Genomic DNA, 54,583 nt, shown 5'->3' on the forward strand with positions numbered 1-54,583 from the left:
ACAAATTCCGGATCATCAGCGACGAGCTGTTGCCGGAACAGGGCCATGGCGCGGGACAGCAGGCCGCTCCGGCCCTCTGCCGTCATCGCCGCCAAGCGGGCCGGCGAGAAAATGAACAGGGGCTCTTCGGGGATGGGATAGTAGAAGTCAGCCTCGGGCAAAATGCCCTTGCGCGAGGCCATGACCAGACGCAGTGGGCGGTCCGACCGCGCCACATAGTCCACGACCTCACCATCGCCGCGAAAACTGCCATAGCGTGTAGCCAGGGCAATCACGGCATCGATGGCGCTGAGCGAACTGCCCAATACCAGCGCCGCCCTGTCGGGCCCAAGTTCGAGCGCCTGGGTGGGATAGGGCGAACGATAAAGCCCGCTCACGCGCTTGGGCTTTTTCATCTCCGTCAAATGCCCGGTGGCCATGAACACGGCATCGAATGCCTGGCGGGCGGTCCGGCCATTCTGCTGTACCGTGAGCGCAAAGCCATCCGGGCGAGGCTCAATGTCGTGCACAGACACCCCGGCTTCCAGGACAACGCGGTGGCCCGCCGCCTCTCCGGCCTGTTTCAGCCGGTTCAACTGATCGACATAGTAGGCGCCGATGAGGATGCGCGGATAAAAGTCGCGCTCTCCAATGTCTTCACGCTTCAAGCCAAACCGGCGTAGCACGTCTCCATCGCCGGCGCGCAACCAATCCGCCAGCGACACCAGCACCGGGGGGATTTCCACCGAGGTGATATTGGCCATCATCTGCGGCCCGTTCTGATCCTCGGCATAGGGAATACCGCTGCCCACTGCCTGCCCGGCCTCGAAAACGGTGATGTGGAAACGCCCTGCCTTTTGCAGCAAATTTCTGACGATATAGACCGCCGAGGGCCCTCCCCCCACGATAGCAATCCGTCGCGACGCTTTCGGCATGGCTCCACTTTCCCATCTAACAGCCCACGACAACGCACCGGGGCGCGATTGGTGCCAAGGCCTCGGCGCCCAATGGCCACCTTTCCGCAGGGCCGTGCCGACGCGGAGCAGCCCTGCCAGATCAAACAAGTTTTTATTGAATCACTGAGCATATAAGGCTAGGTTGGTGGCGCGGGGGACCAATTCGTCCAGGCCAGGATCAGGATATTTGCAAATGAAATCTGTCGCTTTCGCCGCCCTGTTTGCACCCTTGCTCGCCTCCGTCACCGTGTTTCCTGCCAATGCCCAGGCCTTGCAGTCCTGCCAGCTGGGGCAGAAGGTGAAGACGCCGGCAGGCGCGCTCGCCACCGTCGTCGCCATAGACGGCAGCGCCTGCACCATCCACAAGGATGGCGATCCGCAAACCCTCACCGACGTATGGAGCGCCTCGATGCTGATATCGGCGGACGGCACCGCGCCGGTAGCAGCCACGGAAACAACACTGCCAGCCGGCGAATATGCCTGCTATTCGGGCTCGACCATTCTGCTCGGCATGGGCCTGAACATCCACGATGCCAGCACCTATAGCGATCTGGACGACCGCACCGAAGGCACGTTCCTTATCAATGGCGACAGCGTGAGCTTCTCGGATGGTCATCTGGGCGGCCAAACCGGGACCAACATTCACGACAACGGCTTTACCCTCGGCGCCGCCATCTTTTGCCAACTCTGGAACTAACCGCCGCAGTGCGACACAAGGCTCAGCATGGCAGGGGCTAATGCCCTGTTGCGCATGACGTAACATGCCATGTTAGCCTTTGCCGTTCCTGTACGAGTCGGTGTCCATGTCTTCCCTCTCCCCTCAGCGCCCCAAGCTGCTGCATCTGCTGGCTGCCTTTGCCTCTGGCGGTCTGCTTACCTTCGCCGTGTTCATCAATGCCGAGGCCGGGCGCTATGGCGGCGCGCTGTACTCGTCGTGGCTGGCACATGGCACCGGCACCGTCGCGGCCGTCATCGTGCTGGGCCTTTTGTGGTTTCGCGACAAGGCGGCCGTAACAGCAGTGCGCAACAAGGCCCCGCTCTGGGCCTATCTCGGCGGCATTTCCGGCGCGGCGACGGTCATGCTGACCTCAACCGCCGTCAACACGCCCCTGGCCCTTGCCGGCACTCTGGCGCTCGGCCTCGCGGGACAGGTCGCGTTCAGCCTCGCTGCAGACAAGTGGGGCCTCTTCGGCCTGCCAAGCCGGCGCCTCACCGTGCGCGATGCCGGTGCAGTGGTGCTGATCACGGCTGGTAGCCTCATCATCATCTTCTTCGGCATGGGTGGCGCGGCATGACCCTCTTCGTTCTCTACGCCATAACGGCGGGCGTCCTGGTCGGGCTCAGCCGCCAGCTCAATGGCCGGCTGGCGCTCTCGACCTCGCCGCTCATCGCCTCCTTCTTCAACCACATTATCGGCTTCGTCTTTCTCACCGCCATCGGCCTTGTCCTCGGCAATCTCATCGGCCCAGGCGCCGCGGACGCCCCCTGGTGGGTCTATCTCGGCGGCCCCCTGGGCGTGGTCTTCGTCACCGCGGGGTCCTGGCTCATCCCACGGATCGGCGCCGTCAACAGCGCGCTCCTGGTCATTGGCGGGCAGATGGTTTCGGGGGTGATTTTCGATTTGGCGCGCGGCGCTCCCACCACCTTCTGGGCCAGCGCTCTGGGCGTCGCACTCATTCTCGGCGGCGTGGCCATGACGCAGCGCAGCAAGTAGGCGGACGGGCACAATTTAGGTCAGCACTATTGACATATATTGGCCAAGCTGATTGCATCGCCCCACCCCCGATCATGGAGCGAGAAAAATGTCGTCGTCCGGTTTCCGCCTGTCTGCCCGCGCCAAGGCCGCAAAGGCCTCTGAAATCCGCGAGCTGCTCAAGCTGGTGGGCAAGCCCTCGATGATTTCCTTTGCTGGCGGCATTCCCGATCCTTCGCTCCTTGGCGTCGATCTGGTGGATGCTGCAGTGCGCGAGATTTTCTCCGGTCCCGCCAGTGCTCGCGAGGCGCTGCAATATTCGACCACCGAGGGTTTTGCGCCGCTCCGGCAGTGGATCGCCGACTCCATGGCCCGCAAGGGCATCCCGGCCGGACTCGACAATATCCTCATCACCTCCGGCTCGCAGCAGGGGCTGGACCTGATCGGCCGGCTGATGCTCGATCCCGGCGACACCGTTCTCGTCTCGCGTCCCACCTATCTGGGGGCCCTGCAATGCCTCACCGCCCACGGCGCACGCTTCGCCCAGCAGGATGCGCCGCTCGCCATGGACGGCGTTACGCCCAAGCTGATCTATCTCATCCCCGATTTCGCCAATCCCAGCGGCGACACCATGAGCGAGCGCGAGCGACTGGCGGCGCTCGACCGGGCCGAGGCGCTCGATGCGCTGGTCATCGAGGATGCCGCCTATACCGACCTGCGCTATGAGGGCGAGAATATCGCCCCCATCGCCGCGCTCGACATCGCCCGCTGCGGCAGCATCGACGCGTCGCGCACGCTTTACTGCGGCACCTTCTCCAAGACGCTGTCCCCCGGCATGCGCATTGGCTGGATTTGCGGTCCGGCCGCGCTGATCCACAAGCTGGCGCTGCTGAAGCAAGGCGCCGACCTGCACACCGCCACGTTCAACCAGCGCGTCATCCATCACGCGGCCGTCGCCGGTTTCGACACCACTGTCGCCCGCGCCCGCCAGACCTACAGGACCCGTCGCGACGCCATGCTGTCCGCACTCGAGCGCCACGCGCCGAGCGGGGTCTCCTGGACCCGCCCCGAAGGCGGCCTCTTCATCTGGGTCACTTTGCCCGAGGGAATCGACGCGGCGGCGCTGCTGCCGCTCGCCATCGCCCAGGACGTGGCTTTCGTGCCCGGCGGTGCCTTCCATGCCGACGGCACCGGCCGCAACACCATGCGCCTGAGTTTTTCGCTCTGCGACGCCGCCCAGATCGAAATCGGCATCTACAAGCTCTGCACCCTCATCGCCAAGGCCACCCAGCCCAAGATGCAGGCGGGATAATCCGTCAGAGACGCACAGGCGCCTCCCCCCCACCGCACTGCAGCAAACAAAAACGGGGCCCACTAGGGGCCCCGTTCATAAATCCAATCCGTCAGTCTTAGCCGGCGGCGGTATAGGCCGTCTTGACGATGGTGAAGAACTCGGCCGCATACTTGCCCTGCTCGCGTGGACCGTAGGACGAACCCTTGCGACCACCGAAGGGCACGTGGAAGTCCACGCCCGCGGTCGGCACATTGACCATGACCATGCCGGCTTCCGAATTGCGCTTGAAGTGCGTCGCATATTTCAGCGAGGTGGTGACGATGCCGGCCGACAGGCCGAACTCGGTATCGTTGGCCGTGGCGAGGGCCTCCTCGTAATCCTTCACCTTGATGACGGCGGCTACCGGCCCGAAGATTTCCTCGCGGGCAATACGCATCTGATTGGTCGCGCCGGTAAACAGCGTCGGCTGCAGGAAATAGCCCTCGGTATCCTTCTTCACGCGATCGCCACCAGCGGCCAGCGTGGCGCCCTCGCCCTTGCCGATCTCGATATAGTCGGTGTCCTGCTTGAGCTGGCTCGGATCGACAACCGGGCCGATCTCGGTGTTCTTGTCCAGCGCGTCGCCGACGCGCAGATTGCTGGTGCGCTCGGCCAGAGCGGCCACGAACTTGTCGTGGATGCCTTCGGTGACGATGACGCGGCTCGAGGCTGTGCAGCGCTGGCCGGTCGAGAAGAACGCGGACTGCGCCACGCTCTCCACGGCCACCTTGAGATCGGCGTCATCGAGCACGATGGTCGGGTTCTTGCCGCCCATTTCGAGCTGGAACTTGCGACCCACCTTGATCGAAGCCTCGGCCACGCGCTTGCCGGTACCGACCGAGCCGGTGAACGAGATCGCAGCGACGTCGGGGCTGTCGAGCATGGTCTGGCCCACGACCGAGCCCTTGCCCATCACCAGGTTGACCACGCCCTTGGGCAGGCCCGCCCGCACCAGGATATCGACGATGGCCCAGGTCGAACCCGGAACCAAATCGGCCGGCTTGATGACCACGGTATTGCCATAGGCCAGGGCCGGCGCCATCTTCCAGGCCGGAATGGCGATAGGGAAGTTCCACGGCGTGATGATGCCGATGATGCCAACCGGCTCGCGGGTGATTTCGACCGTCAGTCCCGGACGCGCGCTGGGCAGGATTTCCCCGGCCAGACGCAGCGTTTCGCCGGCGAAAAAGTCGAAAATCTGCGCGGCGCGGGTCACCTCGCCAATGCCTTCGGGCAGGGTCTTGCCCTCTTCGCGGCTCAACAGCTCGCCCAGTTCCTGCTTGCGCGCCAGGATTTCCTGACTGGCCTTGGAGAGGATGGCGTGGCGCTCGAGAATGCCCGAGCGCGACCAGGCCGGGAACGCGGCCTTGGCGGCGGCGATCGCCTGCTTGGTTTCCTCGGCCGTGGCGCGGGCATAGACGCCCACAACTTCATTGATATTGGACGGGTTGATGTTCTCAACGCCATCGCTGCCCACCCATTCGCCATCGATGAGGTTTTTGTGCAGTTCGGTCATGGAAGAGCCTTTCGAAAAACGGACGGGCCCGACTTCAGCCGGGCAGGATTGGGATGGTCAGAGCAGCCCGGCGCGGCTGAGGTCGCGCAGGAGATGGCTTGCGCCATAGGTCCAGGGCGGGCATTTGGTCGAGAGGTTTACGCGGTTCGAGAGCGTACCCAGGCTCGGTGTCGAAATCGAGACAATGTCGCCCACCTTGTGGGTAAAACCCTTGCCGGCGCCGTCGCGATCCTTGACCGGAGCGAACATGGTGCCGAGGTAGAGCACTAGCCCGTCGGGATATTGGTGATGATCGCCGATGGTCGCCGCCACCAGCGAGGCCGGAGTGCGCGAAATCTGCGCCATGTTGGAACCGCCTTCGAGCACGAAACCGTCCTGGCCTTCCACGCGCAGGCTGATATCGGCGTTCTCGACTGTCTCCAGCGTGAAATCCCCGTCGAACAGACGCACGAACGGCCCCAGCGAAGCTGAGGCATTATTGTCCTTGGCCTTGCCCAGCAGCAGGGCCGACCTGCCTTCGACGTCGCGCAGGTTGACGTCATTGCCCAGCGTCGCACCGATGATCTTGCCCGCGCTGGTGACCAGGAGCGCCACTTCCGGCTCGGGATTGTTCCAGCTCGAAATCGGGTGCAACCCCACCTCGGCGCCGTAGCCAACCGCACTCATCGGCTGGCCCTTGGTGAAAATCTCGGCGTCCGGGCCAATGCCCACTTCCAGATACTGGCTCCACACGCCCTTTTTGATCAGCGCGGCCTTGACCTTCATGGCGGCGTCCGAGCCGGGCACCAGCTGGCTGAGATCGGTACCGATGAGGTCGAGGATTTCACTGCGCAGTGCATCGGCGCGCGACTTGTCGCCCCGTGCCTGCTCCTCGATCACCCGCTCCAGCAGCGACACCACGAAGGTCACGCCTGAAGCCTTGATTGCCTGCAGGTCGATGGGAGCCAGCAGTGTGGGCAGATCGGCCTTGCTGGCGCCAGCAACCGAATTGGCAAGGATTGCCTGCGCGTCGCCGATCACCCGGCCTTTGGCCTTGGAAACGAGACCGGCAGGGTCGGCGCTTTCGGCGTAGTCGCGCACCGTGGCAAGGCCAGGTGCGGTGATATCGACGAGTTGCCCGTCGCGGACCGTCACCACCACAGGATGGGCGATGCCGGGCACCTTGGCGCGGCCGATCAGAACACCTTGAGGAATGTGGTTCACGCTCATCTCCGCCGGCCAGAGTAAAATGTCAGGCTGTGACTAACCCGGGCGCGCCAAGCAGTGCAAGCGCAGATCGCGAATAAATCATACTTTACTGGCTTGGGTCCGCACAGCCTCCTCCTCTTCTTTGGCCAGCGCTTCGAGGTACAGCGTGAATTCGGGATCCTCCCCCGCCAGATGCACGGCCATGGCACTGCGAAAATCCTCCCGGCGGCACCATTCGCGCATCCAGTCCTCCCAGGAGCGCCAGCGGCGCAGGTCAGCCCCGCGCATCTGCTCGGTATAGGTCAGGATATAGGCGCGCTCGAACAGCGAGATCAGAATGCCGAAGAGCACCGATTTGCGCGTACGCTGTTCCTCGTCGAGGCCAATGGTCGCCTTGGGATCGAGCAGGCGCAGATCCGCATGCTCCAGTGCCAGCTTCATGAAGCCCACATATTCGTCGCTGAGGTGCAGATAGGTCTCTTCCTCCTCCTGCGCCCGTTGCTTAAGCCGGTCGAGAATATAGAACATGATGGCCATGGGCAGGCCAATAACGGTCACCACATAGCTGGCGAGTTCCCACATGCTTGGCTCCTTTCCACCCTAACCTAACAGGCTTGTTCAACTTCGGTTCATCTGCGCCGCATTAAGGACGCATTGGCTCGGGAAACCTCCCTTATCCGAGCAGCATGTTTATCAGGAGTTTGCCATGCGCATCCGCAGCGTCCTCGTTCCCTTCGCCCTCCTCGCCACCGCCCTGCCCGCCTATGCCGGCACGATTGCCATTGATGGGCGTGGTGAAGTGCGCGCGGCGCCCGACATGGCCACCGTCATGTCCGGGGTGACCACCCAGGGTGCCACCGCCCGCGAAGCGCTCGACGCCAATACCGCCGCCATGGCGGACCTGATCGCCGCCCTCAAGGAAGCCGGCATCGAAGCTCGCGACATCCAGACGTCCGGCTTCTCGGTCAATCCGAACTATGTCTATTCCGACGCCCGCGACGATCTTGGCTATACCCTTCCGCCCAAGATCAACGGCTATCAGGTCGCCAATTCCGTCACCGTAGTGGTGCGCGATCTTGAAGACCTCGGCTCCATTCTCGACAAGTCGGTGACCGTCGGCGCCAACACCGTCAATGGCGTCAGCTTCTCGGTTTCCGATCCGTCCGAACTGCTCAACGAAGCCCGCAAGGCCGCTTTCGCCGATGCTCGCGCCAAGGCCGAGCTTTATGCCGGCGTCGCCGGCGCCGAGCTGGGCGACCTCGATTCCATTCGCGAAACCCAGGACTTCGGCAGCCCGCAGCCCTATGCCATGTATGCCAGGGCGGAACTGCAGTCCGGCGCCGACGTTCCTGTCGAAGCGGGCGAGCTGACCTTCGCGGTCACGGTGAATGTGCAGTGGGAATTGGGCAACACCGATAAGTAAAGCAGTGGATTAAGGCGGGTTTGCCACTTTTCGGACAAACCCGTCGCGCCAATGCAGGCCCATCGCTTCGGGGCGCCATCTTGGCCCCGTCGCCCGAAGCTCCCCGATTCCCCCCTCAGAGGGGGCTTGGGCGGTGGGGACGGTCCACCGTAGTCACCCGTCCCCACCAACCCTTTTTACCCCGCCAGCACCTTCCAAAGCATGTTGAGCCCGACCGCCACCAGGAACGCGGCGAACACATATTTCAGTGTCTGCTGGCTCATCCGATGCGCCAACGCCGCCCCGAGGGGTGCGCAAAGCGCCGCCATGCCCCCCACCAGCACCAGTGCCACCAGGTTGACATAGCCCAGGCTCAGCGGCGGCAGGCCGGCGACCGACCAGCCCGACGCCACATAGCCGACCGTTCCAGCCAAGGCGATGCCCACGCCGATGGCCGCCGATGTCCCCACCGCCTTATGCATGGTCTCGCCGAAGGCCACCAAGGTCGGCACGGTCAGCGATCCGCCGCCTATGCCCATGAAGGCGGAGAGAAAGCCGACGATCAGCGCCATCACCCGGTGCGTCGTGGCTGAACCGCTCAGATGCCCCATAAGTCGGGTTTGCCAGGCGAAAAGGATGTTGGCCGCGATCAGGAACGCCATCACCGCAAAAATGATGCGCAGCACATCGCCCGAGAACCAGCCGGCGATCAGCCCGCCCACCAGTGTTCCCAAGACCACCAGCGGCGCCCACAGCTTGAGGATGCGCATATCCAGCGATCCGCGCTTGAAATGGGCGCGCGCGCTCATGATCCCGGTGGGAATGATGATCGCGAGCGAGGACCCCACCGCCACATGCTGCACCACATCCGTATCATAGCCCAAAAGCAGCAGCGCGTTGGCGAGTACTGGCACGATCACCGCGCCGCCGCCAATGCCCAGCAGGCCCGCTGCCACCCCCGACACGAAACCGGTTGCCAATAGACCGAGTAGAAAGGGCCAGTAGGCCGCCAGGCTTGCCAGATCCAAGATCATTCTCCGATGATATGCAGAACGAGTTCGCGCCCATGGCGCTCGTGACGATGCTCGAAGAGATAGAGCCCCTGCCAGGTGCCGAATACCGGCGCCCCATTCGCCACGGGCACGCCGATCGACGTCTGCGTGAGTGCCGCCTTGATATGGGCTGGCATGTCGTCTGGCCCTTCGAGCGTATGCTCGAGCCAGCTCATGCCCTCGGGCACCAGCCGGTCAAAGAAGCCAAGCATGTCGACCTGCACGTCCGGATCGGCATTTTCCTGAATCAGCAGCGAGCACGACGTGTGCCTGACATAAACCGTGAGGAGACCTGTTTCGATGCTCGACTGGCGCACGAAGGCCCGCACATGCCGCGTCACCTCGTAAAGGCGTTGCCCGCTGGTTTCGATGCGGATGGTGTCGATGGCCTGTCTCATGTGCTCCTCTCCTAGCATGCTCGCACCCTGGCGGGGAGGCCCGCATTGGCGCGAGACGTCCACTCGCCCCATTCCTGTCTCAATTGCTTGGAACCTCTGCGAGGGCAAAATCTCGGAACCAACCGCAAAGGCCCGCGTTCCGGGAGTTCCGGGGCTGTGGGCCGGAATAGCGTCTTTCGTCAACCGTTCAGAATGCGTTCAGGTAAGCCCCACCATGCTCGGCAAGACGTGTGCAAGAACACAAAAAGGATAATGCTTATGCGCCTCAAGACCTGGCTTCTCACCGGAACCAGCATCGGCCTCATGGCCTTTGCCCCGATCGCCGCCCAGGCCCAGGATGCAGATTTGCAGTCGGCCGTCAGCGCCTATCTCGCAGCACAGGCTTCGGGTGATCAGGCTGCGATCGACGCTGCCCAGGGCCCGCTCACCGAGCTCTGCATCGTCAATGGCTTCGCCAGCATCGAAGAATGTATCGCTGCGGCCTCCGGTGGCCAGAGCGCCCCACCGCCTGCTCCTGCCCCCGAGCCCGTTCCAGAACCCGCCCCGGTCGATGTTCCCCAGCCCGAGCCGGAACCCCAGCCCGAGCCGGTGATTGAGGAGCCGCAGCCCGAACCTGCCCCTGCAGTTGAAGAGCCTGCGCCGGTCGAAGAACCCGCTCCTGCCCCTGCTGTCGAGGAACCTGCCCCGGTCGAAGCCCCGCAGCCCGAACCCGCTATCGAGCAGCCCGCCCCCGCGCCGGTGGAGGAACCTGCTCCCGTCGAACAGCCCGCGCAGGTCGAACAGCCGGCTGCGGAACAGCCCGCGCCCGAGGCTCCTGTCGCTCAGCCCCAAGCCGACCTCAGTGCCGCACTTGCCGCACAGGTCGACCTTTTCAACGGCGCCTTTGCCGACATGCTCGGCGGCGGTGACCAGACCGACGCCCAAAACCGCATGGCCGCGGCCCGCGCCGAAATCGAGCGCCTGTGTGCCGAGGCAGGGCTAGGCGATGTCAACGCCTGTCTCGCTCAATATGGCCTGTCATTGCCCGAAGTGCCGGCCGCAGTCCAGCCTGCCGCGCCTGCTGAGCAGCAGCCTGCCGAACAGCCTCCCGTGGCCCCGCAGCCGGTGGAACAGCGCCCGGCAGATGCTCCTGCTGCTCCCGAAGCCGTCAACGATGCCGGCCAGCCGGTCGAGGTGATCGAGGACCTGCCTGCCGGCGTGACCGAAGAGCAGATTGCCCCGGTGCTCGACAGCGCCAAGGACCAGGAAGTGGCCCCCGTTGCCCCGACGCAGGACGGCCAGCCCGCGCCTGTCGCGCCTACCGCAACGCCTGCTGTCTCCACCGAGCCGCCCCCGCCGCCACCGGAAACGGACGCCCTGGCCCAGTCAGAGCAGATGCGCGCCTTTGCCGCCGAACCGGTTGCTTCGGCCACCGCCGAGTCCGGCACGGAAATCCAGGCCACCGGCAACACCACAGTCACCCAGACGGTGGTCAACAACTACGTCAACAACATCACCAATATTAACAACGTGACGAACAACGTCACCAACAACACCACCAACAATACCCAGAACAACGTCACCAACAACACGCAGAACAATATCGGCCAGCAGAACAACATCACCGTCATCGAGCAGACGCCGGTGCGCGAGGCCAATACCGGTGACGTCATCACCCAGGTGATCCTGCAGGTTGGTACGCAGCTGATCGTCAATTCCATCGGGCAGGATACTGACCGCTTCTACAACCCGCAGCAGGACGAGATTTACTACGAAAATCTCAGCAATGGCCGCGTGCGTGAAGTGATCACCCGCCCCGATGGCACCCAGATCGTGACCGTGCGCAACCGCAATGGCGACATTCTGCGCCGTTCGCGTATTGCCCCAGATGGTCGCGAATATGTCTTGGCCACCTTTGATGATCGCTATGACGCCAATCTGGTGGAGTGGCGTGATCCGGGTGCAGATCTGCCGCCCCTGCGTCTCAACATCCCGGTACGTGACTACGTGCTCGACGCCCGCTATGCCGACGAACGCGAGGTTGAAACCTTCTTCAGCCAGCCGCCGGTGGAACAGGTTGCCCGCCTCTACTCGATTGACGAGGTCAAGCGCTCGGCCCGTATCCGTGACAGCGTGCGCAAGCTGGAAGTCGGTAACCTGACCTTCGATACCGGCGCTGCAACCATCAGCCGTGATCAGGTCGCTTCGCTGTCCAACGTCGCCAATGCCATGCAGGCTCTGCTGAGCCGGAACCCCAACGAAACCTTCCTGATCGAAGGCCATACCGACGCCGTGGGCTCCGACATTTCCAACCTGCGTCTGTCCGATCTGCGCGCCGCCACGGTGGCTCGCATTCTGACCGACTTCTACAATATTCCGCCGGAAAACCTGGCCACCCAGGGCTATGGCGAGCGCTACCTCAAGATCCGCACCGAGGCGGCAGAACGCGAAAACCGTCGCGTCACCATCCGCCGCATCACCCCGCTGATCACGGTCGCCAGCAACTGATCGATCCGGCGCATCGACGCCTGATACGAACCGCGAATATAGGAGGCCGGGCCCAGTGCCCGGCCTTTTTTAGTTGGGCTCAGCCGGCACGCCATTTGCCATCTTGCGCGCCGCCATAGGCTTGATATCCATGCGCGTCCCGCTCCGGAGCCGCCATGAAGAACCTCGAAATCCTTGTCGAACGCGTCATCCTCGCCTCGCGCTGGCTGCTTGTGGTCTTCTATATCGGCCTCGGCATCGCGCTATTGCTCTACGCGGTCACCTTCGGCATCAAGCTCTGGGATTTCGGCAGCCATCTTTTCGATCTCGACGAGACCGAAACCATTCTCAAGATTCTCGGCCTGATCGACGCCGCACTGATCGCCAGCCTGGTCGTGATGGTCATCATCTCGGGCTACGAAAACTTCGTTTCGCGTTTTGACAATGAGGGCGATGTGCATTGGCTGGGCCAGATCGATGCTGGCTCGCTCAAGATCAAGGTGGCCTCGACCATCGTCGCCATCTCCTCGATCCACCTCCTGCAGATCTTCCTCAACGTCCCGCGTTACACCAATGAGCAGATTCTCTGGTACACCGTGTTGCACGTGACCTTCATCATCTCGGCACTTTTCCTGGCCGTGATCGATAAAATCTCAAAAAAGCCACAAAAGAACGACGCTCCAGACCTCTAGTCTAGGGTGTTAACTTTTTGTAATAGCAAGCAAAAAGCGTTTCAGATCACAAGTTCAGCGTCAAATCACAGTTCCGGGAACGAACCCCAAAACTCCGCGTTTCTTAGCCAGCGTTGAAACAAAGGAGCAAATGATGGCTACCCCCGAACGCGATACCGTCTACACCCAGGACGGCAACCGTACCGTCTATACCCGTGAAAGCAACGGCACCGGCTGGTTCGTCGGCATCATCGTTGCACTGGCCCTGCTGGCCATTGGTTACCTGGTCTTCTCGGCTAACTCCGGCCCGACGACCACTGTCGACGTCAACGGCGTTCCCGCTGTGGAAGCTCCGCTGACCACCGACCCGGCGATCGCGCCGGCTCCCATGACTGAAGCTCCGGCGACCGGCGTTGACGCCGCTCCGATGACCGAAGCTCCGGCCGTGACTACGGAAACTCCGGCTCCGGCCGCTGATACGCCGGCTGGCGTTGAAGCCACCCCGGCCCCTGTTGCTGAACCCGCTGCTCCCGGCGCTTAATCAGCGATAGGTCCCTGGTTACTCCCGCCAGGCAAAGAAAACCCCGGACAGTCCGGGGTTTTTTTGTGCCCTCCGACGAGACAACCGGAAATTTCGCGGCCGAGGCCACTCTCGGCCGCCTGCGCCGTTGCGAAACGGCCTTCTCCACCCCATCTCAGACCGAACCCAAGGGAGCTTCCATGTTCAATATCGACCAGATCATCAAGACCCTGCAGACCGACAAGAATGCACAGCGCACCGCCATGACCGGCGCGGCTGGCCTCGCCGCCGGCATGCTGTTCTCCGGCGGCAAGCCGGGCAAGCTACTCGGCACTGCCGTCAAGGCGGGTGCGCTGGCCGCTGTGGGCGGCCTCGCATACAAGGCCTGGCAGAACTATCAACAGGGCCAGCCCGGCGCCGCCCCTGCGCCCTCGGAAGATGCCTTTATCCCCTCAACCGCTAATGCCGCCGAGCATGAAGAACTGGGCAAGACCCTGGTCCGCGCCATGATCGCCGCCGCCAAGGCCGACGGCCGCATCGACGCGACCGAAAAGGAAGTCATCTTCGACAAGCTCAAGACCATGTCGCTCTCGGCCGAAGAAAAAGCCTGGGTGTTCGACGAACTGAGCTCGCCGCTCGACATCAACGCTGTGGCGGCCCGCGCCGACACGCCCGAGCATGCCGCCGAGATTTACGCCGCCTCCCTCGTTGCCATCTCGGCCGACACATCGGCGGAACAGGCCTATCTCGAAGCGCTGGCAGTGAAGCTGAAGCTCGACCCGGCTTTGGTCGCAGAAATTCATCGTCAGGCCGGCGAAAAGGCCCCGCAACCGGCATCGAGCCCGGTCTCGCCTTTTGCCTACACCCCGGACACCAGCAACGTCTGATCGATCCTGGACACCGCGCGGACACCACGCCGCGCGGTAACACTCATGTGCGTTCTTGAAGCCAGGGGCCCAGGCGGCCACATCTGCCGGCAAGGAGAACACTCATGGAACTTGGTCTATATTCCTTTGCCGAGAACACCCCCGATCCGCTCAACGGCAATCGGCTGCAATCGCCCGCCGAGCGTCTTGCGGACCTGATCGAGGAAATCGAGCTGGCCGACCAGCTGGGGCTGGCCTTTTACGGCCTCGGCGAACATCATCGCTCTGACTATGTCGCGTCCGCTCCGGTGACCATTCTGGCGGCTGCCGCCGCCCGCACCAAATCGATCCGTCTTTCGACCGCCGTGACTGTGCTGAGTTCGGAAGATCCGGTTCGCGTCTGGCAGCAATTCGCCACGCTCGATCTCATCAGCAATGGCCGCGCCGAAATCATGGCCGGCCGCGGCTCATTCATCGAGAGCTTCCCGCTCTTCGGCCTTAACCTCGATGACTATGACGATCTGTTCGAGGAAAAGCTCGAAATGCTGCTGAAAATCCGCGAAGGCGGCAAAGTGGCCTGGCCTGGCAGCAAGCACACCAAGCCCATTCCCGGGCTGGAAATCTATCCCAAGCCCATCCAGAGCCCGCTGCCGCTATGGATCGCGGTCGGCGGCACACCCAATTCGGTGGCCCGCGCTGCCTATTACGGCCTGCCGCTAATGATCGCCATCATCGGCGGACGGCCGCGCCAGTTCCAACCGCTGACCGAACTCTATCGCCAGACCGGCGCCAAGGTCGGCCACGACGCCGCAAAGCTCAAGCTTGGCGTCTCCGGCCACGGCTTCATTGCCACCACCAGCCAGGAGGCACGCGACACCGCCTTCCCCGCCCACAATGCGGTAATGAGCAAGATCGGCGCCGAACGCGGCTGGCCTCCGGGAACGCGGGCACAGTTCGATGCCGGAACGACGCCGGAAGGCGCCTATTATGTCGGCTCTCCGCAAGAGGTCATCGACAAGATCCTCATGCAGCACGAATGGTTCGGCCACGACCGGTTCGGCCTGCAGCTGAGCGTCGGCACCCTGCCACACGACCAGGTCATGAAGTCCATCGAGCTCTACGGCTCAGTGGTTAAACCGGCAATCGACAAGGCCCTGGGCTAGACCCGGAAAGCCGCGAGGCTCTCCCCGCGAGGTCAACTCGCGGGAGGGAGTCTATTTGCCGCTGCGCTTGATCGACTTGATGGCCAGCGGCGGCACGCCGGACTTTTCGGAGATGGCGCGGTCCTGTTCCTCGATGGCGGCCTTGGCGGGTTCGTCGCCGTCGAGGCCACCCAACAGGTTCGCATCCACCTTGCGGTTCGAGCGCTGGCTGCCGTCTTCATAGACGATGTCGAACATCACGAACTCGGTCCGCGCGGTAGGTTTCCTGGCCATTTTCTATGGTCCTTTCAAAAGCGAACCGCGAGCCGGGACGGCTCGCGGTCAATACGTACAGGCGTGCGGGCGATCAGCGGAAAATGCCGTCGCCCTGCTCGTCGATGATCTGGCGGCCCTTGCCCAGGGCCAGCGAAACGAGGTCGTCCACCGAGCTCATGCGGTCGGCACGAATGTAGCGATAGGTCTTCAACTCGCCGTCAAAACCTTTCTCGATAAGGCCGGCCAGCTGATACTCGCTGCCCACCTTCATCTCGATGGCCTTGATCAGATAGCCCTTGTAGGTCTCTTCGCCGAGGGTCTTTTCCCCCGCCGGTTCAGCACTGGCGGAACCGCCACCGAACAGCTTCTTGAAAAACGACATGGGCGGCCTCCTTAATATCTGCTTTTGCGCTCGGGCCGGGGTCGCTCCAGCTCACCACGCTTGTCCATCTCCTCCTGCAGCCAAAGCGGCGAGATGTCAAAGTAGTTCGGCCAGATCGGCTTGCCATTGACCAGTTCGACCTGCGAGAAATACGCCCGATCCCGCAACGGCTCCGTCCCCTCGCCCCGCTCCGCCAGCATCGGCGCCGCATTGAACGTTCCCGACGTCCCGTCCGAAAACGTCACCACCAGCTTGAACGGAACAGCGGTGCGAAGCGAAGTGAGTTTGAGACGGGAAGCCGCCATGGGCGGCTCCTAATTGTCGAGGAAGCTCCGCAGCTTCCGGCTCCGGCTCGGATGCTTGAGCTTGCGCAGCGCCTTGGCTTCGATCTGACGGATACGCTCGCGCGTCACCGAGAACTGCTGGCCGACTTCCTCCAGCGTATGGTCGGTGTTCATGCCGATACCGAAGCGCATGCGCAGCACGCGCTCTTCGCGCGGGGTCAGCGAGGCCAGAACGCGCGTGGTGGTTTCACGCAGGTTCGACTGGATGGCCGCATCGATCGGCTGGATCGCGTTCACGTCCTGGATGAAATCGCCGAGGTTCGAATCTTCCTCGTCACCGATCGGGGTTTCAAGCGAGATCGGCTCCTTGGCGATCTTGAGCACCTTGCGGACCTTGTCGAGCGGCATTTGCAGCTTCTCGGACAACTCTTCCGGCGTCGGCTCGCGCCCGATCTCGTGCAACATCTGGCGCGACGTACGTACGATCTTGTTGATCGTCTCGATCATGTGCACCGGAATACGGATGGTGCGCGCCTGATCGGCGATCGAGCGGGTGATCGCCTGACGGATCCACCAGGTCGCATAGGTCGAGAACTTGTAGCCGCGGCGATATTCGAACTTATCGACGGCCTTCATCAACCCGATATTGCCCTCCTGGATCAGGTCGAGGAACTGCAAGCCACGATTGGTGTACTTCTTGGCGATGGAGATCACGAGACGCAGATTGGCCTCGACCATCTCCTTCTTGGCGATGGCGGCTTCGCGTTCGCCCTTCTGCACCTTGTGCACGATGCGGCGATATTCGGCGATATCGAGGCCCGTCTCGGTCGCCAGCGTGGCGATCTCGGTGCGGATTTCCTTGATGGTGTCGACTTCGCGGCGGGCAAACTCGCCCCAGCCCTTGCCATCGAAATTCTCGACTTCCCATTCCCAGCTGGGGTCGAGCTCGCGGCCATAATAGTTCTCGAGGAACTTCTCGCGCTTGACGCCATAGCTTTCCGCAAGGCGCAGCAGGCGCCCCTCGAAGCGCACCAGGCGCTTGTTGATGTCGTAGAGCTGCTCGACCAGGCTTTCGATACGGCTGGTGTTCAGCGACAGCGACTTCACGTCGGCGATCACCTCGCCGCGCAGCGCGCCCAGGCGTTCGTTCTCGGCGTCGGATACGGTGGCCGAACGATCCTCGGCATGGCGATCCTGCATTTCGCGCATCTGGCCATAGGCCTCGGCGATGCGGTTGAAGGTCTCCACCACCTGCGGCTTGAGCTCGGCTTCCATGGCCGACAGCGACAGGGCGTTGTCGAATTCGTCGTCGTCGTCCTCGACCGGGTCCTGCGGCGGCTCGGGCTCTTCCGGCACATAGTCGTCGTCATCGCCGCTCGAGGCGCGCTTGGGCGCAGGCTTGGCCTTTTCCTTGGCAGGCTCGGGCTCGGGGCGGGCCGGGGCCACCGGGATCTCGGGCGCCGCCTGCTTGGCATCGGGGCCGGCATAGGTGGCTTCGAGGTCGATGATGTCGCGCAGCAGGATTTCGCCCTGGGCGAGCTGGTCGCGCCAGATGATAATGGCCTGGAAGGTCAGCGGGCTTTCGCACAGACCTTCGATCATGGTCTCGCGGCCGGCCTCGATGCGCTTGGCGATGGCGATCTCGCCCTCGCGGCTCAGAAGCTCGACCGAGCCCATTTCGCGCAGATACATGCGCACGGGGTCGTCGGTGCGGTCGCTGCCCGATTTGGTATTGGAGGTGCTGGCGAGCGCGGTGCCGGCCGAGGTAGCGACCTCGGTGCCGCTATCGTCCTCGTCCTTCTCGACTTCAGTCTCTTCGACCTCGTCCTCGTCGACGACATTGATGCCCATTTCGGAGAACATCGACATGAAGTCTTCGATCTGCTCCGAGCTTACCTCGTCGGAGGGCAGGACGGCATTGAGCTCTTCATAGGTCACATAGCCGCGCTTCTTGGCGACCTTGATCAGCTTTTTGACGGCCGCATCGTTCTGGTCGATCAGCGGACTGTCATTGGACGCTTCCGGGGCGCCGGCTTCCGGCTTCTCGGTGTCCTTGCTGGCTTTGTTCGCAACCTTGGTGGCCATCTGGTACTCCTCGGGACCCATTGGGCGGGTGGTCCCGGCTGTGTCTTATGTGGTGACAACTCAAGACAAGGTAAAGGTTTGGTCACCGGACCGTTAACGGCCCGCGCCAATTTAGTTCGCCTAGGGCGCTGCGGCACCGATTCGCCACAACGCAAAATCGCGCATCGTCGCCGCCTTCAGGGTAACGTCCCTAAAAACTGCGAGTTGCGCGTCCCGATAGCGAACCAAAGCCTTCGATCAATGCCTCTGTGCCATCGACAGTGGTAATCTGGTTCTTGATGTCCCGCAGCCTTTCAAAGGTTTCATCGCTCGGGTCTTCGCCCAGCGCCGCTTCGGCTGCCTTCAGCTCTCTATTTAGCTGAACTTTCTTGTTATGCAAGGCCAGGGCGTGACTCAATCCGATCTCGGCATCGACCAGAGCAGTCTCCTGGCTCACCTGCCATACCCCCTGCCGCGCCAGCGTATCGGTCATTCTATCGAGGGACGGGCCATGGCCGCGCACCCCCAGCGCTGCCCGCAAATCTTCGGCACTGATATCGTGATGGCGCACTGCCAGTGCCAGAATATCGGACAGCACCTTCTGCGCGGTGGGCGTTTCGCAGTCGATGGCCGCCAGCGTTTCGAACTTGTCCTCGACCAATGCCGGATGATTGACCAGCGTCAGGATGATGATGGCCTCGCGGGGCGAGGCATCGACCACAGCGCTCCCGCGTACCAACCGAGAGTTGCGCAAAGTGTCAGACACCACCGAACGCGGTGTGCCCCGGGCCGGAAAACCATAGGCGCCGCTTTGTCCATAGGCCGGCTTGCCGCCGCGATAGGCGTCACGCCCCTGCCGGATCGGCGCGAAGAAGGCCTTGAGCTTTTCATCGAAGGCCTGGGCATAGTGGAAGCGGACATTGGCATCCTGGATGGCATTGGCGCGTTCGCGTAACCGCGCCTGCATCGCCGCGCGCTCTTCCGGCGCCTCCGGCACGAGACCGCCCGTCTCGAAACTCCACACCATGTCCGAAAGGCTGCGCGCCTTCTCGATCACTTCGGCAAAGGCCGCCCTGCCCTGCGCCTTGATCAGGTCGTCCGGGTCAAGCCCCTCGGGGAGCGTTGCGATCTTGACGGTCTTGCCAGGCTTGAGATGCGGCATGATCAGATCGGCGGCGCGCTCCGCCGCCTTGAGGCCTGCCTTGTCGCCGTCAAAGCACAAGACCGGCGTATCGCTCATCCGCCACAGCAATTGCACATGCTCTTCGGTCAGCGCCGTACCGAGTGGCGCCACCGCGCCCTCGAAGCCCGCCGAGACCGCGGCGATTACGTCAAGATAGCCTTCGACGACGATCAGCGTCGCCCCGTCGCGCGTTGCACCCTTGGCGCTATGGCCGTTGTAGAGCGTCTGCCGCTTGTGAAAGAGCTCGGTCTCCGGCGAATTGAGGTATTTTGCCGGCACATCGGCGCTCAGCGCCCGCCCGCCAAAGGCGATCACCCGTCCGCGGAAATCAGTGATCGGGAACATCACGCGATTGCGAAACCGATCATAGGTCAGGGCATCGCCGTCCCGGCTGGTGACGAGGCCGGTATCGACCATGGCCTGCGCCGAGACACCATTGGCCGCCAGATGTTCCTTGAGCCCGTTGCGGCTATCAGGGGCAAAGCCGATGCGGAACCGTGCCTGGCTGGTTGGCGACACACCGCGCTCGAACAGATAGCCCCGGGCCCGCGCCCCGATATTGTGGGCCAGCGCCGCCTCGAAATAGGCCGTGGCGATTTCCATCACGTCGAGCAGGCTTTTCTGCGCCGCCTCGCGCCGCTCGGTCTTCTCGTCCCGCGCCGGCATCGGCACGCCGGCCATGCCCGCCAGCTTCTCCACTGCCTCGGGGAAGCTCATCCCCGCCTTTTCCGTCAGAAAGCGGAAATGGTCCCCGCTCGCGCCGCAGCCGAAGCAATGATAAATGCCGCGCCGGTCGTCGGCGTGAAAGCTCGGGCTCTTTTCGGCATGGAACGGGCAGCAGGCCCACATATCGCCCTTGCCGGGCTGGCTCTTGCGCTTGTCCCACAGGACGTGCTCGCCCACCACCTGCGTAATCGGCAGGCGCTGGCGGATCTCGTCGAGGAACTGATCTGAAAAGCGCATATGTGCTATCTAGGCACTCCTGGCGGCCAAGTCACGAACAAGGAACTTATCCACACCATGCCACAGGCAAACCGGTTTTCCCTGCCCGCCCTTCTGGCCCTCACCACCCTGCCAGCCCTGGTCGTCGGCGCGGGCCTGTGGTTCCTGGGCGACCTCGCCCCACAATGTCAGATCAGTGAAACCAGTCGCCTGTCCGCGCCGAACGGCACATTCGACCTTGTAGTCTTCTCGCGCAATTGCGGCGGCACCACTCCGGCAAATGCCCAGGCCGCCCTGGTGCCCCTGGGCGAAACCATGCCGGAAGACGCCGCCAGTTTCGTGTCGGTCGGCCAGGCCACCGACTTCGCCGCCGCATGGACCGATGACGGCGAAATCGCCCTGAGTCTGCCACCGGGCGCGAAAATCTACCGGAACGATGACCACGTCGCCGGGGTCACCGTTCGCTATCGTTAGGTCTAGGCGGCCTTGCTCGACTGGTAGAGGCGCCAGGCCCAACCAAACAGACCCACCGCGAAGAAGATCAGCAGCACGCCGCCCATGATCATGCCGACCGAGGCACTGAGCAGCGGGAAGAGCAGGAAGACCAGGCCCAGCAGCACATAGGACACACCCGACAGCACCACAGGCCAGATGCGGGCATAGCTCTGCCGCTCGCGCACGATCACCACGATCTGCATGACGCCCACGAACACGGCCGCGATACCGACCATGGTGGACATGACCGTGACGGTGAAGATCGTCGCCAGCAGCGGGCTGATCAGGATGAGCACTCCGAGGATGAGAGAGGCCGCATTGGCCACCACGTCGAACCAGTAATTACCGGATTTGCCGCCGCCAAAGGTCAGGCTCCACAGGCCCAGTGCGCCGTCGATGATGAGCAGGATACCGCCAAACAGCACCAGCACCGCCAGTGCCTCCAGGGGCCAGATGATCGCGTAGATACCCGCGAGCAGCATCAGCACGCCACGCAGCGCCGTTGCCAGCGCGAACCGTTTTTTTGTCTGGGACGAAATAGCCATCACACATCTCCATGACGGGGCATGAGCCTCCGATCTCCGAACTCTAGCGCAGGCCCCGGCGACCTGCCATACCCAGCCCGCTTTAGAGTTTCTAAAGTCGGCAAGGAATTTTGTTCATTGCCGCGCACTTCCGCATGTGGGATGAGCGCACCTCCGGCCCTGCTCCATGCGCGGAAATTCTCCATGTCGCTCCCCCTTCTCGCCCTGTTCCTGGCTGCTTTTGCCTTTGGTACCGCTGAATTCGTCATTGCCGGCGTGCTGCCGGACGTGGCGGCAGGTCTGGGCGTCACCGTGCCGGTGGCCGGCTATCTGATTTCGGGTTACGCCATTGGCATCGCCGTCGGCGGGCCGCTTCTGGCCGTCGCCAGCAAGAAGATGAGTCGGAAGACGCTGATCATCCTGCTCGGAGCCGTCTTCACCTTGGGCCAGGTCTTTTCTGCCCTGGCGCCCAATTTCGAGACGCTGATGCTGGCGCGTCTCCTGGTCTCGGTGGTGCACGGCACCTATTTCGGCATCGCCGCCATTGTCGCCGTCAGCATCGTCGCCCCCGAAAAGCGCGGCTTCGCCGTCGCGCTGATCCTGTCCGGCCTCACCGTCTCCAATATTCTGGGCGTGCCCGGCGGCACCGCCATCGGCAATGCGCTCGGCTGGCGCGCCACTTTCTGGGCCGTCGGCGCGCTGGGGCTCGCCGCCACCCTGGCCATAGCCATCTTTCTGCCTGCCAAGGCAGGCGCCTCTGCCGCCATCGGCAGCTTCCGGCGCGAGATCAAGGCCCTGGGCCGCCAGCAGATCGTCACCTCACTGATCATCGTCATCCTGGTGATGATCGGCCAGTACAGCCTCTTCACCTATATCGCGCCATTGCTGTTGCAGGTGACAAAGCTCGATCCCGGTGTCGTGCCATGGATCCTGCTGCTCTACGGCGTCGGCTCCACGATCGGCGTATTCATCGGCGGGCGGCTCGCCGACTGGAAGCTGATGCCCTCCCTGATCACCATTCTCACCCTGCAGGCCATGCTGTTCGCGGGCCTTTACCTGGCCAGCCCCTATGCCCTGCCCATGGCCATTCTCACCGTCCTCTGGGGCGGCGCCAATTTCGCCTTCGGCTCGCCGGTGCAGTCGCGCGTGCTCGCCTGGGCTGGCGATGCCCCCAACCTCGCCTCGGCACTCATCCCCACCGGCTTCAATATCGGCATCGCCATCGGCGCCATTCTGGGAGCGCACCTGCTCGAGAGCGGCTTCGGCTATGCCAGCCTGCCGCTGATCGGCACGGTATCGCTGGTGCTGGCCGTACTGGTCGCCATCTTTTCAGGCGTCTGGGAAAAACGCAGCGGCGTCCTGCCGCCCCAGTCACAGGCACTTGCGGCGGAATAAAGGTTTCCGGTTAAGGTCTCGGTGACTATTTCGGCATTTGTGTTAATGCCGGTAAGAAACCTTTTGCCCTTTGCACCCTATGAGCGAGCTGCCACGTACAGGTAGCCGCATGGTCATAGACAACGCGTCATTGCTGATTGCCATCGCCTTCTCGAGCGGATCGTTGATGATCGCCCTGCTTATCGGCTGGATGAACAGCAGGCGCGAGTCCTACCTTCTGTTTGGCGCCGGCGGCATTGGCCTTGTTGTCATCGCCATGGCTGCCATGGGCCTGCGCAACGGCGCCTATGACATGTTCATTCAGCTCGTGCCCTTTGTGCTGCTGCTCATCGGCTTCGCGCTGATCTATGCCGGATCCCGGATTTTTCGCGACGAGGCGGCCAGCACCATTCCTGCCCTCGTCATTGGGATGGTGGCGGTAATGACCACCGCCGTACCGATCATCGTCGGTCTCTCCGGCATCGGCACCATCATGCTCAACATCGGTAGCGCCGTGCTCATGCTGCTGTGTGGGCGCGAATACTGGCGCAGCCGCAAGGAGGCCCGCGGCGCCTTGATCGTCAATGCCGTGCTTTACACTCTCACCGCGATATCCTTCGCCTGCTGCGCGCTGGTCTTGCTGCTTGAAGGACGTTGGGTGCTCGATGGTCCGCCCAATAACTGGGCGGAGGACTTCAATTCCATCATGTCGCTGGTGGGGCTTACCGGCATTGGCGCCATTACCCTCACCCTCCATCATGCGCGCAATGCGCGGCATCACCGCATGGAGGCGCACACAGACGCCCTCACCGGCGTGCTCAATCGGCGTGCCCTGTTCGACATCTACCCCGAGGGTCACATCGCCACCGGCCTGGCCGTGCTGATGTTCGACCTCGACCATTTCAAGCAGATCAATGACCGTTTGGGCCACGCTGCCGGCGACCATGTGCTGCAGCAATTCGCCGATGTCATGCGTGAGGAATTGCGCGCCGCCGACACCATTGCCCGCCTCGGTGGCGAAGAGTTTTGCGTCATCATGCGCGACATGGATGGCGAGCGGGCCAAGGCGATTGCCGAACGAATCCGCACCCGTTTTGCCGGACTCAACCTGTCGCGCGGACAGGATGGCCAGGTGGCCACCGTCAGCGCCGGCCTGGCGGTCGGCGGCCAGGACGAGCCATTTTCATCGGTGCTCAGCCGCGCCGATGCGGCTCTTTACAAGGCCAAGAGCGCCGGCCGCAATCAGGTCCATATCGCGGCCCTGCGCCTCGTCGCCTGACCTTAGGCGCTGAGCGCCGCCCGCACCTGCCCGCTCACCTTGCCGAAATCGATCCGCCCCGGATAATCCGCCTTGAGCTGGGCAATCACCTTGCCCATGTCTTTCGGCCCCTCGGCGCCCGTCGTCGTAATCGCGGCAGCGATGGCGGCGGCCACTTCCTCTTCCGAAAGTCCCTTGGGCAGGAACTCGTTGAGAATGTCGATTTCTTCCTTTTCCACCGTGGCGAGATCGGCGCGGCCGGCCTGGGCGTAGATGGCAAAGCTCTCTTCGCGCTGCTTCACCATCTTCTGGATGATCGACAAAATCTCGTCATGGGTGGCCGGCCCCTTGCCATCGCCACGATTGGCGATGTCGCGATCCGTAATGGCCGCATTGATGGCGCGCAGCGTGCCGGTGCGCCGCTGGTCGCGGGCCTTGAGCGCCTGCTTGAGCCCTTCACTGATGTCTTCACGCATGGTTGCGGCTCCTTGCTTCGCCTGGAATTGCCCCCATATAGCGATGAAACGCGGCCAACGCCACTTGCGCAGACCGCCCGGGCCCCCTAAGAGGAGGCCTCAACCGACATCATCGCCGCGACATATGGCAGGCCTCCCAGCCACCGTTCTCGTTGCGCGACCATAGAAAACCGAGCTTGGAGACCCAAAGTGACCGGCTGGCAGCAGACCCCCGCGACCGCAGTTCTGATTCTGGCAGACGGCACACGCCTGGAAGGGCACGGTATTGGCGCAGTCGGCCACGCGGCCGGCGAAGTCTGCTTCAACACCGCCATGACCGGTTACCAGGAAGTGCTGACCGACCCATCCTATGCCGGGCAGATCATCACCTTTACCTTCCCCCATATCGGCAATGTCGGCGCCAATGACGAAGACATCGAGACGGTGAACATGGCCGCGCTTTCGGGCGTGCGCGGCGTCGTGCTCAAGGCCGACATCACCAACCCGTCCAATTATCGCGCCGCCGAAAAGCTCGATGCCTGGCTCAAGAAGCGCAATATCGTCGGGATCGCGGGCGTCGACACCCGTGCCCTCACCGCGCTGATCCGCGAAAACGGCATGCCCAACGGCGTCATCGCCCATGAACCGAGCGGCCAGTTCGACGAGGGCTCGATCATGGCGGAACTCAAGGCGTTCCCAGGCCTCGAGGGCCTCGACCTCGCCAAGGAAGTCACCACGGCCCAGACCTATCATTGGGACCAGACCTCCTGGGTCTGGAACGAGGGCTATGGCACGCTCGAAAAGCCCGACTTCCACGTGGTCGCCATCGATTTCGGCGCCAAGCGCAACATCCTGCGCTGCCTGGCCGACCAGGGCGCCAAGGTTACCGTCGTCCCTGCGACAGCATCGGCTGCTGACGTCATGTCGCACAACCCTGATGCCATCTTCCTGTCCAACGGCCCCGGCGATCCGGCGGCAACCGGCAAATATGCCGTCCCGACCATTCAGAAGCTGATGGAGTCAGGCAAGCCGATGTTCGGCATCTGCCTGGGACACCAGCTGCTGGGCATCGCCCTGGGCGGCACGACGTCGAAAATGCATCAGGGCCATCACGGCGCCAATCACCCGGTCAAGGACCTGACAACAGGCAAGGTCGAGATCACCTCGATGAATCACGGCTTTGCCGTCGATGCCGAGACGCTGCCCGCAGGCGTCACCCAGACTCATATTTCGCTCTTCGACGGCTCCAATGCCGGCCTGGCCGTGGACGGCAAGCCGATCTTCTCGGTGCAATACCACCCCGAAGCCAGCCCCGGCCCGCAGGACAGCCACTATCTCTTTACGCGCTTCCTCAATCACGTGCGCAGGGAGAAGGGCCTCCCCGAAAAGCCGGAATATGTGGCTCCTGGCGCTGCAGCCTGACCCAAAACCCCGGCCCTCGCGCCGGGGTTTTTCTTAGCCCCAATTGTCCAGCACCGGCCCACCCTGCCCGCCGACAGGATCGCTCCTGGGCAGAGGCACCCCGGCAATGCGGGCATCGGCGTGAGGCCGTTCGCCGTCGCCACCGCGCATCAGGTCCGGGCTGAAACCCGGTGGATAGGCACCGACCACCAGAAAGTCACTGCTGGAGCCAAGATTTTTGTGGCCGACACCTGCCGGTAATAGGAGCACATCACCGGCCAACACCTCAAACACCCGCCCCTCCGGCCCACCAAGTTGCAGTCGCGCCGTGCCGCGCGCCACGCCCAGGCATTCATGGGCGTTGGAGTGATAGTGGTGAAAGTCATAGACCCCGTAGCGCCAGGCACTGGGCCAGCCATTGCCATCGAACAGCGCCTCGAAAGCCTCTGCCGAAGGCTCCGCCAGCACCCGCCGGTACATGATCACCGGCAGGACGCTATTGGGGATAGTCCCGTCATCGGCAAAGTGCTCGAACGCTATCGAAGCGAGGTTGGCAGGCATGACGATCTCCTTTTCGGATCGTAACGCTTCACCCTCGCTGCGGTTCGCCTAGACACTCCCCGAGAATGTATCGCACTGGTTCGGGTCGCCGGAGCTGTAGCCGCGCTGGAACCAGGTCTTGCGCTGTGCGGAGGTGCCATGGTTGAAGGTTTTAGGCACCGCAAAGCCCTGCATGCGCTTTTGCAGCGTGTCGTCGCCGATCTGGTTGGCGGCGTTCAGCGCTTCCTCGATATCCCCCGATTCGAGCAGGTTCTGCTGGCCGGCATAATTGGCCCACACACCGGCATAGCAATCGGCCTGCAGCTCGACGCGCACCGAATAGGCATTGGCCTGTTCCTGGCTCATCGCCTGGCGACGGCGATTGAACTCTGGCAGCACGCCGGTGAGGTTCTGGATGTGGTGGCCAACTTCGTGCGCCAGCACATAGGCCTGGGCGAAATCGCCCGGCGCGCCGAACTTGCGGTGCAACTCGTCATAGAAGCTGAGGTCGATATAGACCTTGGAATCGCCCGGGCAATAGAATGGACCAACCGAAGCATCGGCCATGCCGCAAGCGGTATTCACCTGATCGGTGAACAGCACCACCTTGGGCTCGGGATAGTTCTGGCCGGACGCGGCAAACACGTCGGTCCACAGGTTTTCCGTCTCCTTGACCACCACGCCGACGAAATCGGCAAGCTCGTCCTCGCCCTGGGCTGGCAATTGCCGAGACGAGGCGCTGCTGGAGGAGGGAATCGTGCCGGAATTGCCGCCGGTCATCATGTCGAGCGGATTCTGTCCGGTGACGAACCAGATAATCCCCAGCACCACGACGATGCCGATCAGGCTGGAAATACCGCCCTTCGACCCACGCCCGCCGCCGCCAGTGGGAATGCGAAAGCCGCCACCACTGCCGCCCAGGCCGCCGAGCCCCCCAAGTCCGCCTCCGGACCGCTGGCCCCGACGATCCTCGATATTAGAGCTACGCTCCCGACCCTGCCACTTCATGATAACGACGCCTTTTCGATAGTCCTGCGGACGCTAGCAGTAAGTGTGGCGCGGGGGAACGGGTTCCACTCAGGCGCAAAGGTTCACCCCGACCCGACCTCGCCCTGTAGAAGAGGAGGAGAAGAAGAGTCCCCTCAAGGGCGAGGAAGGCGAAAGAGCCCTGGTTCCACCTCCGTTTGAAATGGCCTAGCTCGCCACCTTCGCGACGGTCGCCCGCGCGCCCTCCTCGAACAGCATGGTCAGATGGCCGATCACCGCTTGGCGAAAAATCGCATTGTTCGGCAAGTCGGCACCGAACACCTCGCTCATGCCGACGAGCCCATCGAACAACGCTTCCGGATCGTCGCCGGCATCGGCCGCGATCGCCATCATCTTGAGCGCATGCGGATCGCGCACATCGATTTCGCTGCCATCCTCGGCTATGCCGGTCACATAGCGCATCCACGCCGCGACGCCCAAAGCCAGCCGCTCGATGCCCTGCCCGGCCTTGAGTCGGTCGCGAATGGTGCCGAGCAGACGCTGGGGCAGCTTCTGGCTGCCGTCCATGGCGATCTGCCAGGTGCGATGCTTCAGGGCCGGGTTGCGGAAGCGCTCCAGCAGCTCGTCGCGATAGGCGCCGAGGTCGACACCGGGCATGTCGAGCGTCGGCATCGCCTCCTCGGTCATCAGCCCATGGATGAGCTTCACATAGGCCGGATCGCCCATCACCTCGGCGATATATTCGTAACCGCCGAGATAGCCCGAATAGGCCATGGTCGAGTGTGAGCCGTTGAGCATGCGCAGCTTCATCAACTCGAACGGCTCGACATCGGCCACCATCTGAGCACCCGCCCTCTCGAAAGCCGGCCGGCCGGAGGGGAAGTCGTCTTCAACCACCCACTGCGTGAAAGGCTCCGTCATGATCGGCCAGGCATCCTCTGCCCCGATCAGCTGCGACACCTCCGCGCGATCGGCATCGGTGGTGGAGGGCACGATGCGGTCAACCATGGTTGACGGGAAAGCCACGCTCTCCGCCCAGGTGCCCAGCTCCGCATCGCGCAGGGCCGCAAATTTTGTGACGATGCGCTTGGCGGTGTGGCCATTGCTGGGCAGGTTATCGCAGCTCATCACGGTGAACGGCTCTACCCCCGCAGCCTTGCGCCGCGCCAGTGCCTCCACCAGCATGCCCGGCGCCGATTTCGGGGTGGTGGGATTGGCCAGGTCATGCACGATATCGGGATGGCGCTGGTCGAGTTCGCCGGTTGCCGGATCGTGGCAATAGCCCTTTTCGGTGACGGTGAGCGAGACGACGCGGATGGCCGGATCGGCCATCAGTGCAAGCAATTCCTCGCGCTGCGTATTGGCATCCATCACCGACAGGATCGAGCCAATGACGCGCGGATGCGTGCCTGCCGCGTCGCGTACCGCAATGGTATAGAGCCCATCCTGCGGCTCCAATGCCTCCTTGGTATCGGGGCGGCGCAGGCTGGCGCCCACAATGCCCCAGCTCGGATCGCTCGCCAGCAGATCATCGACATAAACAGCCATATGCGCCCGGTGAAACGCACCAATGCCCAGATGCACGATACCCGGCGTCACCGTTGCGCGATCATAGGCGGGCAGTTTGGTGCCCTTGGCGAGGCTGGCCAGCGTCTTGGAACTGAGGCGCGGATTGGTCACGGCGATCTCCCATGCGACACGCGCAATCTTGTATGGAAGATACGCGTAAGATAGGAGCCTGTGTAGTCGCAAGCCCTTGCCGGGGCAAGCCCGCACCGGCATAACCGAACCAGGGAATTTGGAGGACAAGCCCGTGACCAGGCGTATCGTTTCCATCGGCGAATGCATGATCGAGATGAGCGGCGGTGAAGACCGCACCTACCGTCTCGGCTATGCCGGCGACACGCTCAACACCGCCTGGTACCTACGCGCCTTGCTCGGCAAGGACTGGTCGGTCGACTACGTCACCGCCCTGGGTGAAGACCGCTATTCCAACGACATCCGCGCCTTTCTCGACGACAACGGTATCGGCACCGAACACATCCAGACCATCCCCAGCCGCCGCCCCGGTCTCTACATGATCCACCAGGAAAAGGGCGACCGGCACTTCACCTATTGGCGCGACCAGTCCGCCGCCAAGCTGTTGGCCGACGACAAAACTGCCCTGGCCAAGGCCGTCGAAAAGGCCGAACTGGTGTATTTCTCCGGCATTACCCTTGCCATTCTCGCCCCGCGCGCCCGTGGCCGCCTGCTCGGCGCCATCGTCAAGGCGCGGGACAATGGCGCGAAAATCGCCTTCGACACCAATATTCGTCCGGCTCTGTGGACCAACCAGCGTGTCATGACCGGCGTGTTGACCGCCGCCGCCAGCCTCTGCGACATCGTCCTGCCCACCCACAGCGACGAAGCCCCACTGTTTGGCGACAAGACCATCGACGATACCGCCGACCGCTATCTCGAACTCGGTGTCGAGGAGGTCGTGGTCAAGGACGGCAGCAAAGATGCTTTGATCGCTACCGCCCATGAGCGCGTGCGCCTGGCGCCGAAGCCGGGGGCCAAGGTGGTCGATGCGACCGGAGCGGGCGACAGTTTCAATGGCGCCTATCTCTCCGCCCGCCTCACCGGCAAGAGCCTGGGCGAAGCCGCCGAAGCCGCCCACCGCGCCGCGGGCATCGTCATCGGCCATAAGGGCGCATTGGTCGATCCCAAACTCGTCAAAGGCTGACCGTCCCCCGACCAAGGTTCTCCCCTCTCCGGACGTCACATTTTCAGTGATACCGAAGGAGAACCCAAAATGGTCTTGCCGTTCAATCGTCTGCTGAAGGCTGCGGCCGTGTCTGCGGCTTTGCTCCTGGGCCCGGCAGCCTATGCCGCGGAAGCCGACACGCAGGTGCTGGCCGAGGGCGACACAAACATAGCCCAGCTTCGCGATTTGGGGCGCGACCTGCGGGCGCTCCTGCGGCCCGAAATCGGCTTTCCAGAGGCCTATGTCGGTGCCTGGCAGAGCGCGGTGGACGACGCTTTTGCACCGGCCCTGCTGGAAGCCGACTATCTGCAGGCACTCGATGCAGCCCTTATGCAGGACAGTCGCGCCGCCGCCGTCGCCTATCTTCAATCTGACCTGGCCAAGCAGCTGGCAGCACAGACGACCACGATGGATCCCGACGGAACCTTGTCCTTCGAGGAAGAAGTGGCCAAGGCAGCCAAGATCATCGAAGCCGCCTCCCCTGCCCAGAACGCCCTTTACGTCGATCTTTTCGAGCGCCAGCATGGCCCCGAGACAGCCAATGCCATCATGGACGCATATTATCGCATGATGAAGACCGGCGCCGAGCCCATCATCGGCGCCGAAGCGGCAGACGCGTGGGTGGCCGGCATCGGCAGCACTCTGCGCGACCAATATGTCGAGGGCTACTTTGCCGCTACATCCGCCAGTTACAGTACAGTGGACCCCGTTCTTCTGCGCGAACTTGCCCAGGCTCTGGCTGAGCCCGATCTTGCCGCCTATTCCCTGCAGGCGTCACAGGCTTTCTCGCAGGCGCTCGATGCGGCGGCAGACCGCCTGGCAGTGGCCTATGCAAAAGCCGTCGCCGACCTCTAGGCCTCGTTGTCACAATTTGACCGCATGGTAAAATCCTCATAGCCTCACGCTTTGTCGTCATGCCAGCGTCACCTCCATTCGGCATGAGCGAGCCCGCTCCGGTTCGCCCGGCGCGCACGAACCGGCGACATGCCGGGTACCATGGGAGCGCGGCCCCCATGGCTGAGGCGTTTTCACATGGAGAAATTCGATGAACTTCCTGCCATCTATTTCCCGGCGCAGCTTCCTCGTCGGCTCGGCCAGTATGGGCGCCATGGTCGCCATGCACCCCTTCGCGGTCATGGCCCAGGCGAACCAGGCGCATCTGCGTATCATCGAGACGACCGATATCCACGTCGCCATCCTGCCCTATGACTACTATGCCGACGCCCCCAACGACACGATGGGCCTGGCGCGCACCGCCTCCATCATCGAATCCATCCGCGCCGAGGCCGGCAATGCGGTGCTGTTCGACAATGGTGACCTGATCCAGGGCAATCCGATGGGCGACTACTACGCCTATGAAAAGGGCCTTAACCAGGGTGACATCCACCCCGCCGTCGCAGCACTCAATACCCTCGGCTACGATGCCGGCACGCTGGGCAACCACGAGTTCAATTACGGCCTTGAATTCCTCGATCGTGCCCTGCAAGGCGCCGGTTTCCCGGTCGTCTGCGCCAATCTGGTGCGCGGCGACGAGCTCGGCGAAAATCCCACTGCCGATGATACCTATATCGAGCCCTACCGCATCATCGAAAAGGAACTGGTCGACGGCGCCGGTGCAAAGCACACCATCAAGATCGGCGTCATCGGCTTCGTGCCGCCGCAGATCCTGACCTGGGATGCCTCGCACCTCACCGACAAGGTGGTGGTCCGCGACATCGTCGAGACCGCCGAAGCCTGGGTCCCGGCCATTCGCGAGGCGGGTGCCGACATCGTCGTCGCCCTCTCCCATTCGGGCATCGACACCGGCGAATATGTGCCGGGCATGGAAAACGCCTCCTTCCACCTGGCAGGCGTCGAGGGCATCGACGTGGTTCTCACTGGCCACAGCCACCTGGTCTTCCCCAGTGCCACCTATGATGGCCTTGACGGCGTCGACGTGGCCAGCGGCACGCTGCAGGGCAAGCCCGCTGTGATGGCCGGCTTCTGGGGCTCGCATATGGGCCTGGTCGATCTGCTGCTCGAGATTGATGCGGATGGCAAGTGGACGATTGCCTCGCATACGGTGGAAGCCCGCCCCATCGTCGAGCGCGTCGACAACAAGAATGTGCCGACCGTCGAATCCATGCCCGAAGTCGAGGCCGTAGTGGCTGAAGCTCATGCCGAAACGCTCGACTATATCCGCCGCCCGGTCGGCGAGACCGCTGCGCCACTCTATTCCTACTTCGCGCTCGTGGCCGACGATCCGTCGGTGCAGATCGTCTCTCAGGCCCAGTCCTGGTACATCGCCCAGATGATGAAAGGCACCGAATGGGAAGGCCTGCCGATCCTGTCGGCCGCAGCACCCTTCAAGGCCGGTGGCCGTGGTGGCCCGGATTACTACACCGACGTGCCGGTCGGTCCGGTCGCCATCAAGAACGTCGCCGACCTCTACCTCTATCCCAACACCATCCAGGCCCTGCTGGTCACCGGCGCCGACGTGAAGAACTGGCTCGAGCGTTCGGCCGGCATCTTCAACCAGGTCGAAGCCGGCGCCAAGGATGCTGCTCTGATCAACCCGGACTTCCCATCCTACAATTTCGACGTCATCGACGGGGTTACCTACAAGATCGACCTCACCCAGCCCTCGAAATATTCGTCCGACGGCAAAGAGACGCTCAACCCCGATGCCAACCGCATTGTCGAGCTGATGTATAATGGCGCCCCGATCGATCCCGAGGCCAAGTTCATCATCGCTTCCAACAATTATCGCGCCGGCGGTGGCGGTTCCTTCCCGGGCACCGGTGCGGAGAACGTTGTTTTCGTCGGTCCCGATACCAATCGCGACATCATCGTCCGCTTCATCATCGAGAACGGCACCATCGACCCCAAGGCCGACAGCAACTGGTCGCTCGCCCCAATAGGCGGTACCACCGTGCTGTTCGCCACCGGCCCCAAGGCAGCGTCCCACGTTGCCGACGTCACCGCGGTCAAGATCGAAGCCACCGGCCAAACCGACGAAGCCGGCTTCGGCATCTACCGCATAACGCTGTAAAACAGCGCTTTGCGCTGGGGGCCTAGTAGACCATTTCAAACTGAGGTGGACTCAGGGCGCTTTCGCCCCCTCCCCCTCAAGGGGGGGAGGGGCGATGGAGCCGCGTCAAACAGAACGTGAAACGCTCTAATCCTCGGTGCCCTCCAACGCTCCACGCTGCCCTCGGGTCAAACCCGAGGGCCGCAACGTGCGCATGGCACAACTCTTGGGAGCGTAGCCACGCGCTCAACGGTCGTCCCCCATAAACCGGGGCTGGCGTCGCCACACGCGCTCGCTACGCTCGGGCCATGAGCGCTCTTCCCATGTCCCTGTTTATTACCCTCGCCACAATATGCCTGGTTACGCTCGTCGTCTTCGGCATCGTGCAGCTCCAGAGCATGCTCAAACCGCCAACGCCCGGTCCCGCACAAAAGGCCTTTGACCACCTCGATGCCCGCTTCAAGGCCACCAATGACCTGCTTAAAAGCGTCATCCACGCCGAGAACAGCGCGGTGCAGTCGCTCCTGCTATTGCCGGACGACGTGCATCCTGCGGAAGCTTTTCGCGTGCTCGACGCGGCGATGCCAGGCAGTAACGTCTATGACAGGTCCAATCTACTCGAGGCCGCCTGGATCAAGCACAAGCGTCAACCGATCCTGGCTGCCATGGCCGGCATGGCCCTGGCTTTGCCCGAGCAGAAGCATTCGATCCTGCGCACCCGCCTCAGTCAGGCGATGAACCACGCCGCCGCGCCCCTGCTCCTGCAGATCGCCGAGCTGCTGCTGGAGAGACAGGACCAGCTCTCTGATTGGCTCCCTCCTGGCGGCGTCCTGACCTATGTCGAGCGCGGCTCACGCAAGGCGGCGGCATCGGCGCCGGAGATTGCGGCTCGCCTCGACGAAATCGCCGCGCTTTTCGCGCCGCGTACGCTTGAATTGATGCTGAAGACGCTGCGCTTCGAAATCGCCAGCGCCGGAGAGATGCCGGACATCTCCCCTGAGCAGATCGCCAATCAGCTGGCGCCCTACTGTTTTCCGCGCTTCCCACAATTGCTGGCCGAAGCCCATATGGAACTCGACCGACATCCGGCGCCGTCGCGTCAAATTGCGCATCTCGCCCTCGACGCTGCGGTGCTGGAGCATTTTCAGGGCTTTGGCAGCCTCGACTATTTCGACATGGGCAAGTCGCTGTCGCGCCTGTGCGACGCCATCGGCTCAACCGATGCCAATGTGTCTCGCCGGGCGGCGGAGATCGCAGCCTCGCAATTGGCTGACTACTTTTATGACACCCCAGAATTCCATCTCGCCCTGCAAAGCGCGCTCGATTGGGCTGTCGGCCAGCATGGCGAAGCGGCTGAGTATGACTGGCTTTCCAGCGAACTCAATCCGCCCGAAATCACCGAGGCCAAGCTGCGCCAGGCCCAGACCAATCTGGAAGAAGCCCAGAAACTGCGCGATGGTGCGCGGCGCTTCGGTGAAACCACTGCCAGCCTCGACCCAGAAACCGCGCTTGCCGAGCTGCGCCTGCTTTTGCCCGACATCCCCGCCGACATGCTCTCTGCGGCCCTCGTCGAGCAATGGCGCGCCAGCCAGTCGGAAGTCTGGCTCGCGGGCCTCGCCGGGCTGGCTATCGAACAGATCGATATGGGCGAAGGCGCCGAAGGTCCGGTCGACTGGTATCTGCATTGGCCGCTGACTGAAGGTTCCCCTGCCCTCATCGCCAGCGTGGTTCAAGCCCTCGACACCCGCCTTGAGCGGCTCGATGGTTATATCCGCACGCTGCGCGGCCATCGCGATCTGCATGTCGCGCTGCGCCGCCTGCGTCTGGCAGACAGGCAGGTGGCCTCCATTCTCGAGACGTTCAAGGACAAGGTGGATCAGCGCCGGACGCTTTTGCTCGAGGCCGAGATCGCCGCCCGGCTCGATCGCGAGGCACAGGCGCCCGATGACAGGGGCACGGCGCAATTGGTGCTTGATCTCTATCGGTTCTGCGTCCCGGGCGAACCACGCCTGATAGAGCCGGTGCGCACCTTCCTCGCGGCACGTGCCGAACGACGCTTCTGGCACTGCGCGCAACTCGATGTCGAATGCATGGTGTTGATCTATTTCGGCGGCATGGACGCGCTGGCTGGCTACGACTTCAGCTACTTGCGCCAGCTCTACAAGGCTGGTCTGGCCGACGCAGACCCCGAAGTGGTCGATCGGGCTGCCTTCGACGCCCTGCGCCTTCTCAAAAAGGGCATCGCCACCACTGACAGCGATCTCGCGGCGTTCTCGGAGGGTCTTGCAGCAGCCGGCCCTCGCGCAATGTGGACGGACAATCTCATCGAGCTCGAGCGCACCATCGCCATTGCCCTTGTGGCGAACAATAGCTGACCGCGAAAATCGCCTTCCAACGGCCTGCAAACGCCGCAAATACACGGCCTGTTAAGCTCGACACCGCCAATATGCGACCGCGGTCCGGGCAGACTTCACCAGGGCGCGCAACCTAGCGTCTTTGTTCGAGTGTCGCCTCCATGCGTCTGATAATTGGTGTGATCGTCGTTTTCGCCTGCGTGTTCGGCGGCTATTCCGCCATGGGTGGACACGTCGAAGTTCTCTGGCAGCCCTTTGAATTCGTTATTATTCTCGGCGCTGCCATCGGCGCCTTCATCATCGGCAATACCGGCCCGGTGCTGAAAGCGGTGCCCTCCATGTTCGGCACGCTGATCAAGGGACCAAAATTTAACAAGGCGGCCTATGTCGAGCTGCTCGGCGTGCAGTTCGCCATGTACAAGCTGATCCAGCAAAAGGGTATTCTGGGCATCGAGCCGCATATCGAGGACCCGCACAACTCCACCCTATTCAACGCCTTCCCGTCCTTCGCCAAGAACCACCATGCGGTGGAGTTCGTCTGCGACTACATGCGCATGGTCACCATGGGCTCCAACAATGTGCATGAGATGGACGCACTCATGGACGAGGAACTGGAAACCCATCACCAGGAACAGGAACGCATTGTTTCCTCGATGCAGTCCATCGCCGACGGCACCCCCGCCCTGGGCATCGTGGCCGCCGTGCTGGGCGTGATCAAGACCATGGGCGCCATTACCGAGCCTCCCGAAGTGCTGGGCCACCTCATCGGCGGCGCTCTCGTGGGTACCTTCTTCGGCGTGTTCGTGGCCTATGGTTTCTTCGGCCCCATGGCTCAGTCGCTCAAGAATATCTTCGAAGCCGAGTCCAAATATTACCTCTCGCTCAAGGTCGGCCTGCTAGCCCATATCGGTGGCCAGCCGCCGGTCATGGCTGTCGAATTCGCCCGCAAGGCGCTGATGAGCGAAGTGCGTCCGACCTTCGCCGAAGTCGAAGCCGCGACTGCCAACCTGCCCGCCACGGCCTGATCCGCCAGCTAGAAAGTTGCCGCCATGGCCAATTACGACCAGCCGATCATCATCAAGAAGGTCAAGAAGGCCGCGCACGGACACCATGGCGGTGCCTGGAAGATCGCCTATGCGGACTTCGTGACCGCCATGATGGCTTTCTTCCTGCTCATGTGGCTGATCAGCATGACCACGCCCGAGCAGAAGCAGGGCCTGGCCGAATATTTCGCCCCTGCTGCGGTCAGCCTTTCCAATAGCGGCGCCGGCGGCATTATGGGCGGCAATGCCATGGACTCGACCGGCAGCCAGATGTCGGGCTCGGCCACCGATATCTCCGCCACCGGTCCGGTATCGCCGCAGACCGAAAGACAGGCTGATCTCTCCAACTCCGAAGCCGACCAGGTGGGCGGCCAGGCCCGCGAGAACGGCAGCGAACAGCAGGCGTCGAGCGATAACGAGTTCAATCTCAAATCCGTCGATAGCCAGAAATTCCATAGCGCCGCCGCCAGCATTCGTCAGGCTTGGCAGTCTCTGCCCGAAGTCACCCCATTCATGGACAATCTGTTGATCGAGCAGACGGAAGACGGTCTCGATATCCAGATAGTCGACCAGCAGGGAAAGCGCATGTTCCCCGAGGGTTCGAAATATCCGCTCGAGCAGACCCGCGCCGCCATTGCCGCCATCGCGCCCATCTTGCAGCAGCTCAATGCGCAGATCACGGTGTCAGGCCACACCGCCGCCGGCGCCCGTTACGACAACCCCCGCTATGGCGCCTGGGAACTGTCAGCCGACCGCGCCAATGTCGTGCGCTCCACGCTCGGTGAATTCGGCCTCGGCAATGACCGCGTCAAATCGGTGGTCGGCCGCGCCGACGACGATCCGTTCTTCCCCAACGACCCCTATATGGCGGCCAATGAGCGGGTGAAGATCACCGTCATGCAGACCCCGCCGCCGATCCCGGTGGGTCTCGCGCCCTGACCCTCAAGCACGCCGGCGGAACGCGCCGGCGCAGCGCGGCGTTGATAGGCAAATAGCGTCAAGCGAGTTTTGCCATGCTGCAACTTCTCATCATTCTGGTCATCATCGCCCTGGTCGCCGGCGCCATGGGCTTTTCCGGCGTCGCCAGTGTCGCGGGCGGGCTCGCCAAGGTCATCTTCGTGCTGATGCTGCTCGGCATCGGCCTGATGCTCCTGCTCGCTGTGATGGGGCTGATCATCATCTTCTAAATGGCGTCACCAACAAAAAGCCCGGTCAGTGACCGGGCTCATGTACTGGATCAGACCAGCTTAGTTCATGCGGTTGGACCAGTCGTCGATATCCTTGCGGACTTCGTCCTTGGCCTTGCCGTAGCGCTCCTGGATCTTGCCTTCGAGCTGCTCGCGATTGCCATTGATCTGGGCAATGTCATCGTCAGTGAGCTTGCCCCACTGTTCCTTGACCTTGCCCGAAAACTGTTTCCAGCTGCCTTCGATACGGTTCCAGTCCATTTTCATATCTCCTCGAAAATGCGTGTGAAAGGTGAACGCCCGCTGTCCCTCACCGTTCCATCACATCGAGAAACACGCCCAGCCTAAAGCACGCCAGTCCGATACAGCGCCACGCGAATGCCCCCATGCAGCACAGGCGGCAACATCGGCTCGAAGCTCAGCCCGGTCGCCTGGGCCAATTGCTTGTCGGCGGTGATGATCGCCACACGCCAGCCGGCAAAGCGCGTTTTCAACACGGTCCCCAGGGTGCGGTGCACCGAGATCAACGGCCCCTTGCTGCCGATGCGGCTGCCATAGGGCGGATTGACGATCACCAGCCCCGGCGGCCCCTCCGGAGGCGTCAGGTCCTCAATATTGCCCTGGCTGAACTGCGTCGCCGCCGCGACCCCGGCTCGCACCGCGTTCTCCTCCGCCATGCGGATGGCGCCGGCGTCGCGATCCGACCCATAGAACCGCTGCATTGTCGGCTGCACTTTTGCCACACCCTTGGTTTTGTCCCAGGCCTTCGCGTCGAAACTGGGCAAGTGCTGAAAGGCAAAGCCACGCTCGCGCCCCGGCAACAGTCCCAGCGCAATCTCCGCCGCCTCGATTGGGAAAGTCCCCGAGCCGCACATGGGGTCGAGGACCGGCTCCGTTCCGGAGAAACCGCATTGGCGCAAGAACATCGCCGCCATGGTCTCGCGCATCGGCGCCTTGCTCACCGCCTCCTTGAAGCCGCGCTTGTGCAGTGAGGCGCCGGTGGTGTCGATGCTGATGGTGACGAGATCGTCCTCGATCCGAACCATCACCCGCACCTCGGCTTCCTCGGCAATCGGCGCGCCCAGCGTCTCTGCGATCGCCGTGGCCACCCGCTGCGCCGCCGCGCCCGCATGATAGATGCGCGAGCGCTTGCACGCCGCCTCTACCTGCACCGACACATCGGGCCGCAGGAACTCCGCCCAGTTCACCTTACGCGCCCGCTTGTCCAACTGCGCCAGATGCATGGCGCGGAACGAGGCGATGCGTGCCAGTATCCTTGTCGCACCCCGCAATGCCAGATTGGCCCGCCACACATCCGGCCAGCCACCGTCAAACCGTACGCCCCCATCCACGACCTTGGCATCGGCGAAACCGGCCGCGCGCGCCTCCTCGCACAGCGGCGCCTCAAGGCCAGGCGTAGCAACCAGAAAGATTTCAAAGGGGGCTGTTGTCATGGGCGACGATTAGCGGGGCGCGTGAACGCGCGCAATGCCCCGCTTTGCAATCGACGCTTCAAGACGCTAGAGCAACAGGACAGAAGGCAAAGGAGTTGGGCAATGATGCGTTGGGTTTTCGTGTTCCTATCCATGCTGTTGGCCCTGCCGGCCCAGGCCGAAACCCCGCTCGACGGCTATTTCACTGCCACCAAGGCCTGCCCGGCCTACCAATCCATCAGCCGCCAGACCAATCCCGGGAATATCACGCTGCGCCCAGGAACGGCCTATAGCCTGCTCGCCGGCAACAAGGATCGCCCCACCCATCTCTGGATCGTGGTGCCAGGCGCCGAGCCGGACCGCCGCTGGGTCGAAGTCGATTGCGGCACCCGCGCCACCGACGCCGAAGGCAGGGTGGACACGCCGCCCCCGGCGCCCGCCCCGCGCACCTATCGCGGCACCCAATATATCTTTGCCGTCAACTGGCAGCCGGCCTTCTGCGAAACGGTGCCCCGCGCCGGCGAGTGCCGCAATCAGAAGCCCAATAGCTTCGAGGCCACCAATTTCACCCTGCATGGCCTCTGGCCGCAGCCACGCGACAATCAATATTGCGGCGTCTCGCGGGCCGACCAATATGCCAGCGAGGATGGACGCTGGCGCGACCTGCCGCGTGTCGACCTGCCTATCGCCCTCACCCGTGATCTCGAAATCGTCATGCCAGGCGTGCAGTCTCAACTGGACCGTCACCAATGGACCAAGCACGGCTCCTGCTATGGCGCCAGCCAGCGCGACTATTTCAGCGATGCTCTCGACATGATGCTGGCGCTCAATGCCTCCCCAGTCGCCGAGCTCTTTGCCGCAAACATCGGCAAGCGCATCACCCTGTCGCAGGTGCGTGACGCCTTCGATGCCGCCTTCGGCCCAGGCGCCGGCGAGCGCGTCAGCATGACCTGCGCCGCAGATGGCAATCGCACCTTGATCACCGAGCTGCGCATTGGCCTCACCGGCGACATCACCGGTCCCGACGATTTTGCCAGCCTTATCGCCGCCGCCAGCCCCGTCGATGGCGGCTGTCGCTCCGGGCAGGTCGATGCGGTGGGCTTGCGCTAAGCGGCTACTTGTCGCCCAGCGCCGCGTCGAGCCGGGACCTTAGGGCCAGCAGCTCCTGGCGCAACGCATCGGCCCCATCCAGCCCCATTCCCGTGCCCTCGATTACCGCCAGTGGAATGGACAGCGCCTGCTTTTCCAGCGCCTCGCCTTCTTCGGTCAGCCGGATACGCACCTGCCTCTCATCGTCGGGATCGCGGTGCCGCGACACCAGCCCCCGCGCCTCCAGCCGCTTGACCAGTGGGGTAATGGTTCCAGAATCGAGAAACAGCCGCTCGCCGAGCGCTTTGACGGTAATGTCGTCCCGCTCCCACAGCACCAGGAATACGAGGTATTGTGGATAGGTCAGCTCCAGCGCGTCGAGCCGCGGCTTGTAGAACCGCGTGAAGGCATGTCCGGCCGCGTAGACGGCAAAGCACAACATTCTGTCGATGGAAGGCATCGTTTCTGGCGTCATCGCGTTTCCCTGTCTTCGGCCCGGCAATTCTATGCCAAAAATTTATATTGCGCACAATCGAATTGTGCATTAAACAAAATCCACCCAATGCAAGGAGAGTTTCCGATGAGCATCAAATCCGCAGTCTACACCGCCCACGCCCACACCACTGGTGGCCGCACCGGCACCAGCAAGACCGATGACGGCCGTCTGGAAGTCACCCTCGACACGCCCAAGGCCATGGGCGGCAATGACGGCCCGGGCACCAATCCCGAGCAGCTTTTCGCCGCCGGCTATTCCGCCTGCTTCCTCGGCGCCATCAAGGCCGTGGCGCGCGGCGAAAAGATCAAGGTGCCGGACGAGACCACCATCGACGCAGCCGTGTCCTTCGGCGAAAACGCCAATGAAGGCGCCAAGGGCTTCAACATCGCCGTCGAGCTCAAGGTGACCCTTCCCGGCTTCTCCAAGGAAGACGCCGAAGCCCTGGTCCACAAGGCCCACGAAGTCTGCCCCTATTCCAACGCCACCCGCGGCAATGTCGACGTCAAGCTGACTGTCGCCTGATCGCCGTTGGTTCAATCCCGGGCATGGCATTATCCCGTCGGCCCGGGATTTTGATTGGGAAAAGCCAGAGAGCGGCTTGCCGCCTCTGCCCCCCGCCCCCACGTCCAGAAACTTTAACTCTGTCCATAAACGGCCGGGAAAGGCCTGCACCCTAGGCTGGCGATATCCTTAGACAGGTATGCCATGCCCGCCGCCCTCAGCCTTTCCGGCCTCACCAAAGCCTTCGACCGCCCGGTGGTCAACGGGATCGATCTCAGCATCGGTGCCGGCGAATTCTACGCCCTGCTTGGCCCCAATGGCGCCGGCAAGACCACCATCCTGCGCATGGTCGCGGGTCTGCTCAAACCTGATGCGGGCAGCATTTCCATCTTCGGCATCGACGCGCTCGCCGACCCGGTGGCCGCCAAGCGCCTCACCGCCTGGGTCTCCGACGAGCCGATGATCTATGAGCGGCTGACCCCGCTCGAATATCTCGAATTCGTCGCCGGCCTCTGGCAGGTCGAGCCGGCGCGCGCCCGTCAATCGGCGCATGAACTCATCGATTGGCTCGGCCTTGGCCCGCATGCCAACGAATTGTGCGGCGGCTTCTCCAAGGGCATGTCGCAAAAAGTCGCCCTTGCCGGCGCCCTGGTGCACGACCCTCAGCTGATCATTCTCGACGAGCCGCTGACCGGCCTCGATGCCGGCTCCGCCCGTCAGGTCAAGGACGTGCTGCGCGGCAAGGTCGAAAGCGGCGTCACCGTCATCATGACCACCCACATTCTCGAAGTCGCCGAACGCATGGCCGAGCGCATCGGCGTCATCGCCCAAGGCCGATTGATCGCTGAGGGGACTCTCGCCGAGCTGCGCACCCGCGTCGGGCGACAGACGACGCTCGAAGAAATATTCCTCGATCTCGTCGCCCAGCAACAGGACGCGGCGTGATTCCCGCCCCCGCATCCCTGCTCTGGTTCGCCCGCCACGAACTGCGCCTCAACTGGCGCGATACCATCGCCATGCTCAGCGGCGGCCACCGCGTGCGCCTCCTCGGCTTCGCCCTGGGCGGCATTGCCGTCTATGCCGTCATCGCGCTGATCGCCTGGTTCGCCGTGCGCCCTTGGCTCGATGCCGGCGCCGTCGTCGACAAATCGACGCTGATGCTGGTCAGCGGCATGGGTTTTCTGTTCTGGATCGTCACCCTCTCCCAGGCCCTGGAGGCGGTGACGCGGGTCTATTATTCCCGCTCCGATCTCGATCTCATCCTGTCCTCGCCCGCCTCCAGCCGCAGGCTCTTTGCCGTGCGCGCCGGCGGTGTGGCCGTCTCCACCGCACTGCTCGGCATGGCCTTGATAAGCCCACTGGTCATCGTGCTGGTGGTGCAGGACGGCCCGCAATGGTTCGCTGCCTTCCTCGTGCTCGCCGCCCTGGCCTGCCTGTCGACGACGCTGGCCATGCTGGTCACGCTGCTGCTGTTTCATGCCGTGGGCCCAAAAAAGACCCGGCTCATCGCCCAGATTCTTGCCGCCATCATCGGCGCCGGCTTCGCCATCGGCATTCAGGGCGTCGCCATTCTTTCCCATGAGGGCTTTTCGCGGCTAGCCCTGTTCCAGTCCGCCGAGTGGATCGATGCCGCCCCCAGCCTTGACAGTCTGCTCTGGCTGCCCGCCAGGGCCGTGATGGGCGATATCGGTGCCGCTGGCACCGCCCTCGTCGCCGGCCTCGCCCTCCTTGCCATCACAACCCTGCTGACAGCTCCGTCCTATGGGCGATTGGCAACCGCTGCCGCCGGCCTCAGCCATGTGCGCAGTCAGCGGCGGCGGCGTGGTGCTGGCTTTGCCCCGATCAGTCAGCGGCAAGCCCTGCGCCGCAAGGAATGGCGGCTGCTCCAGCGCGACCCCTGGCTACTGTCGCAGACGTTGATGCAGTTGCTCTATCTCCTGCCCCCGGCCCTGCTGCTCTGGGTCAATTATGGCGGAGGCGACGGCAATTTCGTCGTTGCCGTGCCGGTGCTGGTCATGGCGGCAGGTCAATTGGCTGGGGGCCTTGCCTGGCTCGCCATCTCCGGCGAAGACGCCCATGATCTCGTCGCCACTGCCCCGCTCCTGCCTTCCACGATATTGCGCGCCAAGGTCGAGGCGGTGCTTGCCGTCATCGCCATCGTCCTGGCGCCCATCCTGCTGCTGATACTCGTCATGTCCTGGCGCATGGCGCTGATCACGGCGCTTTTCGCCGGTCTCGCTGCCGCCGCCAGCACCGCCATTCAGCTCTGGTTCCGCGTCACCGCCAAGCGCTCCATGTTCCGTCGCCGCCAGGTCGCCTCGCGCGCCGCCACGCTATCGGAGGCCTTCTCGTCGATCATGTGGGCAGGCAGCGGCGCGCTGCTTGCCGCGGGCTCCCCCATCGCGATCCTTCCCGCGCTTGTCGCCATCGCCGTGCTAGGCTTGGCCCGACTCATCGCACCCAAGTCAAACTGACCATGCCCCACCTCGACATTCGCGACGCCACGCCCGACGATATCGCCACTATCCTGACGCTCTGTCATGCCGGCGACTCACGCGGCAAGGACACCCCGCCGCTCGATCCGGCCTCACTCGGAGATCCGCGCTACCGTGCCGCTTTCGACGCCATCGCGGCAGATCCCAACCAAAAGCTCGTGGTAGCCGAGCGCCGAGGCGAAGTGGTCGGCACCCTGCAGATCAGTCTTATCCCCGGCATGCCGGCGTTCGGCATGAAGCGGGGCATTCTGGAAAACGTCCATATCCGCGCTGATCAGCGTGGCAACGGTCTCGGTGGCCAGATGGTCGAATGGGCTATCGGCTTTTGCCGTGACGCCGGCTGCGGAATGGTCCAGCTCACCTCCAACAAGCTGCGCGCCGACGCCCACCGATTCTATCGGCGGCTAGGCTTCGTCCAGTCCCACGAAGGCTTCAAGCTGCCGCTCTAGAGGGAAGGCCACTTCGCGTCTTGCCCACGTACCCAAAGCGGAAGCGGCTTTGCAGACTTTTCCACAAAATCCAATTGCACCATGGCCATTTCCGCCCATGGCTGATAGACCGGCGCGGTCGAGCATCCGTTCGATCCCGCCTGCCCCCGTGGTGAGGCGTGCAGCAAGTCAGGAATTTTGAGTGCAGGTACAGGTACGCGACAATAATGTCGACCAGGCCCTCCGGGTCTTGAAGAAGCGTCTTCAGCGCGAAGGCGTGTTCCGCGAAATGAAGCTCCGCAAGTATTTTGAAAAGCCGTCTGAAGAGCGCGTCCGTCGCAAGGCCGAAGCTGTGCGCCGCGTTCGCAAGAATGCCCGCAAGCAGGCTATCCGCGAAGGCCTGATCGCTGCTCCCAAGCGCGTCGAGCGGACTGGCGCCCGCTAAAGCGGGCCTACCCCTTCATAAACTACTGCTGCTCCCAGCCCAGCCCGCATCCTGCCGGGCGAGGCTGGCGCTGCGCATTGCCGCGGCTTCGACCGCTTTCATGTCCAGATGCAGCATGCGGATCTGCTCACGATCCAGCACCACTCCGCCCACCTGCAAGGCAGCGCCGCGCAGGCTGACGGGTGCTGCCTGCTCCATGGCGAAGCGTATTGCCGCCGCCGCAGAGCGGAAATGGCGCGGCCCAGACAATTGCGCCGCTACCACATCGCTTCCCAGATAAAGCGCGCCCGGCGCCTCGAGCAGTTCAGTTCCCATCGCATTTCACGCCGTCCGGCACATATCCGGTCTCGGCGTCCTTCCGTCATGCAAATCACCTGGGGCCGATCCTATCGTCCCTATTGCATCACTGTGATGTCATGATTTGCCCGCGCCTGGCCAGGCGCGTTACACTCCCCGCCCCGGAACCAGGACAGGTCATGCGCCATGAACGGCCATCGCATCTATGCCATGAGCGTTGCCAGCGTTTACGTCCACTACGTCGCCAAGGTGGAGCGCAAAGGCCGTACGAAGGAGGAGCTCGACCAGGTCATCCGCTGGCTGACCGGCTACGATCAGGCTGCGCTCGAGGCCGAACTGGCCAACAAAACCACCTTCGAGGAATTTTTCGCCAAGGCCCCTGCCCTCAATGACAATCGTGCCCTCATCACCGGCAAGATCTGCGGCGTGCGCATTGAGGAGATCGAAGAACCGCTGATGCGCGAAATCCGCTACATGGACAAGCTGGTCGACGAATTGGCGCAGGGCCGCAAGATGGAGAAGATTTTGCGCGCCTGATCAGGCCGCGCTGAGCTCCAAACGGCGCCGGTATCACCCCAATTCGCCGTCAGTGCATTGGGCGTCACTTCCTCTGGTCGCCCGCTGCTCCAGGCAGTCGCACTGCGCCTCGAAGCGCGCAACCTCTTCCTCTGACAGCTTGCCGCCGTCGATCAACAGTTCCAGCTGTGAACGACACAATTGCGCCTCTGCCGGACCATGGCTGGGCGGCACCTGCGCCAATGCGATGCCAGGCGCGAGCAGCATCAAAACGAGGGCCGGTCGAAGAAATCGCATGCACATCACCATCTGAATTGCCTGAAGGACAGTTCCCGCTGGTGCCGCGCAAATGCGGACATTCCATGACCCGGCCGATCACCCTTTGCGGGTGAACATCATGTGCACCACCCCACTCGGCGACGGCGTGAGTTCGATGTCGTACCTTTGCTCGATGCCCTCTAGGCCGTCCCACAGGCGCTGCCCGCGCCCCAGCACCACCGGCACCTGCACCAGATGCATGTGGTCGATCAGTCCTTCGGCGAGAAAGGCTCGCAGCGTGCGCACGCCGCCTCCGATCCGCACATCGCGCCCGCCTGCCGCCTCTTTGGCCATTGCAAGCACTTCGGCAGGCGGCGCATCGGTGAAATGAAATGTCGTGCCACCCTCCATGGCCAGCGGCGCCCGCTTGTGCCGGGTCATTACGAAAACCGGCGTGTGAAAGGGCGGATCTTCGCCCCACCAGCCATCCCAGCCGGCGTCGTCCTGCCAGCCGGGATAGCCGAACTTGTTCGACCCCATGATCTCGGCACCGATGCCGACATCGAAGGTGCGCAATATGGCGTCGTCGACGCCGCGCGTGCCCCCAGCCTGCCCGAACATGGTTTTGCCCCAGCGCGTGGCGAACATCCACTGATGCAACTTCTGCCCGGCGTGGCCGAAGGGCGCCTCTTGGCTCAGCCCTTCCCCGGTGCCGAACCCGTCGAGCGAAATCGAAAAATGCTGCACCCGCGTCTGCGCCATGGCGACCTCCTGCTTCTGCTGCACTATCGCGCGCGGGGCACCGTCGCGGAAGCCCCTGCCACGCCTTGACTCCCCACCTTTTCCGGGCGGATGCTCAGGGGGCAGACGATGCATATCGTCACTAAAAAGGACATGGATATCATGCGCTTGAGCAAGTTTGGCAGGATTGGCCTCGCTGTCGCTTCTCTCACCTTGGCCGCCATCCCCCTGGCAATGGCCGAAACCTCCACCGACGTTACCTTCAAGAATGGCGATCGCGACGTCCCCGCGACCGTTGTGGTTCCGGATGGCGAAGGCCCGTTCCCCGTCGTGGTGATGAATCACGGCCATGGCGGCGGCCGGCAGGAAAATGGCGGCTTCGGCCGTATCGCCAAGGCCCTCGCCGACAAGGGCATCCTCTCAGTGCGCATGGATTTCCCCGGCACTGGCGACAGCAAGGAGCCTTTTACTGAGGGTTACCTCTCCAACATGATCTCGGATTCCAATGCGGGCCTGGCCTATGTCGAGGCCAACTATCCGGTTGATACCGAAAAACTCGGCATTTTCGGCTATTCCATGGGCGGCCGCATTGCGCTGACCATCGGCGGCTCTGCCGACAACCCCTACAAGGCCATGGCCCTCCTCGCCCCCTCGGCCGATCCTGGCGCTGAAATGGTGGTGGGCTTCATGGGTGGCCAGGCCGAATATGACCGCCTCTACGCCGAAGCCAGCAGCGACAAGGGCTATGCCGAGTACAAGACCCAGTGGGGCCAGACGCAGAACCTCAGCAAGACCTGGTATGACGAGATGAACGCCTCCCGGCCGCTCGATGCCATCGGCAATTACAAGGGCGCCATGGTCGTGCTCTATGGCGACAAGGACACCGTGGTGCCCCCAGCCGTCTCTCAGTCGGTCGGTGCCGCCTACCCGGCTGCGACCCTCGTCGAAATCCCTGATGCCGATCACGGCTATGGCTTCTATAGCGATCAGCCCGACGTCACCGCCAAGGTCGACACCACCATCGCCGACTTCTTCGCCGAAAACCTCAAGTAATTCCTTAGGCGGCGGTCCACCCGCCGCCTTCCATCCCGGCCCGTGGCCGCGGATTACCGTTGCCCATCGAACACATGTCCGATGCCGCCTTGCTCGGCGTGGCTAGAGTGTCCCTCACACGGGGACCACAGATGAACAATTTTGGCAAAATCGCCTTCCTGGCGCTGGCATCGACACTGGTCGTGGGCCAACCCGTAAGCGCCGCAGACAGGACGATCATCGAACGGCTCGAGAGCCACACGCCGGAACAAGCCGCCAAGGTGTTTGTCGGCGCCTTCATGGCGGAAGACTATGTCGCTGCCTATTTCCTTCTCTCGCCCCGCGCCCGTCGCGGCTTTTCCGAAGCGATCCAGAGCTTCAGCCTCGATACGCTATTCGTCGGCCTCGACAATGGCGGGCAGGTCCCCGGCTCCGTGCTCGCCGAAGGTGCCTCCGTCAGCGATGATGACAATTATGCCGTTCTCACCGAGCCAGTCCTGACCTTCGACAATCTGGTCTTTGCGGCCAGCCAGGGTGGCTTTCTGCCGATCAGGCTGATCACGCCGCAGCTGGGCGCCCCAACAATGTCGAGCGAGGGCCTCCTCATCATCCCCGTCACCAATGACGGCGAACCCAAAGCTCTGTCGCTGGAGCTGGTGCCGACAGCGCGTGGCACCTGGCTGGTCGATCGTATCTCCTGGGCAGGTTCGGCTCCGGACATGCGGCCCTGGGGCGTGGCGCAGTGATCGGCTAGAGCTGATCCATCAGCATGCGCACCAGCTCCGCCTGCCGGCGCACCCCGGTCTTGTCGAATATGCTGGTGAGCTGGCTGCGCACCGTGGCGATGGAAATGCCCAGCCGCTCGGCCAATGCACTGCGGTCGCCGCCAATGGCGAGCTCAAGTACCACATGGGCCTCCGCCGGCGTAAGGCGATAGGCTTGACCGAAACGTTCCGCCTTGCGCCGCAATCGTTCTTCCGGATCGCTGACGATGAGCATCAGCCGCACCGATCCGGCACGCGCCTGTATGCCGCTTTCGTCGGTCACTGGTAGGCAGGCCAGTTGCAATGGCGCGCGATTTGGTTCGCGGGCAATGTCGAGCGTCGCATTAGGCTGAGCGAGCCGGCCGGACAGGCATTGCTGCACCAGCCGCTGCAGCCGCACCGTGTCGGCAGGCGCATGGCAGGTCAGCCGCCCCCTGCTCAGCACCAGGCTCTTGCCCGGACCAACCAGGTTTTCGGCCAAGGTATTTCCGGCCGAAATCCGCCCCTCTGCATCGACCAGAAACACCGCCCGCTCCGTCATGTCGAGCGCGGAAAAAGCGCTCAGCGTCGCCGCGCGGCTTTCCATCAGGAGCTGATTGATGCGTAAGGCGCGCGACAGATGCGGGGCCACCTGCTGAAAGGCGACAAGCTCAGCAGTATCGAGCGCCCGCACAGAATTCACCATGATCGTGCCCAGGATGCCGCCCGACGCGACATTGACCGCTGCGCCATGAAAAAAACCTTGCACGACGCACCATTCGTTGAAAAAAGCACTGCGCCGGAAGGCTTCGATATCGGTGAGTTCGTCGTCGCTGCGCACCTGGTTGAGCCCCTGGCCCCGCATGGCGGCCGGAACCGGATTCTGCGCGTGGTAATGGGCGACATAGCTTTCGACCATGACGGGGTCGGTGCGGGGCGCCACGAAGAGCGGCGTCTGCCCCAGCGCGAGGCCTCCCAGCACCGCCTCGCGGGCGCCAAGAGCATCGGCGAGATGCGCCATGACAGAAGGCCAGAGTGCGGGATCAGCTCCCGCCTCATAGACATGGTCGAGCATCTTCAGAACGTCGGTCATCGTCCGGTCCCGCCTATGACTTGGGAAAGTGTGGGGCGGAGGCGCTTCTGTCAATCGCCAGCCACTGCAACTTTCCTACTCAGCTCCCGCATGCGCAGCTGTTCCGTGCGGAACAGCGCCATCCCACGGCCTCTTCTAGAAAGGGTGCATCCAAACCCCGCCGCCCAGGAGGCTCACATGATCCGCTTCGCCATCACCCTCTTCGTTCTCGCGCTGTCATACCCCGCCTTCGCCAATCTTCCCGACCCTGACGCCATCAGCGCCAACGTCTCTTCCCATACCACCGATCGTCAGGATGACGCCAAGATCCTGCGCGGCAGCGCCGATCTGCCCATCCGCCACCGCGCTCCGGCGCAGAGCGCTTTCGCCTGAACCGCACCATAGAGATCGGAGGCTCCAACATGTTCACCCGCACCCTCGCCAGCCTGACCATCGCTTTGGCTCTTGCCGGCTCATCCCATGCCGGCGAATTCAACACGGCCGAAACCGCCTGCGCTCTCGAGGCCGCGAGCCCCTTCGAGCCCGGCTTTGAAACCACCGGCAAGGCCGTGGAGATGATCGACCCACACCGGGCCATCGAGACCTGCTGGGCCGCCCTTGGTACCGGTGACAACGACTATCGTCTCAATGCCTGGATGGCCCGGGCCTATTACGCGGCCGGCGCTTTCGAAGACGCCTTCTACTATGCCAATCGCGCCGCAGCCGAAGGCATCCCCCTCGGCCAATACATTGCTGGCATTCTCTATTCCAACGGCGAAGCCGGTCCTGTGCAGCCCGAATATGGCGCCCAATTGCTGGCCAAATCGGGTGAAGCCGGATTCATCCCTGCCCTTCAGGGCCTCGCCATCAGCCTTCTCAATGGCACCGGCGTGGCGCAGGACCCTGCTCTGGCAGTCGAATTCCTGCAACTGGCCGCCGATTCAGGTTTCGGCCCGGCGGCGACGACGCTCGGCAAGCTCTATTTCGATGGTATCGGGGTGGACCAAAGCGATATGGAATCGGCTCGCCTGCTGCGTCTCGCCGTTCATCTGGGCGATGCGTCCGGTGCGCATGAACTGGCCCTCTATGCCGAAAGTGGCATTGGTGGCCCAGTCGACAAGGCCAAGGCTGCCGAGTTGCATGAAACCGCTATCGTCTTGGGTAACCGCGCCTCGCTCACTAGCCTCGCAATGCTCTATGTGCGCGGCGAAGGCGTAACGCGGGACCTGGCAAAGGCGGGCCAACTGCTCGAACGGGCCGCAGATATGGGCGACGAAAAAGCCCAGCAATTGCTGAGTCTTATTGTATCCAGTTCTTGACCCCTAAACATGCCACAAGGGGGCGCTCAACGGCGCCCCTCTCCACCTCTTAAGGCATATGGTCAAAATAGCGGCGCAGAGCCTCGAGCGTTGCGGCATCGACCACGCCACTTGCCGGTACCCCCAGCTCACCCTGAATGGCTTTGACATTGCTTTGGCTGATGCCGGTTTCACTCTGCTGCAAGAAACGGCCGAGCTCGAAATCCCGGTCGCGCAACGCCGCCAGAACCAGCGTCTCGCTTTCCGCCTGCTCTGCCGCGCTACCGTCCTGCAGCATCAGCCCCAGTTGCAACCCGGCATTGATGTCGCCATCCTCTTCGGCAGCCAGTCGAAACAGCGCCAGCGCCTCTGCGCGCGCCTGCTCGTCCGGCTTGCCCTCGAGCAGCAGGTAGCCCAGATTGACGCGGGCGAAGCTATGCCCGTCGGCCACCGCCGCCTCATAGAATTGCCGCGCCTTGCCGACGTCGCGCAGCACCAGCTCGCCCTCATCATAAAGCACACCGAGATTATATGCTGCCTCCGCATCGCCTGCCGCGGCCGAGGCTTCGAACAGCGCAATGGCGCCGGCGATATCCTGCGTCAGCCCATCGCCGTCGCGTTTCAGCACCGCCAGATTATAGCGTCCGATCACGCTGCCAGCCGCACTGGCCGCTTCGGTCAGTGCGGCACTTTCCTCGGCGCTCTTCTGGCGGCCAGCCTCGGCGAGACCGACCATGGCCTCAGCATGACCCGCTTCGACGGCCTGCATGTAGTAGCCGATGGCATCGTCCAAAGCGCCGGCCCGATGAAGGGCGCGACCAAGCTGAAAGGCAATGCGGGGCGACGGCGCTTCCGCCAGAGCCGCGAGACACGCCTCTTGCGCCGCCGCGACATCGATGGCGTCGAAGGGCACGCCGGGAACCCCGTCCGGTCGCGTCTGGTCAAAGGCACTGGCCGCCAGTGCATCACATGTCTGGGCCGCATCCTCGGCCAGCGCGGGTCCACTCAGCGCCCATGCCAAAGCCAGCATCGAAGTCGCAGCGAGAATGCGGTTCAAAACCACGGAAAATCCCCTTTGCCGTCAGGTCTGGTGAGAGCTCAGTCGCAGGCGAGCAGCAGCGGCGCCCGGTGATAGCCGGTATGGGCCTCGAACAGCGTCCCACTGACTGCAATCGCCTCACCTGCCGCAAGCGGCGTGTCGGCACAGGCAAGCTGCACCATTTGCAGCGGCCCAACTGCACCGGTGCAGACCGGCTCGAGCATATAAAGGAACTGCGCCTCATAAGGCGCGTCGCCCTTCTGCACGCTGGCAAATTCAGGCGGTCCGGGAAAAATGCCGGTCACCAGGAAACCCGTCAGCGTGGCGGGAGCGTCGGCGGCGAGGCATTGCTCCTGCCCCTGTGTCGGCGCCCCAGCCAAAGCGGCCATCGTGGCGCCGATCACCACGCCATGGAACCGCATCGCCGCCACCAGCTTAATACCCCGAGGGCTTGCGATAGACGCCGCCGGAATTATTCGAACCGCAATAGCCGGCATCCGCACTGATATAGCGACCCGAAACCCAGCCCCAACGACCGTTCCAGGAAATGCGATACCAACCATATTGCTGGTCGGTGATTTCGACCTGCACGCAGCGCGCAATGGTGCCGAGCTTGGCGTAATTGGTGCCCGGACCGTCGCGGAAATTGACCGAGCCGGTGGTCCAGGCGGCCGAAGCCAACGCTGTGCCGGACAGCGTGAGGGCTGCGGCAAGGACGAAAGTCTTGAACATGGGATAATCCCCCCGATGGATGTTATCCCGACCTTAGTTGCCTCCTGCCGCCAGTCATCGAACGTCTGTTCGATGACTGGAGCGCCCGCGCGCGCTGTGATGGCACATAGAAAATCACCGTGGATTTGGCACGTGCGCGACAACAACTTCCTGCCCTTGGACAGACGCCAGGCTCTGTGGCTACTGGCAGTAGGCGCCGCGGGCCTCATGGGCCGGCAGGCCTTCGCTGCCGTCCCCGTCGGCAAGGCCGTCACTATTGACGGGCCGGTCGCCATCGAGCGCGATGCAGCAAGCCGCGACCTGCTCGTCGATGACGTGCTGATGCTCGACGACAATGTCACCACACGCGAAAACGGCTTTGCTGCCCTGCTCCTTGCAGACAAGACCCGCATCAATCTCGGTGCCGATAGCCAGTTGATCATCGAGCAATTCATCGTCGATCAGGGCGGGGAGATGTCGATCGGTGGCGCCATGCTATTCGACCGTCCCGAGGACCTGCCCAAGCTGGACATGACCATCAAGACTGCCTTCGGACAGATCGGCGTGCGCGGCACCCGCTTCTTCGCCGGCCCGACTCGCGGGAAATTCTCCGTCTTCGTCGATCGCGGCAGCGTCGAGGTTACTGGTGCCGGCATTTCGCGCACCCTCAAGGCTGGCGAAGGCGTCGAGTTTGCAGCTGTCGGCGCACCGCCGGGCGAAGTCGTCACCTGGGGCCAGGGTCGCATCGACGAGGCCTTCGCCCTTGTCAGGGTGGCGCGCTAGATGCCCCCATCGGGGTAAACACCTCGACCATTCCGAAACTGCGCACCTCGATTTCCCCCAGCGCCCGCAAAGGCATCTGCGTCAGCTGTGCCGCCTGCGGCCCGATGCAGATGCTTGTACCCAATTGCTTATTGGCCTGTTCCAGCCGCGCCGCCAGATTGATGGCGGCGCCATGGGCCGTGTAGTCGATTTTATCCGCCGCCCCGACATCCCCGAGGATGGCACTGCCGGTTTCGATGCCAATCCGTGTTCGCCCGAAGCGAATATCGACCATTTCCGGCCGCTGCCGAAAGGCTTCGGCGAATTCGTGCAATTGCAGCGCGCAGGCCACGGCCCTGTCGACATGATCGGGCAGATCGGCCGGCGCATTGAACAGCGCATGCACCGCATCGCCCACCAGCTTGTCGATCATGCCGCCATGCGCCAGAACAATCTGTGTCATGCCGGTGAAATAGGCGTCGAGCACCCGCACGAACAGTTTTGGCTCGATGCCCGAAATCGTCTGTGTGAATCCCTCGACATCGGTGAAAAGCGCCGTCACCACCCGCTCCTCGCCCTCCAGCCGCATCAGGCTTGGCTCGCGCACGAAACGCGACACCACGTCGGGCGGCAGCAATTGCCCGATGCGCCGCCGCAAGGCGATCTCAGCCCGCCGAGTCCGCGCCGCCTGCAGGATCATTGCCGCCAGGCCCGCCATCGTGACCACCGCCGGCACCCCGACCGGATCGAGCAGCACTTCGGCCAATATCGCGGTGACGACGGCCACCCCGATCCATGCGATCACCAGTGCAAGCCCGATCAATCCCGCCAGCACCGGCGCTAGCAGGGCTCCGGCGACACTGGCAACCAGTCCCAACGCCACGCCGGCGCTGCCCTCGATAAAAGGCGCCCATACCGGCCGGAGCGGTAGCCGACCGGCCAGCATACCCTCTGCCAGATCAGCATGGATCTGCACCGATGGATAAAGCGGGCTTTGCGCCGTCGCCCGCAACGCCCCAGCTTCGGGCGCACTGTCGCCGACGAAAACGATCTTTCCCGTAAGAAATGTCCGCGCCGCGCCGCCCGACATCACCGCATCGGCAGTGACGGTACGGGCCATCCTCGCTTCGTCCGTGCTCGGGCGAAAGCGCAGGCTGGCAGTTGGCCCGATCGTCAGCTGCAACGGCCCCAGCCGCATCTCCGCCGGATCACCCGATAGAATGATGGTCCCCAGCTTCTGATGCAGCCGCACCGCATCGACAGCGAGCCCCGGATAGGCCCGTTCCCCCGCAACCGCCAAAGCCGGGATTGCGCGGACCACGCCATCGCTCCCGCCGGCAAGCGAGGCGACGCCACTGCCCGTGGCCGCCGCTTCGAACTGGGCACAGGCATGTTCTGCCCCCGCTGCCACCCAGATATCGGGCAGGGCCAGGCCCTCGGTCGCGGCGATAGTCGGCGTCGGCCGAGGCACCCCTCGATCATCGCCAGAGAGCAGAATGCCCAGCGTCGCCGGCACGCGCCCCAGCGCCGTCGCCAGTGC

Annotated in this window: 60 protein-coding genes (2 of these 60 cut by a window edge); 33 read left to right on the forward strand and 27 right to left on the reverse strand. The window is 63.2% G+C overall.

Translation table 11 applies throughout. The annotated features are described in order from the left end of the window. Nucleotides 1-914, reverse strand: the 5' portion of a protein-coding gene (locus BGO80_RS03950; RefSeq protein ID WP_286719248.1) for an FAD/NAD(P)-binding protein. The gene continues 676 nt to the left of window position 1, outside the view; 914 of the gene's 1,590 nt are visible here — the first part of the coding sequence; its start codon is at nt 912-914; its stop codon lies off the left edge, out of view. A 214-nt stretch (nt 915-1,128) separates the two neighbouring features. On the opposite strand from BGO80_RS03950, the gene BGO80_RS03955 reads away from it, so the two are divergent. From BGO80_RS03955 to BGO80_RS03970, 4 genes are all read left to right on the forward strand, one after another. Further along, entirely contained in the window at nt 1,129-1,632 is a 504-nt protein-coding gene (locus tag BGO80_RS03955; RefSeq protein WP_286719250.1) for a hypothetical protein, read from the forward strand. A 106-nt stretch (nt 1,633-1,738) separates the two neighbouring features. After that, entirely contained in the window at nt 1,739-2,230 is a 492-nt protein-coding gene (locus BGO80_RS03960; RefSeq protein WP_286719252.1) for a DMT family transporter, read from the forward strand. Next, on the forward strand, nt 2,227-2,649 hold the full coding sequence (locus tag BGO80_RS03965) for a DMT family transporter (protein ID WP_286719254.1): 423 nt from the start codon (nt 2,227-2,229) through the stop codon (nt 2,647-2,649). Before BGO80_RS03960 ends, BGO80_RS03965 begins: the two co-directional genes overlap by 4 nt. A gap of 88 nt (nt 2,650-2,737) precedes the next feature. Beyond that, nucleotides 2,738-3,940 (forward strand): aminotransferase-like domain-containing protein, encoded by a 1,203-nt coding sequence (locus BGO80_RS03970; protein ID WP_286719256.1) that lies wholly within the window; start codon nt 2,738-2,740, stop codon nt 3,938-3,940. 97 nt (nt 3,941-4,037) lie between these two features. Here the strand turns inward: BGO80_RS03970 and BGO80_RS03975 are convergent, their stop codons facing one another. The 3 genes from BGO80_RS03975 to BGO80_RS03985 all read right to left on the reverse strand — a co-directional run bounded on the left by BGO80_RS03975 (nt 4,038) and on the right by BGO80_RS03985 (nt 7,247). Continuing rightward, the gene (locus BGO80_RS03975) at nt 4,038-5,477 is read right to left on the reverse strand and encodes an aldehyde dehydrogenase family protein (RefSeq protein WP_286719258.1); all 1,440 of its coding nucleotides are present in this window, start codon (nt 5,475-5,477) and stop codon (nt 4,038-4,040) included. 57 nt (nt 5,478-5,534) lie between these two features. Beyond that, nucleotides 5,535-6,686, reverse strand: a complete 1,152-nt coding sequence (locus tag BGO80_RS03980) for a fumarylacetoacetate hydrolase family protein (RefSeq protein WP_286719260.1) — start codon at nt 6,684-6,686, stop codon at nt 5,535-5,537. Between the two features lie 78 nt (nt 6,687-6,764). Continuing rightward, the gene (locus BGO80_RS03985) at nt 6,765-7,247 is read right to left on the reverse strand and encodes a hypothetical protein (RefSeq protein WP_286719262.1); all 483 of its coding nucleotides are present in this window, start codon (nt 7,245-7,247) and stop codon (nt 6,765-6,767) included. A 124-nt stretch (nt 7,248-7,371) separates the two neighbouring features. Here BGO80_RS03985 and BGO80_RS03990 point away from each other — a divergent pair, with 124 nt between their 5' ends. Beyond that, nucleotides 7,372-8,088 (forward strand): SIMPL domain-containing protein, encoded by a 717-nt coding sequence (locus BGO80_RS03990; protein WP_126150391.1) that lies wholly within the window; start codon nt 7,372-7,374, stop codon nt 8,086-8,088. Nucleotides 8,089-8,264: 176 nt separating this feature from the next. Here the strand turns inward: BGO80_RS03990 and BGO80_RS03995 are convergent, their stop codons facing one another. Together BGO80_RS03995 and BGO80_RS04000 are read right to left on the reverse strand one after the other, a co-directional pair. Then, nucleotides 8,265-9,095, reverse strand: coding sequence for a sulfite exporter TauE/SafE family protein (locus tag BGO80_RS03995; RefSeq protein WP_164550337.1), 831 nt, complete (start codon nt 9,093-9,095; stop codon nt 8,265-8,267). Nucleotides 9,096-9,097: 2 nt separating this feature from the next. Further along, nucleotides 9,098-9,517: a secondary thiamine-phosphate synthase enzyme YjbQ gene (locus BGO80_RS04000; RefSeq protein ID WP_286719265.1), complete on the reverse strand. Its 420-nt coding sequence runs from the start codon at nt 9,515-9,517 to the stop codon at nt 9,098-9,100. Nucleotides 9,518-9,775: 258 nt separating this feature from the next. Between BGO80_RS04000 and BGO80_RS04005 the strand changes: the two genes are divergently transcribed. From BGO80_RS04005 to BGO80_RS04025, 5 genes are all read left to right on the forward strand, one after another. Continuing rightward, nucleotides 9,776-12,004, forward strand: a complete 2,229-nt coding sequence (locus BGO80_RS04005; protein WP_286719267.1) for an OmpA family protein — start codon at nt 9,776-9,778, stop codon at nt 12,002-12,004. A gap of 155 nt (nt 12,005-12,159) precedes the next feature. Next, nucleotides 12,160-12,675, forward strand: coding sequence for a TIGR00645 family protein (locus BGO80_RS04010; RefSeq protein ID WP_126150388.1), 516 nt, complete (start codon nt 12,160-12,162; stop codon nt 12,673-12,675). 133 nt (nt 12,676-12,808) lie between these two features. Further along, entirely contained in the window at nt 12,809-13,195 is a 387-nt protein-coding gene (locus tag BGO80_RS04015; RefSeq protein ID WP_126150387.1) for a hypothetical protein, read from the forward strand. A gap of 179 nt (nt 13,196-13,374) precedes the next feature. Then, nucleotides 13,375-14,061: a tellurite resistance TerB family protein gene (locus tag BGO80_RS04020; RefSeq protein ID WP_286719270.1), complete on the forward strand. Its 687-nt coding sequence runs from the start codon at nt 13,375-13,377 to the stop codon at nt 14,059-14,061. A gap of 104 nt (nt 14,062-14,165) precedes the next feature. After that, nucleotides 14,166-15,203: an LLM class flavin-dependent oxidoreductase gene (locus BGO80_RS04025; protein ID WP_286719272.1), complete on the forward strand. Its 1,038-nt coding sequence runs from the start codon at nt 14,166-14,168 to the stop codon at nt 15,201-15,203. 51 nt (nt 15,204-15,254) lie between these two features. Here the strand turns inward: BGO80_RS04025 and BGO80_RS04030 are convergent, their stop codons facing one another. From BGO80_RS04030 to dnaG, 5 genes are all read right to left on the reverse strand, one after another. Beyond that, nucleotides 15,255-15,476, reverse strand: coding sequence for a hypothetical protein (locus BGO80_RS04030; RefSeq protein ID WP_126150384.1), 222 nt, complete (start codon nt 15,474-15,476; stop codon nt 15,255-15,257). Between the two features lie 73 nt (nt 15,477-15,549). Further along, the gene (locus BGO80_RS04035; RefSeq protein ID WP_126150383.1) at nt 15,550-15,840 is read right to left on the reverse strand and encodes an HlyU family transcriptional regulator; all 291 of its coding nucleotides are present in this window, start codon (nt 15,838-15,840) and stop codon (nt 15,550-15,552) included. Between the two features lie 11 nt (nt 15,841-15,851). Beyond that, on the reverse strand, nt 15,852-16,145 hold the full coding sequence (locus BGO80_RS04040) for a DUF2442 domain-containing protein (protein ID WP_286719275.1): 294 nt from the start codon (nt 16,143-16,145) through the stop codon (nt 15,852-15,854). Nucleotides 16,146-16,154: 9 nt separating this feature from the next. Then, nucleotides 16,155-18,209 carry an RNA polymerase sigma factor RpoD gene (gene rpoD, locus BGO80_RS04045; RefSeq protein ID WP_126150381.1) on the reverse strand — a complete coding sequence of 685 codons (2,055 nt, stop codon included), beginning with the start codon at nt 18,207-18,209 and terminating at the stop codon, nt 16,155-16,157. A 190-nt stretch (nt 18,210-18,399) separates the two neighbouring features. Next, nucleotides 18,400-20,334, reverse strand: coding sequence for a DNA primase (dnaG, locus tag BGO80_RS04050; protein WP_286719278.1), 1,935 nt, complete (start codon nt 20,332-20,334; stop codon nt 18,400-18,402). A 57-nt stretch (nt 20,335-20,391) separates the two neighbouring features. On the opposite strand from dnaG, the gene BGO80_RS04055 reads away from it, so the two are divergent. Then, nucleotides 20,392-20,787, forward strand: a complete 396-nt coding sequence (locus BGO80_RS04055) for a hypothetical protein (protein ID WP_286719279.1) — start codon at nt 20,392-20,394, stop codon at nt 20,785-20,787. 2 nt (nt 20,788-20,789) lie between these two features. Here the strand turns inward: BGO80_RS04055 and BGO80_RS04060 are convergent, their stop codons facing one another. Next, nucleotides 20,790-21,353, reverse strand: a complete 564-nt coding sequence (locus BGO80_RS04060; protein ID WP_286719280.1) for an HdeD family acid-resistance protein — start codon at nt 21,351-21,353, stop codon at nt 20,790-20,792. A gap of 183 nt (nt 21,354-21,536) precedes the next feature. On the opposite strand from BGO80_RS04060, the gene BGO80_RS04065 reads away from it, so the two are divergent. Next, on the forward strand, nt 21,537-22,727 hold the full coding sequence (locus BGO80_RS04065; protein ID WP_286719282.1) for an MFS transporter: 1,191 nt from the start codon (nt 21,537-21,539) through the stop codon (nt 22,725-22,727). A gap of 109 nt (nt 22,728-22,836) precedes the next feature. Next, entirely contained in the window at nt 22,837-23,985 is a 1,149-nt protein-coding gene (locus BGO80_RS04070; protein ID WP_286719284.1) for a GGDEF domain-containing protein, read from the forward strand. Nucleotides 23,986-23,987: 2 nt separating this feature from the next. Here BGO80_RS04070 and BGO80_RS04075 read toward each other — a convergent pair whose 3' ends face one another. Further along, a complete protein-coding gene (locus BGO80_RS04075) occupies nt 23,988-24,440 on the reverse strand; it encodes a GatB/YqeY domain-containing protein (protein WP_126150375.1) in 453 nt (150 codons plus the stop codon). A gap of 189 nt (nt 24,441-24,629) precedes the next feature. Between BGO80_RS04075 and carA the strand changes: the two genes are divergently transcribed. Continuing rightward, nucleotides 24,630-25,841, forward strand: coding sequence for a glutamine-hydrolyzing carbamoyl-phosphate synthase small subunit (gene carA / locus BGO80_RS04080; RefSeq protein ID WP_286719285.1), 1,212 nt, complete (start codon nt 24,630-24,632; stop codon nt 25,839-25,841). Between the two features lie 33 nt (nt 25,842-25,874). Here carA and BGO80_RS04085 read toward each other — a convergent pair whose 3' ends face one another. The 3 genes from BGO80_RS04085 to BGO80_RS04095 all read right to left on the reverse strand — a co-directional run bounded on the left by BGO80_RS04085 (nt 25,875) and on the right by BGO80_RS04095 (nt 29,027). After that, nucleotides 25,875-26,381 carry a hypothetical protein gene (locus tag BGO80_RS04085; protein ID WP_286719287.1) on the reverse strand — a complete coding sequence of 169 codons (507 nt, stop codon included), beginning with the start codon at nt 26,379-26,381 and terminating at the stop codon, nt 25,875-25,877. Nucleotides 26,382-26,429: 48 nt separating this feature from the next. Beyond that, nucleotides 26,430-27,368 (reverse strand): KPN_02809 family neutral zinc metallopeptidase, encoded by a 939-nt coding sequence (gene ypfJ / locus BGO80_RS04090; protein ID WP_286719289.1) that lies wholly within the window; start codon nt 27,366-27,368, stop codon nt 26,430-26,432. Nucleotides 27,369-27,554: 186 nt separating this feature from the next. Then, nucleotides 27,555-29,027, reverse strand: a complete 1,473-nt coding sequence (locus BGO80_RS04095) for a mannitol dehydrogenase family protein (protein ID WP_286719291.1) — start codon at nt 29,025-29,027, stop codon at nt 27,555-27,557. 133 nt (nt 29,028-29,160) lie between these two features. Here BGO80_RS04095 and BGO80_RS04100 point away from each other — a divergent pair, with 133 nt between their 5' ends. The 7 genes from BGO80_RS04100 to BGO80_RS04130 all read left to right on the forward strand — a co-directional run bounded on the left by BGO80_RS04100 (nt 29,161) and on the right by BGO80_RS04130 (nt 37,687). Next, nucleotides 29,161-30,072 carry a sugar kinase gene (locus BGO80_RS04100; protein WP_286719293.1) on the forward strand — a complete coding sequence of 304 codons (912 nt, stop codon included), beginning with the start codon at nt 29,161-29,163 and terminating at the stop codon, nt 30,070-30,072. Nucleotides 30,073-30,141: 69 nt separating this feature from the next. Next, nucleotides 30,142-30,948 (forward strand): hypothetical protein, encoded by an 807-nt coding sequence (locus tag BGO80_RS04105; protein WP_286719294.1) that lies wholly within the window; start codon nt 30,142-30,144, stop codon nt 30,946-30,948. Nucleotides 30,949-31,138: 190 nt separating this feature from the next. Continuing rightward, the gene (locus BGO80_RS04110; RefSeq protein WP_286719296.1) at nt 31,139-33,124 is read left to right on the forward strand and encodes a bifunctional 2',3'-cyclic-nucleotide 2'-phosphodiesterase/3'-nucleotidase; all 1,986 of its coding nucleotides are present in this window, start codon (nt 31,139-31,141) and stop codon (nt 33,122-33,124) included. Nucleotides 33,125-33,426: 302 nt separating this feature from the next. Further along, a complete protein-coding gene (locus BGO80_RS04115) occupies nt 33,427-35,478 on the forward strand; it encodes a hypothetical protein (protein WP_286719297.1) in 2,052 nt (683 codons plus the stop codon). Nucleotides 35,479-35,618: 140 nt separating this feature from the next. After that, complete coding sequence (gene motA, locus BGO80_RS04120; protein WP_126150367.1) at nt 35,619-36,482, forward strand: flagellar motor stator protein MotA; 864 nt, start codon at nt 35,619-35,621, stop codon at nt 36,480-36,482. Between the two features lie 24 nt (nt 36,483-36,506). Beyond that, the gene (locus BGO80_RS04125) at nt 36,507-37,439 is read left to right on the forward strand and encodes a flagellar motor protein MotB (RefSeq protein ID WP_126150366.1); all 933 of its coding nucleotides are present in this window, start codon (nt 36,507-36,509) and stop codon (nt 37,437-37,439) included. A gap of 74 nt (nt 37,440-37,513) precedes the next feature. Then, entirely contained in the window at nt 37,514-37,687 is a 174-nt protein-coding gene (locus BGO80_RS04130) for a DUF1328 family protein (protein ID WP_126150365.1), read from the forward strand. Between the two features lie 60 nt (nt 37,688-37,747). Here BGO80_RS04130 and BGO80_RS04135 read toward each other — a convergent pair whose 3' ends face one another. Both BGO80_RS04135 and BGO80_RS04140 read right to left on the reverse strand, forming a co-directional pair. Further along, nucleotides 37,748-37,948, reverse strand: a complete 201-nt coding sequence (locus BGO80_RS04135) for a CsbD family protein (protein WP_126150364.1) — start codon at nt 37,946-37,948, stop codon at nt 37,748-37,750. Nucleotides 37,949-38,031: 83 nt separating this feature from the next. Further along, nucleotides 38,032-39,141 (reverse strand): THUMP domain-containing class I SAM-dependent RNA methyltransferase, encoded by a 1,110-nt coding sequence (locus BGO80_RS04140; protein WP_126150363.1) that lies wholly within the window; start codon nt 39,139-39,141, stop codon nt 38,032-38,034. Between the two features lie 102 nt (nt 39,142-39,243). Here BGO80_RS04140 and BGO80_RS04145 point away from each other — a divergent pair, with 102 nt between their 5' ends. Then, a complete protein-coding gene (locus BGO80_RS04145; protein ID WP_286719303.1) occupies nt 39,244-40,230 on the forward strand; it encodes a ribonuclease T2 family protein in 987 nt (328 codons plus the stop codon). Nucleotides 40,231-40,234: 4 nt separating this feature from the next. On the opposite strand, the gene BGO80_RS04150 is transcribed toward BGO80_RS04145, so the two are convergent. Then, on the reverse strand, nt 40,235-40,684 hold the full coding sequence (locus BGO80_RS04150; protein ID WP_286719305.1) for a MarR family winged helix-turn-helix transcriptional regulator: 450 nt from the start codon (nt 40,682-40,684) through the stop codon (nt 40,235-40,237). Nucleotides 40,685-40,789: 105 nt separating this feature from the next. Here BGO80_RS04150 and BGO80_RS04155 point away from each other — a divergent pair, with 105 nt between their 5' ends. The 5 genes from BGO80_RS04155 to rpsU all read left to right on the forward strand — a co-directional run bounded on the left by BGO80_RS04155 (nt 40,790) and on the right by rpsU (nt 44,574). Beyond that, a complete protein-coding gene (locus tag BGO80_RS04155; protein ID WP_126150361.1) occupies nt 40,790-41,227 on the forward strand; it encodes an organic hydroperoxide resistance protein in 438 nt (145 codons plus the stop codon). Nucleotides 41,228-41,410: 183 nt separating this feature from the next. Next, complete coding sequence (locus BGO80_RS04160) at nt 41,411-42,151, forward strand: ABC transporter ATP-binding protein (protein ID WP_286719308.1); 741 nt, start codon at nt 41,411-41,413, stop codon at nt 42,149-42,151. Then, nucleotides 42,148-43,680: a permease gene (locus BGO80_RS04165; RefSeq protein WP_286719309.1), complete on the forward strand. Its 1,533-nt coding sequence runs from the start codon at nt 42,148-42,150 to the stop codon at nt 43,678-43,680. Before BGO80_RS04160 ends, BGO80_RS04165 begins: the two co-directional genes overlap by 4 nt. A gap of 2 nt (nt 43,681-43,682) precedes the next feature. Continuing rightward, entirely contained in the window at nt 43,683-44,150 is a 468-nt protein-coding gene (locus tag BGO80_RS04170) for a GNAT family N-acetyltransferase (RefSeq protein WP_286719311.1), read from the forward strand. Nucleotides 44,151-44,331: 181 nt separating this feature from the next. Beyond that, nucleotides 44,332-44,574, forward strand: a complete 243-nt coding sequence (gene rpsU, locus BGO80_RS04175) for a 30S ribosomal protein S21 (RefSeq protein ID WP_126150357.1) — start codon at nt 44,332-44,334, stop codon at nt 44,572-44,574. A 15-nt stretch (nt 44,575-44,589) separates the two neighbouring features. Here the strand turns inward: rpsU and BGO80_RS04180 are convergent, their stop codons facing one another. Further along, nucleotides 44,590-44,889, reverse strand: coding sequence for a hypothetical protein (locus BGO80_RS04180; RefSeq protein WP_126150356.1), 300 nt, complete (start codon nt 44,887-44,889; stop codon nt 44,590-44,592). A 168-nt stretch (nt 44,890-45,057) separates the two neighbouring features. On the opposite strand from BGO80_RS04180, the gene BGO80_RS04185 reads away from it, so the two are divergent. Further along, nucleotides 45,058-45,408, forward strand: coding sequence for a DUF2200 domain-containing protein (locus tag BGO80_RS04185; protein WP_126150355.1), 351 nt, complete (start codon nt 45,058-45,060; stop codon nt 45,406-45,408). Between the two features lie 33 nt (nt 45,409-45,441). On the opposite strand, the gene BGO80_RS04190 is transcribed toward BGO80_RS04185, so the two are convergent. Beyond that, nucleotides 45,442-45,684, reverse strand: a complete 243-nt coding sequence (locus tag BGO80_RS04190; RefSeq protein ID WP_286719314.1) for a hypothetical protein — start codon at nt 45,682-45,684, stop codon at nt 45,442-45,444. 78 nt (nt 45,685-45,762) lie between these two features. After that, on the reverse strand, nt 45,763-46,407 hold the full coding sequence (locus BGO80_RS04195) for a dihydrofolate reductase family protein (RefSeq protein WP_286719315.1): 645 nt from the start codon (nt 46,405-46,407) through the stop codon (nt 45,763-45,765). Nucleotides 46,408-46,515: 108 nt separating this feature from the next. Between BGO80_RS04195 and BGO80_RS04200 the strand changes: the two genes are divergently transcribed. Both BGO80_RS04200 and BGO80_RS04205 read left to right on the forward strand, forming a co-directional pair. After that, nucleotides 46,516-47,439, forward strand: coding sequence for an alpha/beta hydrolase family protein (locus BGO80_RS04200; RefSeq protein ID WP_286719317.1), 924 nt, complete (start codon nt 46,516-46,518; stop codon nt 47,437-47,439). Nucleotides 47,440-47,570: 131 nt separating this feature from the next. Then, complete coding sequence (locus BGO80_RS04205; protein ID WP_286719319.1) at nt 47,571-48,164, forward strand: hypothetical protein; 594 nt, start codon at nt 47,571-47,573, stop codon at nt 48,162-48,164. 4 nt (nt 48,165-48,168) lie between these two features. Here BGO80_RS04205 and BGO80_RS04210 read toward each other — a convergent pair whose 3' ends face one another. Then, nucleotides 48,169-49,254, reverse strand: coding sequence for a helix-turn-helix transcriptional regulator (locus BGO80_RS04210; RefSeq protein WP_286719320.1), 1,086 nt, complete (start codon nt 49,252-49,254; stop codon nt 48,169-48,171). A 177-nt stretch (nt 49,255-49,431) separates the two neighbouring features. Here BGO80_RS04210 and BGO80_RS04215 point away from each other — a divergent pair, with 177 nt between their 5' ends. Then, a complete protein-coding gene (locus BGO80_RS04215; RefSeq protein WP_286719321.1) occupies nt 49,432-49,626 on the forward strand; it encodes a hypothetical protein in 195 nt (64 codons plus the stop codon). 29 nt (nt 49,627-49,655) lie between these two features. Then, a complete protein-coding gene (locus BGO80_RS04220) occupies nt 49,656-50,552 on the forward strand; it encodes a tetratricopeptide repeat protein (RefSeq protein ID WP_286719322.1) in 897 nt (298 codons plus the stop codon). 49 nt (nt 50,553-50,601) lie between these two features. On the opposite strand, the gene BGO80_RS04225 is transcribed toward BGO80_RS04220, so the two are convergent. The 3 genes from BGO80_RS04225 to BGO80_RS04235 are packed head-to-tail and all read right to left on the reverse strand — an operon-like array spanning nt 50,602 to nt 52,302. Beyond that, complete coding sequence (locus BGO80_RS04225) at nt 50,602-51,594, reverse strand: tetratricopeptide repeat protein (RefSeq protein ID WP_286719323.1); 993 nt, start codon at nt 51,592-51,594, stop codon at nt 50,602-50,604. 35 nt (nt 51,595-51,629) lie between these two features. Next, a complete protein-coding gene (locus tag BGO80_RS04230) occupies nt 51,630-51,992 on the reverse strand; it encodes a DUF4431 domain-containing protein (protein ID WP_286719324.1) in 363 nt (120 codons plus the stop codon). A gap of 13 nt (nt 51,993-52,005) precedes the next feature. Further along, nucleotides 52,006-52,302: an SH3 domain-containing protein gene (locus BGO80_RS04235; protein WP_286719325.1), complete on the reverse strand. Its 297-nt coding sequence runs from the start codon at nt 52,300-52,302 to the stop codon at nt 52,006-52,008. Between the two features lie 132 nt (nt 52,303-52,434). On the opposite strand from BGO80_RS04235, the gene BGO80_RS04240 reads away from it, so the two are divergent. Further along, nucleotides 52,435-53,064, forward strand: a complete 630-nt coding sequence (locus BGO80_RS04240) for a FecR family protein (protein WP_286719326.1) — start codon at nt 52,435-52,437, stop codon at nt 53,062-53,064. Here the strand turns inward: BGO80_RS04240 and BGO80_RS04245 are convergent. Continuing rightward, nucleotides 53,048-54,583 carry the 3' portion of a CHASE2 domain-containing protein gene (locus BGO80_RS04245; protein WP_286719327.1) on the reverse strand. The gene runs 315 nt beyond the window's last position, so the window shows 1,536 of its 1,851 coding nt (coding positions 316-1,851); its start codon lies off the right edge, out of view; the stop codon is at nt 53,048-53,050. The genes BGO80_RS04240 and BGO80_RS04245 overlap by 17 nt on opposite strands.

This window comes from Devosia sp. 63-57 (assembly GCF_001899045.1).
Lineage (GTDB): Bacteria > Pseudomonadota > Alphaproteobacteria > Rhizobiales > Devosiaceae > Devosia > Devosia equisanguinis.

Bases quoted from the DNA above. Each gene is read 5' to 3' on its own strand.
- BGO80_RS04180 (WP_126150356.1), bottom strand. From the start codon at position 44,889: ATGGGAACTGAACTGCTCGAGGCGCCGGGCGCGCTTTATCTGGGAAGC.
- BGO80_RS04020 (WP_286719270.1), top strand. From the start codon at position 13,375: ATGTTCAATATCGACCAGATCATCAAGACCCTGCAGACCGACAAGAAT.
- BGO80_RS03970 (WP_286719256.1), top strand. From the start codon at position 2,738: ATGTCGTCGTCCGGTTTCCGCCTGTCTGCCCGCGCCAAGGCCGCAAAG.
- BGO80_RS04040 (WP_286719275.1), bottom strand. From the start codon at position 16,145: ATGGCGGCTTCCCGTCTCAAACTCACTTCGCTTCGCACCGCTGTTCCG.
- BGO80_RS03965 (WP_286719254.1), top strand. From the start codon at position 2,227: ATGACCCTCTTCGTTCTCTACGCCATAACGGCGGGCGTCCTGGTCGGG.
- BGO80_RS03955 (WP_286719250.1), top strand. From the start codon at position 1,129: ATGAAATCTGTCGCTTTCGCCGCCCTGTTTGCACCCTTGCTCGCCTCC.
- BGO80_RS04005 (WP_286719267.1), top strand. From the start codon at position 9,776: ATGCGCCTCAAGACCTGGCTTCTCACCGGAACCAGCATCGGCCTCATG.
- BGO80_RS04155 (WP_126150361.1), top strand. From the start codon at position 40,790: ATGAGCATCAAATCCGCAGTCTACACCGCCCACGCCCACACCACTGGT.
- BGO80_RS04140 (WP_126150363.1), bottom strand. From the start codon at position 39,141: ATGACAACAGCCCCCTTTGAAATCTTTCTGGTTGCTACGCCTGGCCTT.
- BGO80_RS04015 (WP_126150387.1), top strand. From the start codon at position 12,809: ATGGCTACCCCCGAACGCGATACCGTCTACACCCAGGACGGCAACCGT.
- BGO80_RS04070 (WP_286719284.1), top strand. From the start codon at position 22,837: ATGGTCATAGACAACGCGTCATTGCTGATTGCCATCGCCTTCTCGAGC.
- BGO80_RS04125 (WP_126150366.1), top strand. From the start codon at position 36,507: ATGGCCAATTACGACCAGCCGATCATCATCAAGAAGGTCAAGAAGGCC.
- BGO80_RS03990 (WP_126150391.1), top strand. From the start codon at position 7,372: ATGCGCATCCGCAGCGTCCTCGTTCCCTTCGCCCTCCTCGCCACCGCC.
- BGO80_RS04000 (WP_286719265.1), bottom strand. From the start codon at position 9,517: ATGAGACAGGCCATCGACACCATCCGCATCGAAACCAGCGGGCAACGC.
- BGO80_RS04105 (WP_286719294.1), top strand. From the start codon at position 30,142: ATGGTCTTGCCGTTCAATCGTCTGCTGAAGGCTGCGGCCGTGTCTGCG.
- BGO80_RS04235 (WP_286719325.1), bottom strand. From the start codon at position 52,302: ATGTTCAAGACTTTCGTCCTTGCCGCAGCCCTCACGCTGTCCGGCACA.
- BGO80_RS04150 (WP_286719305.1), bottom strand. From the start codon at position 40,684: ATGACGCCAGAAACGATGCCTTCCATCGACAGAATGTTGTGCTTTGCC.
- BGO80_RS04075 (WP_126150375.1), bottom strand. From the start codon at position 24,440: ATGCGTGAAGACATCAGTGAAGGGCTCAAGCAGGCGCTCAAGGCCCGC.
- BGO80_RS04035 (WP_126150383.1), bottom strand. From the start codon at position 15,840: ATGTCGTTTTTCAAGAAGCTGTTCGGTGGCGGTTCCGCCAGTGCTGAA.
- BGO80_RS04115 (WP_286719297.1), top strand. From the start codon at position 33,427: ATGTCCCTGTTTATTACCCTCGCCACAATATGCCTGGTTACGCTCGTC.
- BGO80_RS04185 (WP_126150355.1), top strand. From the start codon at position 45,058: ATGAACGGCCATCGCATCTATGCCATGAGCGTTGCCAGCGTTTACGTC.
- BGO80_RS04230 (WP_286719324.1), bottom strand. From the start codon at position 51,992: ATGCGGTTCCATGGCGTGGTGATCGGCGCCACGATGGCCGCTTTGGCT.
- rpoD (WP_126150381.1), bottom strand. From the start codon at position 18,209: ATGGCCACCAAGGTTGCGAACAAAGCCAGCAAGGACACCGAGAAGCCG.
- BGO80_RS04200 (WP_286719317.1), top strand. From the start codon at position 46,516: ATGCATATCGTCACTAAAAAGGACATGGATATCATGCGCTTGAGCAAG.
- dnaG (WP_286719278.1), bottom strand. From the start codon at position 20,334: ATGCGCTTTTCAGATCAGTTCCTCGACGAGATCCGCCAGCGCCTGCCG.
- BGO80_RS04130 (WP_126150365.1), top strand. From the start codon at position 37,514: ATGCTGCAACTTCTCATCATTCTGGTCATCATCGCCCTGGTCGCCGGC.
- BGO80_RS04160 (WP_286719308.1), top strand. From the start codon at position 41,411: ATGCCCGCCGCCCTCAGCCTTTCCGGCCTCACCAAAGCCTTCGACCGC.
- BGO80_RS04025 (WP_286719272.1), top strand. From the start codon at position 14,166: ATGGAACTTGGTCTATATTCCTTTGCCGAGAACACCCCCGATCCGCTC.
- BGO80_RS04110 (WP_286719296.1), top strand. From the start codon at position 31,139: ATGAACTTCCTGCCATCTATTTCCCGGCGCAGCTTCCTCGTCGGCTCG.
- BGO80_RS04145 (WP_286719303.1), top strand. From the start codon at position 39,244: ATGATGCGTTGGGTTTTCGTGTTCCTATCCATGCTGTTGGCCCTGCCG.
- BGO80_RS04210 (WP_286719320.1), bottom strand. From the start codon at position 49,254: ATGACCGACGTTCTGAAGATGCTCGACCATGTCTATGAGGCGGGAGCT.
- BGO80_RS04215 (WP_286719321.1), top strand. From the start codon at position 49,432: ATGATCCGCTTCGCCATCACCCTCTTCGTTCTCGCGCTGTCATACCCC.
- BGO80_RS04205 (WP_286719319.1), top strand. From the start codon at position 47,571: ATGAACAATTTTGGCAAAATCGCCTTCCTGGCGCTGGCATCGACACTG.
- BGO80_RS04085 (WP_286719287.1), bottom strand. From the start codon at position 26,381: ATGCCTGCCAACCTCGCTTCGATAGCGTTCGAGCACTTTGCCGATGAC.
- BGO80_RS04135 (WP_126150364.1), bottom strand. From the start codon at position 37,948: ATGGACTGGAACCGTATCGAAGGCAGCTGGAAACAGTTTTCGGGCAAG.
- BGO80_RS04055 (WP_286719279.1), top strand. From the start codon at position 20,392: ATGCCACAGGCAAACCGGTTTTCCCTGCCCGCCCTTCTGGCCCTCACC.
- BGO80_RS03980 (WP_286719260.1), bottom strand. From the start codon at position 6,686: ATGAGCGTGAACCACATTCCTCAAGGTGTTCTGATCGGCCGCGCCAAG.
- motA (WP_126150367.1), top strand. From the start codon at position 35,619: ATGCGTCTGATAATTGGTGTGATCGTCGTTTTCGCCTGCGTGTTCGGC.
- ypfJ (WP_286719289.1), bottom strand. From the start codon at position 27,368: ATGAAGTGGCAGGGTCGGGAGCGTAGCTCTAATATCGAGGATCGTCGG.
- BGO80_RS04195 (WP_286719315.1), bottom strand. From the start codon at position 46,407: ATGGCGCAGACGCGGGTGCAGCATTTTTCGATTTCGCTCGACGGGTTC.
- BGO80_RS03985 (WP_286719262.1), bottom strand. From the start codon at position 7,247: ATGTGGGAACTCGCCAGCTATGTGGTGACCGTTATTGGCCTGCCCATG.
- BGO80_RS03960 (WP_286719252.1), top strand. From the start codon at position 1,739: ATGTCTTCCCTCTCCCCTCAGCGCCCCAAGCTGCTGCATCTGCTGGCT.
- BGO80_RS04065 (WP_286719282.1), top strand. From the start codon at position 21,537: ATGTCGCTCCCCCTTCTCGCCCTGTTCCTGGCTGCTTTTGCCTTTGGT.
- BGO80_RS04060 (WP_286719280.1), bottom strand. From the start codon at position 21,353: ATGGCTATTTCGTCCCAGACAAAAAAACGGTTCGCGCTGGCAACGGCG.
- BGO80_RS04220 (WP_286719322.1), top strand. From the start codon at position 49,656: ATGTTCACCCGCACCCTCGCCAGCCTGACCATCGCTTTGGCTCTTGCC.
- BGO80_RS04010 (WP_126150388.1), top strand. From the start codon at position 12,160: ATGAAGAACCTCGAAATCCTTGTCGAACGCGTCATCCTCGCCTCGCGC.
- BGO80_RS04030 (WP_126150384.1), bottom strand. From the start codon at position 15,476: ATGGCCAGGAAACCTACCGCGCGGACCGAGTTCGTGATGTTCGACATC.
- BGO80_RS04190 (WP_286719314.1), bottom strand. From the start codon at position 45,684: ATGCGATTTCTTCGACCGGCCCTCGTTTTGATGCTGCTCGCGCCTGGC.
- BGO80_RS03975 (WP_286719258.1), bottom strand. From the start codon at position 5,477: ATGACCGAACTGCACAAAAACCTCATCGATGGCGAATGGGTGGGCAGC.
- BGO80_RS04170 (WP_286719311.1), top strand. From the start codon at position 43,683: ATGCCCCACCTCGACATTCGCGACGCCACGCCCGACGATATCGCCACT.